The sequence below is a fragment of the Paraburkholderia sp. DHOC27 genome (genome assembly GCF_003429005.1).
GTDB lineage: Bacteria > Pseudomonadota > Gammaproteobacteria > Burkholderiales > Burkholderiaceae > Paraburkholderia.
The window spans coordinates 172,395-230,065 of record NZ_QVQV01000010.1; the positions used below are offsets into that span (position 1 = coordinate 172,395).

Below are 57,671 nucleotides of genomic sequence, written 5' to 3' on the forward strand. Positions count from 1 at the left end.
GGCAGTTCAACAAAGCAGAGATGACAAGGGCTCTGGTGACTGCGACCGACATTCAGGAGAGCGTCCGCCAGACGCTCGGAGCACGCGAGATGGTAAATGTCGAGGCCGCCGTGCTCGAGCGTAACGGTGCTATCAGCGTGATCAGGAAGAGTAAGGACGAAGCGTAGCGCTACCGCCTGTAGGGCGAGGCAGTCACTCTAAAGCCGGATGACCTTTGCGTTAACGCGCGTGACGCGATGCCAGTACGCTCAGCCGTTCGTATTTCCGACAGACTGTCCAGAACGACGCGAACCGGCGCGACCCGGTTTAGTTCCGCCAGAATCGTCGAAAGGGTTTCATCATGTTCAAGCTCGGCGACTTGAATGACGCTCTGATGCTGACTGGAATCGTGAGTTAATTCTGGCGGCGTGAATGCCGGGATGTTCAGTTCGTCAAGGATCCATCCGTGCGACTTCCCGACGGCCAGCACTTCCCGTCTGGTTTCAGCCAGCGTGATGTAAAGAACCCTTTCTCATCGTCTGATTCCTTCAAGAAGAAACTGCAGCGCTAGCGTTGTCTTGCCGCGGCCAAGGGCGCCTTCGAGCAGGTGGACACGGTTCGCTGGCCACCTCGACGAGACTTCATCAAGGCCGGGTACGCCAAAGGAGATGGGCGTTGCATCGTATTCATCAGCTCTGTCGTTGATCGAAGTGTTGTTCAACTCGTGTGCTCCTGGCGTGCGGAAGACTGCATGCGCGGCCTCAATTCTATGCTTTTTATCCCTGGAGGTTCTGGGGGCGTCTGACAGCAATGAATTGACGGTTATTTTCGTAATTTAGAAGGAATCCTGATTATTGTCGAGCATGAAAGCTTGCTTCAGACGCCACCTTCAGACTGACAGCATCTCTCTAATCTTCGCTGCCAACTTGTCCACGGTGAATGGTTTGGAGATGAGTTCCATGTCCTTTTCCAAAAACTGCCCATCTGCTGCGACTTCGGCGTAACCGGTCATAAAGAGCACTTTCAGGGACGACCGCATTTCGCGCGCAGCATCGACCACTTGCCGACCGTTGATTTCGGGCAAGCCGATATCAGTCACAAACAAATCGATCTTCTGCGTTGATTGCAAGATCCGCAAGGCCGCGCGGCCGTCCGCCGCCTCAAGCACGCGGTACCCAAGATCACTCAGTACCTCCACAACCAGAAGGCGCACGACCTCTTCGTCTTCGGCCACTAACACCACTTCATTGTTACCAGCGCCATCCTCAGCAACGGGGAGAGGCTCGGTGAGGACGACCGTCGCGTTTCCATCAAATCGAGGGAGACTGAGCTCGATGGTCGATCCGTTGCCCACTTCGCTTTTGATCCGAACAGACCCTGCGGCTTGACGGGCAAATCCATAGATCATGGAAAGTCCGAGCCCTGTTCCTTTGCCAAGCGGTTTGGTGGTAAAAAACGGATCGAAGGCGCGAGCCTGAACGTCCGGAGCCATTCCTACGCCGGTATCATGAATGCGAAGGACGACGTAGTCACCCGCCTGCAGGTCCCGGATCAGCGCCTGCGCTGCGTCGAACGATGCATTCACGGCGGAGATCGCCAAAGTGCCTCCATCCGGCATCGCATCACGCGCGTTGATCGCGAGGTTGAGGATGGCATTTTCGAGCTGGTTGGCATCACAGCGAATCAGCCAGAGGTCGTCGGCGCACGAAATAACCATCTTTACGCGCTCGCCCAGAGATCGGCGCACAAGTTCTTCGATGCTCCCAATCAGCGCGTTGACATCAATAGGCTTGGGGGCGATTGGCTGGCGACGCGAAAATGTGAGAAGACGGTGCGTCAGCGTCGAAGCGCGCTCGGCAGAGGAAACAGCCCCGTGCAAAAACCGTTCTATTTCGCTGATCCTCCCTTCCGCCATTCGCTTGCTCACCATATTGAGGGCGCCGAGAATGCCCTGCAAAAGATTGTTGAAATCATGCGCAATTCCACCAGTGAGCTGGCCGATGGCCTCCATCTTCTGGCTTTGACGGAGTGCCTCTTCGGCTTCTAGCAGCTGATTCGTGCGCTCAGTGACCCTCTGTTCCAGCGTTGCATTTAGTTCTGCCAAGGCCTTCGCCGAGGCGCGAGCGCGCTCTTCGCTGGCTCGCAATTCCATTTCTGCGGTTCGGCGTTCACCGGCATCGCGCAGGATAGCAGTGACATGAAGGTGGTTGTCGTTCTTCCACCGCGAAGCAGATAGTTCGAAGTATCCGCGAGAACCGTCTTTGCACAGGATAGTCAATTCCACCGGATGTGGAAGTTGCGCCTGTTCGAGAACGCGGTGCCAGGCTGCTTGCCAGATTTCCTTCGTTTCAAAGAGACATGCCGCGGGCTGGCCAATCAGCTCACCGTGGTCATATCCGAATTGAAATTGGGTTGCATTATTGGCAAGGCGGATGATCCCATCCGCGTCCAAGGTCAGGATGGCATCGGGGGCGTTTTCAACCACCGCGTCATAGCGCGCTTTCTGGCGATCACGCAGATAGCGCTCGCGCCGCACAGCCATGGTCACATCGACGATATGAATCAGGCACTTTCCATCTGAGCCATCGGGGATTGAGGAGACAGTTACGTCGTGCAGCATTTCGCGGCCAGCCCTCGTCCGCAGCGGCAGGAGTTGAGCGTGGAGCGCATGCGTCAAGAGACCGGAAAGTCCGCGCTTGATGGCAGCCGTCATTGCGGCATCAAGACGCGCGAGGTTGGAACGCGGGAAAACCTCGGCAAGGCGCGCACCAAGGACGTCTTCCTGGCCTTTACCGCTCGCTGATGTCATCCAGGCGTTCCAGCGGACAATGCGTCGGTCAGCGTCAAGGACGATCATTCCGGCATCGACGGCGTCCAGAATGTGATTTTGAACAGACTTATCCTTTTCGGCCATGAGGTCTAAATCTGAACGTCGCCCGCCACGCGACGGATATAGGCAGCGAGAAGTTCCTTCAAGACCGACAGAGAGGGCATATCGAGCAGCATTGCGATATGTCCGTCTATATCACGTTCACGGACCGCGAAGTGAATATAGATCAGCATCACCGTGTCGCCGGCCTCCGGTGGCGGATCCAGAGCGAATAAATCCGCGCTGCGCCCGTGAAGAACCTCTGGCAGCGAGATTTTCAGGCTGCGCTCAAGTTCGTTGGCAATCGTTCCAAGACAGCCATTCAAGATGACGTTGCCGGTTTCGGAAAGTGCTTCCTGTTCCAGTTCGACGATATCTTCTAAAGACAGGTCGCCGCCGACAACAGCTCGGACGAGTTCGAGACTTTTTGCTTCGGGGAAGATCAAGAGCGCGCGACCAACGATATCGCCCTCAAATACCTGATGCACAGCAACAAGATCTTTGGCTTCAGCGCCACCAAGTACATGAATCGCCTCATCCCGTCCAACCAAAGCGACCCTTGGGACCGACAAGACTACTTCCTGGCGGACCATCGTTGCCAGGTCACCGGCAGCTTCGCTAATGCCGAGATTGACCAGCTCAGTGAGCGCATCGAGTTCCAATTCGCTCAGCTGGATGGGCGCGGATGCGTTCAAACTGTCAGTCCTTTCCGAGCGCGTCTACGGTCTTGGTCAAAAACACCGCAAGCGCAGCTTCGGTGAGCGGCTTGGCGAGAAAGCTGGCCTCCATCGCTTCGGCGCGTGCGATTACGTCTTGCTGCCGGTTGGCCGAAATGAGGGCGATAATCATGTGAGGATGGGAGTCACGTAGCTCAGCGGCGAGATCAAGACCATTAAGGCCCGGCATGTTGAAGTCGAGGAGCGCGATATCGGGGTTGCTGTCCTGGGTCAGACGAAGGGCCTCCTCCGCGTTACCTGCTTCAAGGCGGGTCCAGTCTGGATGGAGCGCGTTCAGCGACTTGACGACCGACATGCGCGCCAGTTTGCTGTCATCGACGATCAGAATAGTGAGGCTCATTTCCGCGGCATTATGGAGGCTTTCGGTGAACGGAAGTGCTCAGAATTTTACAGCTAAGTCCGCCGTTGTGTCATAACTTTCCCTCGCCAGGTAAATGCCCGGCCAGTCGGCGCAAGAAATCAGCTCCCGGCGGCCCAACCATATGCGGGCGGGCCACCAGGAGAACCTGAAAAACGGCAGCATGCAGCGCTTCGCAAGTCCGCCAATCGACTGTGGGAACCGGATCCGCCAGAAGATAGCGCTGTAGAGGTTCAGCATCTTCGCTGGGGCACTTGCCGGACAGGACAACTATGCCATTTGCGGCGGCTTCGACAGTCATCGACAGAGCTCCGTAAGGTCCAAGATCAAAAGAACGCTTCCATCGCCAAGGAGGGTTGAACCGGCCAGGCCGGGAGTTCCGCTCAGAAGGCCTTCCAGGGGTTTCAACATGGTGTTGAAGCGCTCGCCTATCGCGTCGACCCGGAGGGCGCTCGGAACGCCGTCGACGTTGGCGACGACCAAAATGGCGTCTCCGGGCCGGTCACCTTCGCCGTGTAAGTTGAGGGCCTCTCGCAGATCGATTACCGGAACGGTCTGGTTGCGCAGCACAATTGCTTGCGCCGCGCCAACCGGTGCAATAGCGTCACGACCCACGCGCAAAGTTTCAACCACGGCATCAAGCGGAATGCCAAATTTCTGCCCTGCGGCGCTCACAACCATGATCCGGGTAAGCATGACACTGAAGGGGAGCGTAAAGCGGACTGCGGTGCCTGCTCCGGGCGTGCTCTCGATGCCGACCGTGCCGCCCATGCGAGCAACCTTGGTCCGGACCACGTCCATGCCCACCCCCCGGCCAGAGAGTTCGGTCACAGACTGCGCTGTCGAAAATCCCGGTTCAAAGATCAAGGCCGTGACCTGCGCTTCGCTCATGGTGGCAAGCGCCTCTGCCGTTACCACGCCCCGTTGAAGCGCCACTTGGCGAACTCGCTCCACATTGATCCCTTGTCCGTCGTCGGTGATCTCGACGAGAACGTTTTCGCCCTCGCGATAGCCTCGAAGCCCAACCTTCGCTACTGCTGACTTGCCTTGCTTCAGGCGGCCCGCTTTGTCCTCAATTCCGTGATCGACGGCATTGCGCACCACATGCAAAAGCGGCTCGAAGAGCATCTCGACGATGGCTTTGTCGGCTTCCGTTTCAGCACCTTCCGTCACCAGATCGACTGACTTATCGAGGCCTGCCGCAATCTCGCGCAGCAGGCGAGGAAATCGCTGGAACACATGCCGCAATGGCAGAACCCGCAGGCCACGGACGCCCTGCTGCAAGTCACCAATCAGGCGGTCAAGAACGGCGAAGCGTTGCTTTAACAGCGGCACCAATCCCTCTTCGCCGTTCTGGGCCAAAGCCACTATGTGGCCGATTGCGTTCTTGGCGATCGTGAGCTCGGCCGTAAGATCGACCAGGCTGTCCACTCGCCGTGAGTCGATTCGCAGGGACCGCGCTGCGGTCTCAGTCTCGGTACCGAAAGGTGCCAGCGCAACTGGTTTGGCGACCTCCTCAAAAAGTGTCGCCTTGATCGCGTCCGTGAGGCGAGTGGTCTTGCCCTCTGCCAAGCTTTGCGCCATTGCTTTTTCGATCGAGACTGTCTGGCCGTCGTTACCTTGGGCACGAAGCACATTAATCACGACCGCGCCTGCGGACGCGACCTTACCGGCAAGGTCTTCGCCAACCGTGCTTTCAAGAAGCGCAAGTTGTGCTTCCAGGAGAGCACGCGCGTCGATTAACAAGGAGGGCGCGGCTTTCCCAGCGGTCCCTCCGAGGACTTCAATGTGGCAGCGATCCAAAACGTCGGCCAGCGCTTTGCGGATATCGATCTCCGACGCGCTTGAGAGGGCCGTCAGCACAAGATTGCATTGAAACGGATCGACGTCGCACAATTGCGTCCAAGGACGTAGCGGGGAGATTTCGACGGCCAACAGCCCGGGGACTCCCTCGATACGCGCAAGCGGATCCTCATGGGAAAAAAAACAATCCGCGTCAGGCGTATATTGGAGCGCGCAACGCGCCTCTCGCGCAGCGTCCGGGTGTTCCGCCAATATAGTGGCCAGCCAGCCGACAGATGGCTCCGCTTCGGGCTGTTGATCGGTGCCTGGACCCGCTGCGTCTCCGTGTGAGAAACGCGCCACAATGGCCGCCGCTTCCTTGCTTGCGTTTTTGGGAAGATCACCGTATTTGGCTATCTCGTCTGCCCATCGCTCAACCTGATCAAGGCACGCGAGGCAATCACCGATAAAAGTCGTCGAAATCGCTATCGTCCCGTTGCGGGCGTAGGAGAGGCCATCTTCCGCCCCGTGGAGGGCGTCGGCCATCGCGTCAAAGTCGACGATGCCTGCGCCCCCTTTCAGGGTATGAAACGCGCGAAAGGCGCTATCCAGCCGTTCGATATTCGATGGCGATTTTTCGAGAGCCAAAAGATCGGCGGTCGCCTGCTCGACCTGTTCGCGGCACTCAATCAGAAACTGTTCAAGGAATTCGTTCATGTGGCCACCCCGCACATCATGGCAGCAAACGCGCTCAGCCTGTCGGGGTCAAGGGGCTTCACGAGGTAAAAATTCGCACCGGCCTCCCGTGCAGCGGCAAAGTCTTGCGGAGCTGCCTCCGTGCTAGTAACGAGGACCGGGATTCCCGCGACAGGACGTTCTTGTCGCCGCAGCGTCTTGATGAAGGTTATGCCATCCATCTGTGGCATGTTGACATCAACGATGAGCAAGTCTGGGGCGTTAAGAAGAACTTTTTCAAGCGCCTCCAGCCCATTGAGCGCTTCATCTACGATGAATCCCGCTGTCTCAAGCGTCTCGCGGTAAAAGAGCCGCACAAGCGCTGCATCATCGACCACCATTACGCGCATCTTCTTATCGCTCATGTGGGCCCTCCCGTGGCTTTTGATAGACGATCGCGTCGGTAAAATGCTGCACGGAGAACAAGGAGGTGATGCGGCTCATCGACTCCGTATGCCCCAGGCAGATGAATCCGCCAGGCATCAAATTTTCGTAAAGATTCTCCGCGGCGACGCGACGCGAGGCATCGTCAAAATAGATCAGGACGTTGCGGCAAAAGATGATGTCGAAGCGTCCATGCTGCCGGGTCTCCTCAAGGTTGACAATATTGACCGGTGTGAAGAGGACCGATTGGCGCAATTCGTCGATGATCCTCCAGACTTCGCGTCCTTGCGGCTCGAAATATCGCCGGACGAGGTCGTCCGTGAGGCGCATCAGGGCTCGCTTGCCGAAAAACCCGGCGTGGGCTTTCTCCATCACCATCGTGTCGATATCTGAGCCGACAATCTCGATGTCGTATTGATCGACCAACCGCCAGTTTTCGAGGAGCCATATGGCAATCGAAAAGGGCTCTTCGCCAGTCGAGCAAGGCACCGACCAGATGCGAATGGTTTCTCCCTTGGCCTTATGCTTCAGACGATCGTCTAGAAGATCATTGGTCAGGCAGCGGAGCTGGTGGTCCTCTCGGTAAAAGTAGGTTTCGTTAACGGTGACTGCATTGATGAGGCGCTCAATCTCGCGGTCTACATCGGTACGCAGGCGTGCGAAATAACTCCCAAATGATCCGGAGCCCACGATCGACATGCGTTCAACGAGACGGCGTTCGACGTAGTAGCGCTTGGCCTCCGTGAAGACCATCCCTGTTCGCCGATAGAGAAATTCGCAAAGCCTGCGAAATTCCTCCTCGGTAATCGCGGGGAACTCGCTCACGTCGGTCCGGCAGTTTGCGACCGGATACGGTGGCCGGTGACCTTGATAGAGAACTCGAGAAAGCGCTGGCCTTGAAAGCGCTCGGCACACCGTTCGAGGGCGGGGAGAGCCTCAGGAGTGCCAACCTCGGCCAGGACCTCGATGGCCGACGCGCAGACATTGACTTCACTCTCTCGCTCGATCAGGCTGCAGAGAAGCGTTGTCGCTTCCTCTCCGGGAAGCGTTCGCGTAATCTCGCAGGCTAGCAAACGGACATCGGCGTCAGAATCGGCCAGCAATTGCGGCAGATAAGGCCATGCGGCCTGCTTCATCGCCCTCAAGGCATCCATGGCACCAGTCCTCAAGGCGGCGCTCTCTGCGCGCATCAGGGGCAAGACCGCCTCAACTGCGTCCGGGCTGGCCATGCGGGTGAGGCTGGTAAGGATCGCTTCGCGGATACGGGCGTCGCGCTCAAAAAGTAGTGCGGCCCCCAACGCCTTCGCGCCACCAGCCACATCGCCGGCGGCACGGGCCGCATGCCACCGTTCCTCCGTCTGCCCCTCGGTCAGGGCGCGCAGCACGTCGCTCTCACCGGAAGGGAAGGGGATGGGAGGGGTAGATGATTTACGAATCAGAGGCATGGACAGACACAAGAGACATCAAGCGATCAGCTATCCTGGGCAACGGTTCGACCCATTTAGCGCCGCCCCGTTTCACCAATTCGCCGGGCATCCCCCAGATCACGGCGGTTTCTTCAGCCTCGGCGATCGTCGTACCTCCCAATGTGCGCAGCTCGGCCATGGCTGACGCACCGTCATCGCCCATACCTGTCATGAGAATGCCCACGAGCTGGCGGGGGGCGACATGCTCAGCGGCCGATTGCACGAGCCGGTTGGTGCTTGGGTGCCAAGGGTAGCTCGCCTCGGCGGGGGCAGCCATGGCTAACAACGCCCCGGCACGGCGGGTCACAATGACGTCGGCATCGCCACGCCCGATGTACGCTGTACCAGGTTTGAGCACGGTCGGGCTGCGGACTTCCTGTACACGGATATTGCAAATGCTATCCAGGCGGCGCGCCAAAGGGCCGGTAAAGCTTGCTGGCATATGCTGGGCGATCACGATAGGCCAAGGAAAGCCTGCGGGAAGCGTGGTCAGCAGAGCTTCAAGCGCAGGCGGCCCGCCGGTCGACGTTCCAACAACCACTAGCCGTTCACCGGTCTCGGGCGCGAGCGCCGGTGCCTGATCTTTGGGCCTTGAGCGGAGCCCTGTCGTGCCGGAGATACTGGCGTGGTGTCGAATGCGCTCTCGCAAGCGCGCGCTCGCCCTGACCTTAACCGTTGCGGCCGTGCGCACCTTTTCCAGGAGAACGGGAGCAAACTCTGCCATGCGCATGGAGACCGCACCGCCCGGCTTGGTCACGAAGTCGACGGCCCCGAGGCGTAGCGCGTCAAGTGTCGCTTCGGCACCCTCAGCCGTCAATGTCGAGACCATGACCACCGGTGTGGGTTTTTCCAGCATGATCAAATCAAGACAGTCCAGTCCGTTCATTCCAGGCATCTGGACATCAAGCGTGATGACATTCGGCTTGAAGACCTTCAACTTCTCCAGCGCTTCCAGGCCATTGGGCGCAAACTGAATTTCGAATTCGGGATCATTTCCGAAGACGCCGCCGAACAGCTTTCGAACCAGAGCGGAGTCATCGACAATCAGAACTTTAATCACTCAACAACCCGCCCTTAATCAGCCTGGAATTTATCGAGTATGCCGCGCTCGGCGCGGGTCAGCAACTCAGGCGGGGAAAGGAGAAGGACGATGCGACCCGCCCCCTTGAGGTTGATAACGCCGTTAACTAGCCGAGCGATGTCATCGGTCAAGTCTGGCGCCTCTTCAATCGCCGCTTCGCTGGTCCGCAGGACCTCCGAGACGCCATCAACGACGAGGCCGGCACGGTGCTGTTCGGTGCGGACAACGATAAGGCGTCGCCCCGTCACACCGGTCGACAGGGGCATATCGAAGCGACGGCGAAGATCTATCACGGGCAGCACCACGCCGCGACGATTGACAACGCCTTCCAGAAATTCCGGCGTTTTTGGAACCCGAGTGATCTGAGCCGGGAGGGCCGCAATCTCTTCGACCGCATCGATGGGCAGGGCAAATTCGTCCCCGCCCAGTTGGAAGATCAAGAAGCTCTCGTTGTCTTCCGTAGCAGTCGCTTGCGCAGTCAATTGCGCTTCGCTTCGCTGGTGATGGGTCCGCAAACGTTGCATTACGTCCTCCCGAAACAACTGCTCCGGCGCCAGGATCGAAACGATCCGCTTTCCGGCATCGCCGCGATAGATCGCCCTTATCCTCGACTCTCCCCCCGCCCGGGAGGCGAGAACCGCCGGAATCGGATCGACAAGATGGGTCTCCGCCGCGACGATTGCCCGCGCCGCGTCGGCGACCAGCCCCACCTGCGCCCCGTTGACATTCAACACCACGACTTTTTCGCGGCTAGCGGCTCGCGCCTCAATCGGAAAGCCAAGTAGACCGCGCAATGACAGAAGTGGCAGCAAGGTGCCGCGGAGAGCCGTGACCCCGAGCACCAACGTTTCAGCTTTGGGGATTGCGGTTCGGGTTTTGGGAGCTGATATGACCTCTTGAACATCGGTGAGATCAAGAGCAAATTCCTGACCGCTGACTTCAAAGGTGAGCAACATTTCATGCGCGGTTTTCCCTTCCTCGACCACTTCGACTGCTTCGGCTATCACGGTACGCGCGGCTTGGTGCGTAGCGCGTGAACGTCGTGCGAACACGGCGTCCAAGAGGCCTTTGATGTCGAGGATTTTCGCAGCTTCGCCTTCAGCGCCGGTCAGAAATGACCCTCTTAGCTTCTCGCCGGTTTCCGTGCTGACTTCGGACTGATGCGTTTCAATCTGTTCGGGCGTAATCCCAATCAGGTTATCCACTGCGTCGACGACAAGGGCTGCATTGCTTCCGATGTTGAGAACGACCGCGCGCGTGCTGGCGCGCGCTTGCGTCTCCTCAATGCCCAGCAGCGCGCGCAGACTGACGACCGGCAGGACGGCGCCGCCCAAATTAGCGATGCCAAGAAGCGCTGAAGGGCTTTGCGGAACCCGGGTCATCGGCGGGATGCGGATGATCTCCGCGACTTCATGCGCGGGCAGCGCATAGCGCCGCCCGTCAATCCTGAAGGTCAGAAATTGAAAGGCCGATACCGCTCCAAGGTCTTCGAAAATTTCAGGCATTTTGCAGCTTCAGTTCATCGGCGAGGGAGGCAATCTCTTCGATGGCGGCAGCGAGATCCTCCGCCCCTTGGGCTTGTTCGGCGGCGGCGCTTGCCGCTTCACGGGAGGCAGCACTTGCTTCCTCTGCCGCACTTGCTACCTGCCGGGCCCCGGCTGCGGCTTCCACAGCGGCCGTCAATATGGCGTCGGCACCTTCGACAATAAGCGCGCTCCCGGCGCCCAAGGCCTCGATCTCGAGAGAGATTTTTTCGAGCGACAACGAAACAGCCTGGTTGTTTTGTACTTCGAGCTCAGCGGAGACGATGATCTGATCAAGCTCGCGCTCTAGTGCCGCGACCTGATCGAGGATGTCCCGCACCGTATCCTTGGCGCGGTCAATATTTTCTGACGCTTCGCGAGCAAGATTTCGGATATCGGTCGAGACCACTGCGAAACCGCGCCCGGCATCTCCGCCGCGTGCCGCTTCGACCAAACCGCTTACCGCCAGCATGCCGGTCTGAAGGGTGGTCATCGAAATGGCATTAACGGTCTTTTCAATCTTCCGCCCTACCGTGCCGAGGCGGCCAACGCTCTTGACGCTCTTTTGCGTCTCCTGCAGGGCAATCTTGACGCCGTCGATCAGCCCTTTGATGGCCTCGCTGCTCTGCGCGATTCCCGCTTCGAGCGCCTTTACCCGCTCGCGTGCCCCCAGCCCGTTTCTCTGCGAGAGCTGGGCGCTCTTTTCAATCTGCGCGAGGGCGGCGGAAGTTTGCTGCGTGGCCGAGGCCTGCAACTGGCAGGCGCGGTTGATTTCCTCGATAGCGGCCATGACTTCTGTGGCGGTACCGGAAAGTTCCTGGATCGTTGCCGAAAGCTCTTCAGCCGAGGAACCGATCTGCTCAGCGGTCGAGGCGCCGGCCGCCCCGTCTCGGAGTTCTTCGGAAAGGGTCGCCAGGGCGCGGGCTGCTATTTGCGATTGTTCCAGTGACTTGTGCTGCTCCTGGACCACCACCTGCACTTCGATCGCGCCGGAGGACTGCTCTTCGGCGGCGCTGGCGATTTCCTCCGTACCCTTCTCGGCTTCAAGCGCGGCGCTTTCGGCCTCAATCGCGGCGGCAAAAACGGCTCGGCTGTCCTCGCCGATGCGAATCATGTCGCTTCTTCTGCTCGCGAGCGCCGCGACAACCTTGGTTGCAGCCACGGCCTGGGCGGTGGCGTTTTCCGAAGCAGACTTGAGCGCTGCGACGACAGCACCCACATCGGTCTGGATAGCCTCTGAGAGTTGTTGGACCTCCTGCGCGCTTTTATCCGAAGTCTCGGCCAAGGTACGCACCTCCTCCGCGACCACAGCAAAACCGCGCCCCTGTTCGCCGGCGCGGGCCGCTTCGATGGCGGCATTCAGGGCATGGATATTGGTCTGGTCGGCGATATCGCTCACAGTCTGCGTTATCGTCCCAATCTCCTTGGCGCGACGTTCAAGCTCGCCGATCACACCGACAATGACGAGCTGGCGCTCGGCGTTTCGTTCGATCGAGCGAATGGATGAGCTGATCTGCGCGTTAGTCTCCACAAGCGTGGTCAAAACTGTTTCTGCACGGCGCCCGGACGCATCGGCTTCCGCTTTCGCGGTTGCGAGGGACGCGACGATGCGTTTCATTCCGGCCGATTGCTGTTGGGACGCGCCTGCGGCTTCTTCGGCCCCGGCGGCGATTTGCTCCATTGAAAGGCCTAGTTCTTTGGTCGCTGCGGATGCCTGTGTGAGCCCGGCCGCCAATTCCTCGGTTGCCGCGGCAACCCGTTCAGATATGGTCTGTTGGCGGGCAGGGGCATTGCGCGTCTTCTTGGCCGGGGCGGCCGGGGCGGCCGCGGACGGCGCTGGCGCCGGGCCCGGTGCCGTTGCTTTTAAGGCGGAAGCCGCGATTTTCGATTTCTTTACGAGTGTCATATCTTTCTCGGTATTGAGGCTTTGCGCTCTCCGCCCTACAAGGCCGGCTTATCTCAGGAAGCTGGCGTCAGCCCGTGGACCCCGACGGCCAGGGCATTGTATATCCCGACTTCCAGATCAGATGATACCGGTAGCCCGATTCGGCCTCCAGTGACCATAGGCAGTCACCTTCGCAGATGCGGAATACTGAAGCACTCGGGCCATATCGCGGTTTGATATGCTCTGGCAGAGCCTGCAGGATCAAATTGATAATCAGCCTCATGCGTATAAGAGAAATTTAAATAGGGACAGATTATCTTGATGAACTTGCCTGAGAGCGTCGCTTGCCTTTCTCGAGAAATGCTGATTGAGGCGGACCTAACCCACGTAATTTCGGATGTTAATTCCGGGTGCGGGCATGTCCTCGGCTGGTCGCAAACCGAATTCCGCGAAAAAAACTTTCTGGACCTGGTTCATCCTGACGATCGTGGACTCACATTGGCCGCGCTGGCAGCCATCGACAAAGGCGGCAAAGCGCTTGCTTTTATCAATAGATGCATGCACAAAAGCGGCGAGCCAGCTTGGGTGTCATGGCGTGTCGCCAAAGTCGACATGTCAGTCTTCTTTATCGGTCGCGACATTAGCGCTGAAAGGCGCGCAAACGCCGCATTGGAGAAATTTGAAGAGGCGTTATTTCAACTTGACCGCACAGCGACCATGTCGCAGTTGGCTAATGAAATTTCCCACGACTTTAACAATCAACTGCAAAGTGTTGTCGCGTCTCTGGAACTGATCCGTCGCCTGGTTTCGTCCAATCGCGGCCCTGAGACCGAACGCTTCATCACGAACGCGCTCAGTGCATCCCAGCGCGCGGCGACTCTCAACCATCAAGTGCGCCAATTGCTGCGTCCTCAATCGCCTAACCCGCAGGTGTTAGCGGTCAACCAGATGCTCGTGGCGGCGCAGGAAATGCTGCTCATTGGGCTTCCACCGAAAATAAAGGTGGATTTAACGCTCGCTCCCGATCTTTGGGAAATCTATTGCGATCGAGTGCAAGCGGAGACTGCCGTTTTGAATCTGCTTTTGAACGCCAGTGAGGCTATGGCTGGAGGCGGTACGATAAAAATCCAGAGCGACAATATCGAAGTGAGCGCAGCGACGTCCGGACCGCCGAGCAGACTGCCACTGGGACCCTACGTCATGATTGTGGTAAAGGACTCGGGCGCTGGAATGCCTGCGGAAATTAAGGATCGCGCCTTCGAAACTTTTTTTACAACTAAGCCGAACGGACTGGGCCTAGGCCTATCTGTGGTGCAGCGTTTTGCCCAACAGAACGGGGGGCAGGCGTTCATTCAGAGCGAGCCGGGCCAAGGCGCGGCGGTGACCATCTACCTGCCTCGTTTTGCGCAGGGCTGATCCGCTCGTCAGCAACGCCAGCAGGCAATTGAGAAAAAGCGGCACTCAGCGCGATATCCGTACAAGGAAGAAACGTTACCAAACGCGAATATCCGTGAGCTCGGGGCGCCGACAGCTCGTGCAGACAGGTGTTGAACAAACTTCAAGATGACATACCTGACGAACCGGAAACGCGAAAAATCGGTTCGCCGCGTAACCGACCGTCTCAAGAGGTCGGTGATGACCGATGCTGAGTGAATTCGCTGATGCCAGAAGCTGCCGTTCGGTTGCTGGACGCCAGCATCGTTAGCATGCGAAGGAGGACCTGGTCGCCGATTCGGCGGCGCGAGCGGCCGGTGAACTCCAGTAACGGTCGTTGAGGCAACAATGGTCTGAACGGCCGATTCCGGTCGATTCGTGCCGCCGAACGTGACAGGATGCGACCGTATATCGTTTGGCTGTAAGCGACATACTGGCGCGCGCGCGAAATCGCGACATGGGTGCTGTGAAGGTAGAGTTTGTCGCTCTAGGCGGAGACCCCTGACGCTTCCAGGCGATTCGAGATGAGGCACAAGGCGCCAGTCTCATGCCCCCTAGGCAGCCAAGAGCAAGGACGCGCAATCGGAATGCATCTCACCCCTGATAACAGGAATTAGCGCCGTGGAAAGCATTGGCTCGTTCGCCCACCAGGCGGCGGAGGGCGCTTTGAGGGGCGGTTCATGGACGATGTATTAAAAGACGCTACAGCGATGTTCAGCTCACCGATTCATTTCGATGGAGACAGTTCGGGAAGCAGAGCCAGGATTCCATCGGCGGCCCGGCGCATGAGTGCTTCGTCGTGGAATGTCCGCGCGAGGACATACCCTCCCTGAATGAGAGCCGTAAGCGAAACAGCCAGCGTCTCGGGATCTGGGCCTGCTCTGAATGCTCCTTCCGATTGGGCTTGCGCAAGGGATCGCGCAATATGATTGCGCACAGCGTCAAAGTACGCGGCTATCGGTCTGCGAAGTGCTTCATGTTCTATTGAGGCCTCGTGAACAAGCCGGCCAAGCCGGCAACCGCGGAACGCCTCTCTCTCGACAAGGAGGTAGTGGCGGAGAGCTTCCAGCGGTGGGATATCGGCCGCAAAAATTTCATCGAGACGTCCGATTTCTTCCTCGGCCGCCTCTGCCAGCGCCGTCTCCGCAATCGCAAGCTTCGACGGGAAGTGGTGATAGAGGCTACCCGGCCTGGCGGCGCTTCGAGCCTGAATGTCACGAGGCGACATGGCCTCGTAGCCGACTTCCCAGAGCAGTGCTTTCGTCGCTTCTACGAGCGGGTCGCGTTTCGATGGCTTAGGCATCGGCCGTCGCCTTCGGAATGAGCGTTTCAGCAGGGAAGCGAGGGAGTTCCGGGTCCACTTCATGGAAGACAAACAAGACGTCCCGAGGCGCTAGCTGCAGGCGCTCGCCGAATTGCCTGATTGCTTCATCAGCGATAAGGTCGGCAGTGCCTTTCGGCCTCCCTTTCGAAATGACGACCTCGACGACCAGGAACCGGTCGGTTCTGTCAGCGGTGTAGTTGGGGTAGCGGGGATCTGCCAGAAGATCTTCAGGGTCGACGTCGATAAAACGATGAAACAGATCCTCTCGCTGAAAACCAGCGGCCACTTGGGCTCCTATCATCGCCGCCGACAACTGCAACTTGTCGGCACGCTCGAGTCCCCGTCGGACGGTGAAGGTCACGAATGGCATTACAAATTCTCCGCGGTTCTGGACGTATCGATTGTGGAAGCTGCACGGATTGCGCATGCATCCTTGCTGGTACTACAATTTGACCTGTAGGTATGTCAATTAATAATCGAGTGCGTGATCTCGCTTAGACCGCGCCGCCCGGGCACGGCTGACGGAGCATGCCGGTGTCCGTTCTAACGTGCTGGCATCTTCTGGCTGGATCGGGTTTGGATGACCTCGTAGAGCCGGTCGCAGGCGCCCGAAATCTGATCGTCGACCGCGGTTGCGACGCCGAGGAGCAGCCCGTTGAATGCGTTCCCGGACGAGGGCACGAACCATGGCGAAAGCGGAGCGGGCGCCAGGTCGAGCATGCGCGCCTCCTTCGCAATTTCTACATCCGACAAACCATCCGGCAGTCTCAGCAAAATCGCTAGTCCTGCGGATTGGACGACGCATTTCTTTGATTGCAGAATCGAATAGATCGCGTTGCTACGGGCTGCATAGATGCGCTTCATCTGTCGAAGATGTCGCATGTAGTGACCTTCGCGCATGAAATCCGCGACCGCGAGTTGCACGACAGCGTCGGGCGCGGGCGCGAGGCACGCGATGGTCTCGGCAAACCGATCAGCCAGCGCCCGCGGCGCTACGATAAAGCCGATGCGAAGTGATGGGCTGATTGTTTTGCTAAACGAACCGATGTGAATAACACGGCTGCCGCTGTCAAGCGATGCCAGAGCAGGCGCAGCTCGCCTCCTCAATTGCAGGTCACCGAGATAGTCATCTTCAATTATCCAGGCGTTTGCACCCGCTGCCCACTCGATCAATTGCACGCGTCGGGCAAGCGAAAGCACTGCGCCCGTCGGTGCCTGTTGCCCGGGCGTTACCAGTGCCAGTGCTGCGTCTGGCGCCATTTCGACGGCGCGTGAAACATCCATTCCCTCGTCATCAACTGGAACCGGCACTGGCTCCAGTTGCGCGAGCTGAAGTGCCTTGCGACTTGACGGGAAACCTGGATTTTCAACCCACGCCCGCCTTCCCGCCATTCCTAGCACCCCTAGAGCGACGCCCAGTCCCCCGGAGAAACCTGCAGTGATGAAGATTTGTGACGGATCGCATTTGACGCCTCGAGCCAAAGCGAGATGAGCTGCAATCTCTTGCTTCAGCGATGGCTCGCCCCGGGGGTCAGGATAGACGTGAGGCACAGTCAATTTGGAACGGGCAGCGCGAGACCACAAGCGCGAAAAGACCGCGGTTGGAAAACACTCAGAGGCGGGAATCCCGTTCTGGAAAATCAAGTGTCCAGAGGGGAAAAAAGCCTGGTGCGGCTCGGGTAGCGGATCTTGCGCGAACCCAATCGGAGACTCTGAGCGCATTTGGTGTTGCGCGACCCTCGTGCCACCCGAACGGGACGGGATCACTAGCTGAGCGTCTGTTAATCGCTCGTACGCTGCTTTCACCGTACCCCTGGATACACCGAGTTGGGCGGCTAGATCAAGCCAGGAGGGCAATCGCGCGCCGGCACAAGCACGCCGCTGCGTATCGCAGCGGTTATCCCGAGTCGGATCTGCTCCGAAAGCGAAGACCTTGATGCGCGATCGAGCTTCAGGTTCAGTGATTGGGACATGTCGGGTCGTGGTACATCACAATTTTGTGAATTTGGTTCTTTTTAATGACCTTCGATTGAAACAGAATAGTCGCACGCAATCAAGGAGGTTTAAGTGAACACCAGGCATATGTGGCTGTCGCTGTCCGTGGCTGTTGGTTTCGTTGTCGTGGCAGCGTCGGCGGCCGGCGAGTCCGTTGGCGACTCCGTCAAGCCAAATTTTTCGCATGTTATTCCGAAAGTTCCGGATAAATCACTCATCGCGGTTGAGGTTTTTTATCCACCTGGCGGCGTGTCGCTGCCGCATCGTCATGCTCACTCGGCTTTCATTTACGCCTACGTTGTATCGGGACGGGTGGTGAGTCATGTGGAAGGCCGGCCAGAGCAAACTTACGGCCCGGGGGAGTCTTTTTACGAGATGCCCGGCGCACATCATCTGGTCAGCCGCAATGCCAGCACGACTCAACCGGCGAAGCTGCTGGCTGTTTTTGTAGTCGACAGCGACGACAAAGAACTTACGACCAACGACAAATAGGAGTGTGGAATGAGTGCACGTCTCGACTACGCAGCGATATCCCCAGCGGGTTATAAAGCATTGGGCGGAGTGTATGGCTACGTGTCGCAATGCGGCCTTGAAGCCACCCTGGTTGAGCTTGTCTATCTGCGCGTGAGCCAGATCAACGGATGCGCTTTTTGCATGGATATGCACACCCGCGATCTGCGTAAAAAGGGAGTCGAGGTCGAAAAAATCGTGCTGGTACAGGTGTGGCACGAAGCGGAAAGTCTCTTCAGTGAAAGAGAACGCGCGGCTTTAGCCTGGGCTGAGTCTGTAACACGTGTTGCACAGACGGGCGTTCCCGACGAGGATTTCCGGGTCGCAAGCGCGGTTCTCAACGAAAAGGAACTTGCGGACCTAACGATTGGAATCGGGTTGATGAACGCTTTCAATCGACTCGCTATCAGTTTCCGTAACGTGCCAGAAGCAGTCGCCGCGCGTTGCTCGACTGCGCTCATCTGAACGGAATGCCGAGTTGCGAAATGACCAGGCATGCGACGATTTTTGGTTGTGCGTGCGCTGGGCTGCAATCGACATCTGCAGCTCCGTCATCAGGTTCGATTGCGGTCTTCTCTTGCCGTTGTAGGACTCGTTCCCGGGTGAAAAGCCTTCAAAACCTCGCGGCTCTCTACGGCAGTGTATCGACTGATCCGCACCAAATCCGCGTGCCAAGCATGCATGTCCTTTAAGAGAATCACATATTCGGCGAGCTCACAACTGTTCGAGAGCAACATCGCCGCCCAGTTGACCTCATCCCATAGCCGTTCGAAATCCTCAAGAATCACCGCGTGCGGAGCGCGTCCGGTAGCAATCGATTCAAACGAACTCCGCAATTGCGTCGGAGTGCGATACGTGCGTAGCTCCTTGAGCGCCATATTTTCAGGCTCCGGAAGAATTGTCTAAGCGGTTGCGTCCCTCCGCAACCACCATTTCACCCGTCGCTCCGGAAACCGGTCACGGTTTTTTCCGTTTCGTTTGCGCATTTCGCCACGGCGAACGAGATCAGTGAGAAGCCACTTTGCGACCAATTCCGGTCGGTTCACTCCGAAGTCTGCGAATTTAATTTCGCTCTCGTAATAAACGATCACTGTGGCACCCAACACACGATACTGACCACCGTGCTGTCGACCGTTTATTTCAACGGAAAGCTGCTTTGCAAACTCATAATCTACTTCCATCAGTCCTGCCAGGTGGTTTATTGGTCCACGCACCGTACAGAAACACGCGGCAAGCGTCAACGTACAACCGACCGCTCAGGTGACAAGGCGCGAGCTATCTCTGCCTTCGAAAAGCGCAAGATTGTGGCGTTATGCGGTATGGATAGTCAATGTGCGGTGTCTCTCGCAGCTTGTTTTAATGCGGAGCGCACCCGTTTCGCAACCAGCACGGGCATATAGTCAGTTATTCGCGCGCCTTCACTGTATTCGGCCCAAGTCTCCGCATACATCCTGGACACTGTTTCCAGAGGCATTTTGGTGTCCGCCGCAATGGCTTTCACGGCTTCCTCGTCGCTACTGGGTCTGGCCATATTTGCTCTCCTGGTGTTCTGCGGAGTTAGACAGGCACGTGCGCAATCACATTACAAGGGCGCAGCGCTTTACACAAATTGAATTCAATTATGGGCTCCCGGAACGACCCGGTGCGTCTTCGTAAGTCATGCCGCGCGGGAAGAAGTCACTAGAAGATTCGAATATTGAAGACTCGCATGCTACCTCTCGTGGTACTTACAAGCTCGCCCGAAGCGCACAGATACGCTGACAGCTTCTCTTCGCGGCTGTTTCCCAGCGACCAGTTGCGGCGGTGGATCACGGCTATATTCTGGAAGTGCTTCACGCACCACAATCGAACGTCAGGCTGACCCGAGGTCGACAGCGATCGCTCGCAGCAAGTGACAGGCGATCGAATCCACCTGGCTGAAACTTTGGCTGAACAGTCCCGAGGGTATTTCCTGCATTGTCTGACCGTCCTCGGCGGCGACCTCCGAAGAGCGGGTTCGCTGATGGTTTGCGGAAACGGGGGCAAGGATGCTGGATGCCTGGTACAGGCAGATCCATTCGCGATGAGAAGGCTGCAGTAGCTCGAGTTCGAGCAGCCAGTTCGTACCGCACAGGCCGCAGCGATACGGTTGCAGTACCATGGCTGGCGACCAAGCGGACGTAGACGGGCCCGAGACTGAACGGCCAGCAGATCTTCATGAGGCGTGATTTTGTCGGCCAGTTGCATTTTTTCGCACGCTTCGCAGGACATGGCGGTCAAGCGTGGTGCCGGAAGAACGCCCGACTATATCACTCCGACGCGCGAACCGTGACATCCCGAGGGGCAAAGAAAAAGCCCGCGCGAGGGCGGGCTGAATCCATATCCTGGAGACATGGAGGAGACGGAATCAGTATAGACCCGTATCAAAGTTATGCAACAAGTTGTCGCGTCGCAGCGACAATGATTGCGAAACTCCGCTCACCCTTCGGTGCACCGGAGGGACGCGGCTCTGATCGAACTTTGGAAAATCTGACCGCACGAGGAGGCACGCGCATCAGGACTGACTGTTCATCAATGCGCGTATTGCCTGGATTGCCTTCGGATGTCCCAGATCCGAGGCAACAAAGTGAGCCACCTTGCGATCCGCCAGACTTATCGTCACGTAATCATTTGGCGCTTTCGTGTTGAGGCCATCCGACGCCGAGTGATATTCAATACGCAACTGCGTCGCAGTCACGACGACACGGAGGTAGCCGTAATTGCTGTCGTCGTAGTTTTCGAGAACCACCTGGTCCGCAGTCGCGGAGGCTGCCTGCAGGACCTGCGGTGCGCGAATCGTGGGTGCCCCCTGTGCGGCGAGTTTGACCAGACCGTGGCCACCGTTGCCGCACACAATATACGGGATCTGAGTGCCGTCGGCGGTGCGCGTTCGCGTGAACCGCTGATAGTTGTGAGCATGCCCGGAAAGAAAGGCATGAGGCCAGACGCCGTTGGCCTGGCACACTGCGTCGATCTGCGCCAGCATTGCGACGCTCGAACCATGGCCGCCCGCGCAATAGGGCGGATGATGATCCGCGAACAGAAGCGCGCCCGCAAATTTCTCGGCCTTGATGCGCTTGAGTGCGGCGTCAAGAAAGTCGAGTTGAGTGCGACCGATATGCGGATCGGAAATTACACCGGGATCTTCAAGCGTATTGCTATAGAACACAAGGATGCGTACGAACGGTGCGTCGAATGTGAAGAACACTCCGGGCTGGATTTGCGCGGTACGCGATAAACCACCGGCCTCGGGTGTGACGGCGAATGTATCCGCGCAGAAGTTGCGCAGGTACGCAACCAGGCTCGCGGCATGCGCTTCTGGCGAAACCATGCCGTCGTGGTTACCCGCACAGGCGAGAATGGGTGCGGGATAGTTGCGATAAGGCTCGTAGAACTGGTCGTAGTAGTACTTGCCTTCACCGAAGTTATAGACCACATCACCGAGCAGGAGCGCAAACTGCGGCACTTCGGCGGCGGTTGTCTCGTTGCAGTCAGCGGTCAGCTTGTCGGCGACTTCATTCTGGGTGGCGGGACCTTTTGTGCTGCCGCAGTCACCCAGCGCATGGAAGACGATCTGTCCAGATGCGGTGATCCTGTCGATGGATGCAGTGTTTCCACCCAGAACATCGCCGAAGGCAAGCTGCGGCTCGACGCCGCCGCGTGGTGGGGGAAACGGTAAAGGGAATAGCTTGTGCTCGGCATTCAGCTTGTCGATCTCTTTGTATGCGGCATCATCCGAAGGATGATGCACGCGAAATACAGTTGGATCGGCCGTAGGCTGAGGCTGGGAAAACACAGGCATGTCCAGCATGCGAGGTTGGGGGGGCGCGGCGGTGGCAAGCCAGGCCGCCTGACTCGCAAGCCTTTTACGGGCGGAAGATTTTCGGGTGACACGCGTTGATTCTGCGGCCACCATTTTCTCGCGTTCAGATTCCTTCGTTTTTTTAACTCGGGACTTCGATTTTCCTTTGGATCCGCGGTTTGCCGGCATGAAAGCCTCGTCAGTGGAGTGAGCAGGAAAGTTGTCGTGTCGCCCTTGGCTGCGCAAACGTCGAGCGCTATGACACGCGTTCAGCAGAAAGTGACAAGGGCGCCGGTAATACAGCTTCGGATTCTCAACAGAAGCATACGCCCAAGACGGACGCCGGCAAGGCGGCTTGGAGCCGATCTGGTCAATTGGGCAGCGCGCGCTGCGTTTCTCGCGTAAGTGTTCGTGCCGGCGAAGGCGAACACCGACATTTCGATTCGTCGTGGGCAAATGACAACGTACATGTCGGGTAGCTGACAGATTTTTATGAGCCTGGAAGAGATGATTAAGGCTCGCGTTCAACGGCGCGGGGAACTTGAGCGAGCGTAGGTCGAGCTTGTCCTCGCGTCACCTAGGCGAGCAATGGTAAATGTTTCAGGCTCACCGCAACACGCGAGTCGAACGAACAACTTTCTTTACGAGGGTCGCAGTTGTGGAACACAAACATATTCCGGGTCTCGTCGATGTCATCAAGGTTGATCAGCCTGCTGACATCCTTCGTATCGCACATGATGGTGCGATTGACCGCGCCTTTGGACCGCGCAGGCCGTTACTCAACAGTCTGCTGGTTAGCCGGATACTTCGCGTGTTGTCCTTCAACGGTCGTCGATTTCCAACGATGAGCGCAAAAGATGCAACTGGACGTGCGGATCGACAAGATGCGTTATGGCAAAGGCTCAACGCCGCTGCACCGGCGATCAGTACGGGTCCCTCGGATCTGGAGCCGTTGGCAAGGTGGGTTCGAGATGCGCATAGCGAGACTGCTGTTGGACCGCTCGTGCAGCAGGTCATCGGCCGCACGTTTAGCGCCACGTTCACAGCTGACGAGGTCACATGGGGTGCGGCGCAAGTGATTGCCGCGTCACTTGCACCGGGCAATACATGGCGCAATCTCGCGTGGCGCATCTCCGGCAAGGTGACCCGAGCCAAGGCAATGCTCGCGAAGATGGTTGGCGGCGACCTCGCGGGGGTTCACGCGGTCAGTGTTGCCATCCACAACGTCGTAAAGGGACTGCATCAAATGCGCGCGCTTTATCTCGATGTCGCGTTGCGTCAGACCCTTACACCAGAGATGGCAGGACGCCGCTGCCTTTACGCGCCCGGGATGGTGCTTCGTCAAGCGACGTCGAGTGGGACGATAAGCGGTTGCCCATACTCGTCGGGCACACTGTTGCTGCTGGAACTGGAAAAGGCCCGGCAGGCAAGCGGCGACGAGTCAATGATTTTCCTTGCGGATACATGGAGTCGATGCCCGGCGGAGCAATGGGTGCCCGCGATGCTGGAAGGTATATGGCGGCGAGCCACGAACGCTCAAGGACAGTGAGCTTCGCCTTGTTTGAGTTTCGGTCGAGCGTATGGGAAGGCTGTGGCGACTTGGTAGCCGGGCAGCCTGGATTGTGGGCGACAACGGGCGTTGCAGCCTATGCCTCGAAGGCGGTGACGGGTCGAATTAAATATGTCTCCATGATCGCAGTCCGGCCAGTTCCAGACGTTCACCAAAACACGCTCGCCGACATTCGTACATCGGCTTTAATCCGACAACTGACTGTTGGTGGCCAGTGACAGAGTTCAATTCTTGGCCATCGTCGACATTCCTGCGTGCGACCTGGTCGGTCGGGAGAAGAAAGCTGAGTCAACCCGCCATGTACCATGAAGCGCCCGGGGGCTATCACTTCACCGCAATCGCCACCGCGTAATGCGTCTCTCCCATATCAGCGCACTGATCGTCGATCTCGAGGATTTTCTCAAGCAAGCCGTAGTCTTTTGCGGCGACGATGTTGTGTAGAACATCGTTCAACCCAAGGTGATAAATCCCCCCACCCGTGTTCTTTACCCACGATTCAGGAAAGATTTTTATCAGCTCGGGCAGGATATTGGCAGAGTCTGCGCATTCCGAAGGGTCGACCGACATAATGGCCGCCGTAGAGGGGCGCCCGACGGTGGTCGAAAGCATCTGATCAGGGCGAACCGGATTGCGCAAGTATTGCGAGGGCAGCGCCTGGCGCACCGAAGTGTTGATCGCGAGCAGTTGATCAGACCACTGCATGCGCGTCGGTCCGACGAAATCGTCCATTAGCAGCACACCGCCTTTGCGCAGCACACGCCAGCTCCACTCAAGCGCAGCCTTGACGTCGAACATATGATGTAGCGAGTTATTCCAGTATACGAAGTCGTATACGGCCTCGCGCGTTTCAGCCTCAAGGCCGTCTTCCATGCGAAACATCATTTTGTCAGAGAGTCCGGCCTCGGCGGCCTGCATGCGCCCCTGCTCAACGGCAACTGCCGAGAGTTCGAACAGCGTGAAATGCTGCACAAGTCCGATCTCAATGACATTGCGCTCCTTGCCCCCCGTACCGCATCCAACCGATACTCCGCGTGCGAACGGAACCTGGTCCGCAAAATGTTGCAGTGCGAGTCTATGCAGACCTGAGGTTAATCCCGGTAACGGCTCGCCGCAGACGTTACGATTGATGCGCTGGATTATGTACTCGCTATCCCACCAACGCGATATCAGCGTGCTCGCGTTGCTGTACTGGGTCGACCAGTAGCTGCCAATCTTCGCGGCCTGCCCGACGTTGATGGTCAACCGGCCATTGGGCAGACTCGCGCCCGACGGGTCGACACGCACCTCGATCGCGTTTGGGCCGTCGCGGAGCCAAGGACTTAGGCTGACAGAAAAAGCTCGCGCACCGGGAAATCCTGCGGCGACCGCATCAGGACGCACGTTTTCGCAAGTAGTCGCAACCACCTTTTCGCCGTTGACGTGGAACGCGAGTTGAACCGGTGTGATGGGCTGGGTCACATTAGCAGCCCAGCCGGTCACAATATCCGAGTCGGCGCGGTCAACCCATCCTGAGAAGTTCTGCGGATTCATGATGGCGAAGGTATAGGCGTTTATGGTGAAGTTGCGTTGGAATCTGTCGGCTGACGGGGATAATGACAGCCAGTCGCGATCTCACCTCGCGACGGGCCGGTGCTGGTTGTTCTTCCCCCATGGGGTTAACGGCCGCCTGCGCTCGAACTTAAAGGTAGCGTCGAAGCCGATCGGTATCGCGCCACACGCCGAGGGACGCTACGGCTGCAGTAGACTGTTTGATTGATCAGCCCGACGAAAATTGACGCAGAACCGTCGGTCTCAAACCGATTTCATACGATGTGGAATTTCCTCGTGCCGGTCTGCGGCGCGCCGGCGCTCTTTTCGCTAGCCCCGCTATCCCTTCCGATCGACTCCTTATCAAGACTTCGCAGTTTCACTCGTAGAATTTCGGTTTCCAGTGCAAGCTTCTCCTGTTCAAGCACATGGGTCTTTTGCCTCTGAACATGCTCTTCCGTTTCTCGCTCATCCTGCCGACGTTCCCAGCGATGCTTCTCCTGTTCGCGGGCAAATCTCTCAGGTTTTTTCAGGTGGTCTTCCTTCTCACGACGCTCCTTTCGAAACGTGGTCGCAGCCGTGTAGAGCGACGCAATACCGCCCAAGCCTCCAATCCCTTTGAGCCAGCGAAGGTAGGGTGACTGGGAGTCGTCATTTCCCTTTGCAGGAGTGGCCAACGTCTCAGGAGGGGTCTCCTGCTGAGCGGTGCGTGCGCTTTGGAGAGCGCGCATGCATTTCATCCAGGATTTCCCTTTTTTCTTTGAGCAACCCTTCTCAGACTGCGACTGTTTCTGTTCGCGTGAGCCTCGCTCAGTGAAGTCACCATGCCTGGTTCCAGTCAGCGTTGCCGAGATCGACTGATTTCGGTGGTAATGGAACTGCAAGATGGCTGCGAACGCGAAGCAAGCGGCCGCTACCACAAGCCACCGCCACCAGGTTGTTGCGATCAGCAATTGCCGAAACTTGACGTTATGAGCGCTCATGGTAACTCCCCAATTGACCGGGCGGCCGCAAGCTGCGCGCTTATCCGGATCTCGAAATTACGATTCGAGTTTATTGGTATTTCACGCGGCATAGCAATCAAAAACCGTTTTAAATCAATGACATGATGAAGTTATGTGGTGGCCCGCTGTCGCATTTTTTGCCGCTGGAAATGTATTTGCCAGCGCATCTGTCGTATGCATGTCCCCGTTTTGTCGCATTCGGCGGCACGTTTACAACGATCGTTGGCGTTACACCTCCCAAAATACTTTCCAAAGTGTGGCGGACACTACGATTGCTACTATCCAGGCCTTTTTTCCTCACCTACGCTGAAAGTCTACTCACGACCGAGGGTCTTTGATGACGACCAAAGGGAAAACGTTTCTCGACCAACTGTTGGAGCCCAGCGACGAGAGCAGGGCCGCGCTTCGCACGCAGGTCAAGCTGGCACGCCAACGCATGAGAAATCGAGCCGACCGATTGCTGGTTCGGTCTACATCAATTGCAGAGGCGATCAAGGTGGACGAAGGCGCGTTCAACAATTTCATGCAAGGCAGGCAGAGGCTCCCTGAAAGCGCTCACCAGAAGCTGGCTCACTACCTGGTCGACAAGAAACTCGTCACTGCCTGGGACGACGGCCAGGAAGAAGCGCGCAACCCCGGCGCGCTTTTTTACGCGCTCGCTCATTTCCTGGATGTAAGCGGACAAACACTCGACAACCTTTCGAAAGAAGCTCCGGGGCTTTACACGATGTGGCGGTCATCGACGCATCTGCCTGGCAAGTATGTCAAAGGCATGCTGAGAATTGAGCACGACGAAGTTTCAAAAGTAATTTCAACCCGCGAAGTCCAGCGCTACAGCGGGGGTGACGGCACGGTAGCGATCAGCGAGACGTTTGAGGGGAACATGATCAAGAAAGCGAGGCACTACATCATGTTCAGCCGTCAAACCCAACGCAGCGGTCCGCCACGAATTACTGTCCTCGACAACGTCCTGTTCGAGGATGGAAAGATCGTCGTCATGCAGGGCATGACTGCAGGCTTCTACGGAGAGAATGCTTTGTTCTGTGCGCCGATCTACCTTGAGCGAGTCACTGTCGACGAGGACGAGCTGAAAAACGGGCTGTATATCGATAGCGATATACCAGAGTCCGTCAAACTGAAGCTGGAGGTCCGGGTCTCACATGGGATCGTCTGGTTCTAACAGCTCATGGGTTACAGGACGCATACGATGCGCAGGACGAAAGCGTCGCTGATCTATCGCCGCACTAAGAACTGAGGGCGGTGCAGTAGCTTCGCGGATACAGAAAGCTCGAAAGCACAGTGCGATACCTCGGCATCAAGCTCCACGACATACAAGAGATGGCGGATCAGACTGACGTCTGACCAACTCGGCCGGGCGACGATCGGACGCTGTCCGACCATAAGCGGTCGCTCTCGGGTTTTGGATTGAACGGCAGCTCCGGGTCGACTGCGCCGCAGGGAAAGCGCGCGCATGGGTCGCAATTTGCTAATTTCTCGATCTACCCTGTGTTTGGCGCCCTAATCGACCGTTAATGCTCTGTGAATAAGCTGTACAAATGAGTATGGTATTTCTGATGACGCCACGAGAAGTCGCGTTACTGGAAGTTCGTTGCGGCGCCGGCGAAAAGCGACAAATCAAGTGGTTGTTAAGGGTAAACGTGCAGGCAAACGTTTCCGCCAATTTGCGTTGTCAATCCGCGACCACTTTCAGCTGAGTTTTCGAGACTGTCTCGTCAATTTTAAGAAGTCGTTTAAAAAGTAAGCGCAACGTAAAAAAGGCAATGGTATTTGCTGGGCTGAGCTGCAACACGGCGCAAGAAACGCGCGAAACGTAATGGCGCGGTCGACAACGAATTGGCGGGCCCCGTGGCAGAAATGCACCGTCGGATGCCCGAAGCCAGAAAATGCCCACCGACTGTTTGCCCGAGTCGGCATCCAGTTATGTCGAGTTGCAATGTCGTCCGATTTTGTGTGCCGCCGCTGGACCGGACCCAAATAAGCTGAAACGCACTACGCGAATAAAATAAGTTAATCGGGGGTTTTTTGAATCACTTCTATCGAGTCGTATGGAACGCCAGCCTGGGGATGTTGCAGGTGGCATCGGAGTTGGCCGTTGGCCGTGGCGGTAATCGCGCCGGGTCGGGCTCGATGAAGAGGAGGAGGAAGGCACCCCGCTACAGCGCTATTGCACTCGCGGTGTCGGCGATGTCGGCTGCGGCGGCGGCCAATGCGACGCAGCAGTACATCGTTTTAGGCGGCCATTTTGGTAACCTGGGATTGCCGGCTTCCGCCGCCACCCCGCTGTATGCGGTGTTGGGCAACGCGAACACGCTTGGCTCGCTGATCAACACTGGCACGGTCACGTCGTTCACGATGGCAACCGGCAGCACGCTGGACGCGACGGTCACGAGCACATGGCAAGACAGCAGCAACAACACCCATACCACGGAAGACGGCTTCGACAACTTCGGCGCGGTGGGTGTGCTACGCAATGGCGGCTCGATCTCGGGCGGCAGCAACGGTGTTCTGGATTACGCGGCGTCGATTGGCACACTGACTAATACCGGGTCGATTTTTGGCCAGTCTAATGCCATCCTCAACCGCGACAGCACCATCGGAACCCTTCAGAACACCGGAACAATTTCCGGCATCGCCGCCGGCATCTTCAACGACAACGGCATGATCGGCACGCTGTTGAACGGGGGCATTGTCACGGGCTCGATCGGGATCAACAACGCCGGCACGATCGGTCGACTGGTCGACGCGGGTGCAATCGGAACAGCCGGTGCCAGCATCACGATCTCCAGTGGAACTGTCGTGTCGAGTCCGTCCCTGACGGTTGACAATGCCGGCGGTTCGATTACAACCGCGATTGAGGCCGGGATCTACAACGGAGTATCGATTGTCGGGATTACGAACAGCGGCACCATCGAGAGTGGCAGTGGCTTGAGCATCACCGGTGGACCCGCCGGTACGCTGTTCACCGTCGGTATCTACAACGACACGGGTGGAACGATCGGGGTGTTGGCCAACAATGTGGGTGCTGTCATTGGAGGCAGCGGTGCTTCGGGCATTGCCAATTCCGGCACGATTGGCGTGCTGAACAACAGTGGCGCGATCACGAACGGCAGTCTTTACGGCATCTCCAACAATTCCGGCAGCATCGGTACGCTGAACAACAGTGGCACGATTTCAGGACAATTCGGCGCAGGTATCCTGAATGAATTCGGCTCGATCGGCACGCTGAACAACAGCGGCACGATCTCTCTCTCCGCCAATACCTATTACGGCGTCTACAATCTCGGCGGCACGATCGGTACGCTCGTCAATACCGGTACAATATCCGGTGGCGCTGCCGGCATCGACAACTATGCCGGCTCGATCGGCGCGCTGCTGAATGCCGGTACCATCACCGGCTCAATCGATATCGAGAACGAGAACGGTGGCAAGATCGGTGAACTTGTCGATTCGGGTGTGATCGCAGTGGCTGGATCCAGCATCACGATCTCCAGTGGAACTGTCGCGTCGAGTCCGTCCCTGACGGTTGACAATGCCGGCGGTTCGATTACAACCGCGATTGAGGCCGGGATCTACAACGGAGTATCGATTGCCGGGATTACGAACAGTGGCACCACCGAGAGTGGCAGTGGCCTGAGCATCACCGGCGGCCCCGCCGGTACGCTGTTCACCGTCGGTATCTACAACGATACGGGTGGAACGATCGGGGTGTTGGCCAACAATGCGGGTGGTGCCATTGGAGGTAGCGGCGTTTCGGGCCTCGTCAACCTCGGCACGATCGGCGTGCTGAGCAACAGCGGCACGATTGCCGGGACATCCGTCGGCGTTTCCAATGACGGTACGAGCGGTACGGTTGCTGTCATCAGCCAGTTGATCAACAGCGCCGGCGGCTCTATCAGTTCGGTCATCAATGGCTCGTTCGGGATGATCGGCGGCCTGGCGGTCGCCACTGCGCTGAACAACGGCAGCACGATCGGCTCGCTGACGAACGCGGGCACGATTACCGGCATGGTCGACGGTATTTTCAACTCGGGCACGATCGGTCAGTTGACCAACAACGCCGGCGGCTTTGTTAGCTCAGTAAATAACGGTGGGAACGGCACGATCGGCAGTACGGCGGTCGGCGCCGGGCTGATCAATAATGGCACGATCAACACGCTGAACAACAGTGGCACGATCGTCGGCTTTCACACGGGCTTTGCCAACGATACGCCTGGGCAACTCGGCACATTGAGCAACAGCGGGACGATCGTGGGTGGCGACACCGTTATCCGGAACACGATCGGCGGTTCAATCGGGACGTTGGAAAACAATGTCAGTGGCGTCATCACGGGCATTAATTCCGACGCGTGGGCGGTCAATAACAGCGGCATGATCAATGCATTGATCAACCTTGGCACGATATCTGCTGGCAGCGCCGGGGTCGATAACGCCAGTGGCTCGATTGGCCTGCTGTCGAACAGTGGCACGATCAGCGCGGGCCGCAACGCCGCCATCAACAACTTCGGGCCGATCAACACGCTGACCAATAGCGGCATGCTCATCAGTGCTGCGGCCAGCAGCGTCTTCAACGCATCCATGATTGGCACGTTGCTCAACACCGGCACGATTGCTGCCGTGGAATCGGGCATTTCCAACTACGCCAGCAACGGTGTCAGCGGCACGATCGGCACGCTGCTCAATAGCGGAACGATCACAGGTGCGTCGGCCGGCATCAACAACGCCGGCACGATCGGCACGTTGATCAACGCGGGTTCGATTGCGACGAGCGGTGTCGACCTCACGATACTCGGCACGACGCTTTCCAGTCCGATGCTATCGGTAAGTAACACGGGTGTGATCGGAACCGCTATCGATACAGGCATCTACAACGCCACGTCGATCGTCGGCATCACCAACGACGGCACGATCGATGCGGGCGGTGGACTCAGCATTACGGGAACCCCGGCCGGGCAGCAGACCAACGCGGGCATCTATAACGACACGACCGGCACGATCGGCGCGCTGACGAACAACGGTATGATCGGCAACGTCGGTGCGGCTACCGGCATCGTCAACAATGGCGTTATCGGCACATTGACTAACAGCGGACTCATCCTGGGTTCGATCTTTGGCATTTCCGTTGGCACGATATCGAACGGGCTGGTGAACGAGGCAGGTGGCGCGATCAAGGCGACCGGCGCAGGCACTGGCGACAACGCCTTGCAAATCGCGTCTGACGGCATTGTCGACGGCGGTCTCCTCAATAGCGGCTCCATCGTTTCCACGGGCGGCCGGGGTATCGAAGACTACGGCACGCTCAACGGTGGCATCGCCAACTACGGCTATATCCACGGCGCCGGTCACGGCCTGGAAGTCGACGCCGGAACAGGATTGATCAACGGCACGCTCACGGCCGACAGCTCCGTAGGCGACATCAACTACGGCGACGCTATCTACAACGCCGGCACGATAACCGGTGGCTCAGCGTATGGGGATTCATCGGGAATTCGCCTGGGCAACGCCTATGTCAGCGGCGACATCGTGAACGTCGCTGGCGCTGTGATTTCGGGAGGCGATCACGGAATCAACCTTCAAAGTGCCGCGACGCTCGCCGGAAACATCCTGAACTACGGCTCCATCTCGGGTGGCATTGACGGCCTCCATCTGGGCGCTGGCAGTACGGTGACGGGCAATGTCGTTAACGAAACGGGCGGCACCATCAGCGCCGGCACGAGCGCGAGCTACGCGATCGATAATGGCACCAGCCTGGGCACGCTGACGAACCACGGTTTGATTACGGGCGTGTTCGCTGGCTTGTACAACAATGGAGCAATCAACGAGTTCTCCAATAGCGGCACCATCTCGGGTGCCAGCTATGCGATGTACAACGATACGAGCAGCACGATCGGCACGCTGATCAACAGTGGATTGATCCACGGCAGCAACACAGGCATCGCAAACGAAGGCACGATCGGCACGCTGAGCAATAGCGGCACGATTACAGGCAACCTATACGCGCTCAACATCGGCAGCATCGGCAGCATTGGCTCGTTCAGCAACACGGGCGTGATCGAGGGCAATATCCTGAATGCTTCGTCGAACGATCTGTCCATCACCGGTGGGACTGGCACGATCTTCGGGACGTTGACCGGTTATGGTAATACGGTCGGCACGATATCGAATGCGGCATCCAATGTGGTGTTCGCATCAGGTAACCAGTGGCTGAACGACAACATTGACGTCGGCAATAACACGGTACGCAATACGGGTGCCGTGCTGGAAGTCACGCAGCCAATTTCGATTACGGGCAACTACGACCAGACCGCAGGGACGTTGCTGATCGGCGGGTCGGGGGCGGCGAATTACGGTGAACTGGTCGTGAGCAACAATGCGGCGCTCACGGGCGGGTCGGTCGCGATCCAGTCGCAGGGCGGCGGATTCACGCTGGCCGCCGGTCAGGTGTTCGACGTGGTGGCTGCGGGCGGGACGATCTCAACGGGTGCGGCTTATACGACGAGCAATCCGGGGCTTGTGGCGTCGGGGACGGTGGTGTCGGGCACGAGCGTGGAAGGCAGCAGGACATCGAGCAACGGCAACACGCTCGTGGTGGCGCTGACATCGACATCGACGCCAACACCCACGCCGACGCCGACGCCGACGCCGACGCCGACGCCAACGCCCACGCCAACGCCCACGCCAACGCCCACGCCAACGCCCACGCCAACGCCCACGCCAACGCCAACGCCAACGCCGACGCCAACGCCAACGCCGACGCCGACGCCCACGCCGACGCCAACGCCCACGCCGACGCCAACGCCAACGCCAACGCCAACGCCAACGCCAACGCCCACGCCCACGCTGTCATACATCCCGACGGCGGCACTGGTGTCGCCGAACGCGTCGTCCGCGCTCGGTCTGCCGGGTCATGGTGGCCTGCTGGCCTATCTGAACAACCCGATACTCGATGCGCGTAGTCCGCAACTGGTGAACGGCCTGTACGACGCGGCGCTAAGCGATCTCTCACAGGCCAACGCCCGTGGTGGGGCAGCGGGCGCCGCAGCGATGGCCAACCGCATCGGCAAGCAGCTTGGACCGGTTCAGCCGAGCCTGAGCGCGGCAGCTACGACCTTCGATGTATTCAACGTGGTGAGCACGCACGTCGACGCGATGCGCGTGGCTGCGGCCGATGGCGCGACAGGTCTTTCGACCGGCGACAGTCCGACGCAATGGACGCTGTGGGGGCAGGGGTTCGGCGGTCACGCGACCCGCGACGCCAGCAGCGGCATAGACGGTTACGGTGCGACCTTCGGCGGCCTGCTGGTCGGCGCGGACCGGGCGTTTGGCGACAACTGGCGTGGCGGTGGTGTGTTCAGCTACGGCAACACATCGTATGACGGCACTGGCGACACGTCCCATGACTCGTCGAGCGTGAATGCGTTCGGCCTGCTCGGTTATGCGAGCTACGAGGGTAACCCGTGGTACGTGAACCTGTCCGCAGGTGTTACGCAGCAGGAATACAGCACGACGCGGGTGGTTGATATTCCGGACTTCTCTACCGGCGCACATGGCCACTTCAGCGGCCAGCAGTATGTGACGCAGGTGCAGGGCGGCTGGCCGGTGGCGGTGGCCGGATTGACCGTCACGCCGCTGGCGAGCCTGACATATAGCTACCTGGACCAAGGCAGCTATACGGAGAGTGGTGGCAACGGTTCGTCGTTGTCGGTTGACTCGAGCCACACGAGTTCGGTGACGAGCGCGTTGGGTGCGAAGCTGGAGAAAGGCTTCTCAACGTCGTATGGGGAGGTGACGCCATTGCTGCAGGTCCAGTGGGTCCATCAGTACGATAATTCACAGCAGACGACGGCGGCGCACTTCGTGGCAGACCCGACGGGCCAGACGGCATTCACGACGCTGGGTCTCGCGCCGATCTCGAACCTGGCGGACGTGTCGATTGGCGCGACGCTCGCGAGGGCGAACAACCTGAGCCTGACATTGCGTTACGAAGTTCAGGCAGGCAAGGGCTTCTTCTCGCAGGCCGGTATCCTGCGTCTGCAGCAGTTGTTCTAGTCGCTGGCATGAGTCTGGCCAGGCACACGTCGCTCAGGGGGCGACGTGGCCGGCTGGTGACGCGGGAAGCGCTCCTCGCCGTGAAGTCCGCAGGGGGACTTCACGGCGAGTGTTACGATCTGCGAGAGCCAACAGCAGCAAATTGGAGTTGATCGATGGTGGCCTCGCCCCCTTCACAGCAGACCCTCAGCGTTCAGGACGCGCTTGGCCGTGCATATGGCCACTGGAACGCAGGACAGGCCGATCAGGCCGAACAATGGTGCCAGCGTGTGCTGGCCGCCTGGCCGGGACAGGCGGACGCCATGCATCTGCTAGGCCTGATGGCGCATGCATATGGCAACCTGGATCTGGCGATTTCTCATCTGCGTCAGGCCTGCATGGCCCCCCGTGCACCGGCGGTGTACTCCAGCAATCTTGCGGAAATGTATCGCCAGAAGGGCATGCTGGCCGAAGGCGAAGAGGCCGCGCAACGCGCGGTCTCGATGGACCCGTCGCTGGTGTCGGCCTGGAGTAATCTCGGCATCCTCCTGCAGGAAAGCGGCAAGCTCGAGCGGAGTCTTGAGTGCCTCCAACGCGTCGTTGCGCTGACACCTGAAGCGCCGGAAACGCACAACAATCTGGGTAATACCTGGCGGCTATTGAACCGGCTCGATCAGGCCGAGCCCAGCTACCGTAAAGCACTGGAACTGAATCCGTCGTACGCCGAGGCGCACAGCAACCTCGCGTTCCTGCTCTCGAGCCAGGGCCGGTACGACAACGCCTACGCGCATGCGCAGCGCGCCATCGAACTGAGCCCTCGGCTGATCGACGCCTATCTGAATCTGGCGGAAGTCGAGATGTCCCGGGAGCGCTATAGCGAAGTGCTGCGTGCGCTCGACATGCTCAACGCGTTTGCCCCACAGCACCCGGCCGCGCTGTCTGCGCGCGCCAAGGCGCTGAAACAGCTGGAACGGGCCGAAGAGGCGCTGCCGTTCGCACGCCGGGCCGTCGCGCTGATGCCGCGAAGCGCGGACGCACACAGCACGCTTGCCAGCGTGCTGGCGCATCTTGGTCAAACCGAGGAAGCACTGGCGTCGGCCGAACGAGCCGCGAAACTCCCGGGTACGAAAGCCGAAGAAGCGACGGTGAGCCGCGGCACCATGCTGCTTGAAGCTGGGCGCAAGGAAGAGGCGCTGACTGCGTTCGAAGAGGCGCTTGTCGTGTTTCCGAACTCCATGCAGATACGCATCGCCCGAATCGAGGCACGCTCGGTCGAAAGCGGTGACGACGCCGACATCGCGGCACTTGAGGGCTGCGTTGCCGAGGGCGACCGGCGCACGCAAAGCGATCTGCTGTCGGCGCGCTTCGCTTTGGGTAAGGCATATCTGGACATCAAAAATCCGGAGCGCGCGTTTCATCACCTGAATATCGGCAATCGCACGAAGCGCACCGCGATTCAATTCGATGCGCGCCAGACTGAGCGCTGGATGATGGACGTGCTGGACGCATGCTCGCCCGAGCGGATGGCTACATTGAGCGGGCTAGGCACACCTGGCTCGATGCCGATCTTCATCGTTGGGATGCCACGCTCGGGTACGACGCTGATCGAGCAGATCCTCTCGTCGCATCCGCAGGTTACGGGCGCCGGCGAACTCGCGGCGCTGAGGCTGACGGTCGAAAGCGCCGGAGCGTTTCCGGCGTCGTTACGATCGCTGACCCGCGAGAGCGCAAGCGTGCTGTTGCCGAAAATGGGACAGGATTATCTGAAGCGTGTCGCGCCGCTCGCGCAGGGGCGACCCTATCTGGTCGACAAGATGCCGGGCAATTTCCTCTACGCCGGATTGATCCCGTTGATCCTGCCGGGCGCGCGTATCATTCACTCGCGACGCGACGCTGTCGATACCTGCCTGTCGTGCTACACGAAGCTGTTCGGCGGTTCTCAGCCGTTCGCCTACGATCTGGCAGAGCTGGGCATCTTCTACCGCCTGTATGAGCGCATGATGGATCACTGGCGCAAGGTCTTGCCGGCTGATTCCCTCATCGAGGTCGATTACGAAGCGGTGGTGGACGACATCGAAACCGAAGCACGACGCATGATCGAATTTCTCGGCCTGCCGTGGGACGATGCCTGCCTGGAATTTCACAAGAATCGCCGGGTCGTGCGCACCGCCAGCGTGAATCAGGTGCGTCAGCCTATCTACAAGAGCTCGAAAGGTCGCTGGACTGCGTACGCATCGTACCTCGAGCCATTGCTGGCCGAACTCGGCATCAGCAAGCAGTAAGCCGGATGCCATGACCGATCTGCGTGTAATCGATGGCGAGGCGCGGCAGTTGCTGGGCGCCGGCCGCTATGCAGAGGCTGAGGCGCTGCTTCGGCCGTGGCTCGCCTCAGGGACCGGGCCGCTCGTGCTCTGGAAACTGCTGGCGGCCGCCATCAAGCCGCAAGGGCGGATCGCGGAAACGCTGGCAATCCAGGAAATGCTGGTCAGGCATGCCCCCGGGGATTTCCCGGCGCGTTTCGACCTGTCTGAAACTTTGCTGCTGACGGGCCAGTTCGAGCGCGGCTGGCGCGAGTATCGCTACCGCTACAGTCTCGCGCACACTGCGGCGATCGAGCGCAAGGTTCAGCGCCCACGCTGGGACGGCCAGCCCATCGCTGGCAAGACGCTGCTTGTCCACGACGAGCAGGGCTACGGTGACACTTTCCAGTTCATGCGCCTGCTGCCGTGGGCGAAGGCGCGCAGCGGTGCGAAGGTAATCGTGGAAATCAACCATGAAACGCTGTCGCTGGCGCAGCGCGCGTCCGGTTTCGACCAGCTCGTGCCGCGCGGCACGCTCATGCCTGCTTTCGACCTGCACTGCGAGATGATGAGCCTGCCAATGGCAATGGGCTTGACGCTCGCGGATCTGCCCGGAGCGATCCCGTATCTGAGTGCCGATCTGCAGCGTCTCGAACACTGGCGGCAGCGTCTCGCCAATCTGCCGCGCCCGCTGGTTGCGCTCGTCTGGGCCGGGCGGCCGACGCATCCTAACGACGCCAACCGCTCATTGCGTCTCGCTGACCTCGCGCCGCTCGCACAGTCCGGTGTCACGTTTCTCTCAATCCAGAAGGGACCCGCGGCCGCCCAGGCCAGCGCGCCGCCCTCAGGTATGTCAGTACTGTCGTTAAGCGACGAGATCACCGATTTCGAGGACACGGCCGCGATCCTCTCTATCGCCGATCTGCTGATCTCGGTGGACTCTTCTCCCGTCCATCTCGCCGGAGCACTGGGACGGCCCGTGTGGGTCATGCTGCCGAAAATTCCCGACTGGCGCTGGTTGCTCGAGCGCACGGACACCCCGTGGTATCCGCATACGCGCCTGTTCCGGCAGGATACGCGGGCTGACTGGACTTCCGTCGTGTCGCGGATGGCGGTTGCGCTCGCGCAGTTCAAAGATGGATGAGGTCGCTCCCGGCATGCGCACGTTTTGCGCTCAGTCACTGTCCAGCGCGTTTCGCGTGACCGCCGCGCTCTTCGTGCTTGCCGTCATGGTTGCGCTTGCTGGATGCGCCACGCTCGATCGCGACGCGCATGCCGACGCCCTGGCCGAACCCGCCCACCTGCAACGCGTAACAGTCGACACCGGCGGCTTCATCCTGACAGCCTACGCGCGCATCTCGCAGCCCGACAGGCCATTGCGTGTGTATATCGAGGGCGATGGGCTTGCGTGGTTGTCGCGCACCATGCCCTCGCTCGATCCAACGCCCCGCGAAGCAACCGGTCTTGCCCTGGCAGCACGGGACCCGGCACCGAATGTCGTTTATCTGGCGCGGCCCTGCCAGTTCACGTCGATGGCGATGAATCCGCGTTGCGACAGGGCGTACTGGACCGGCAAACGTTTTGCGCCGGAGGTCATCGAATCGATGAACCGTGCTGTCAGTCATTTTGCGGCGCTCACACCAGGGCGGTCGATCGAACTGGTCGGATATTCAGGGGGCGGCGCCGTAGCCGTGCTCATCGCGGCGCGCCGTCCCGACGTCGTCTCGATCCGCACCGTGGCCGGTAACGTGGACGACGAATTCGTCAATCAGCTGCACGACGTTTCACCCATGCCGGGGTCGGAAAATCCGATTGACTTTGCGGAACAGGTTGCTGGCATTGCGCAGATTCATTTCAGCGGCGCCGAAGACAAGGTGGTCCCGCCTGCGGTTGCCCAGCGTTTCGTCAGGGCAACCGGCGCCCGGTGCGCGCGCGCCATTACCATTGCCGGCGTGTCGCACGACGGCGACTGGAGTCGGCGCTGGCCGGCGTTGCTGGATGTTGTGCCAACATGCGCGGCCAGGGTACGAGGAGAGTAGATGAAAGAACTTACCGGCACCGATGGGCTAACTGGCCCGAGCGCTGCCACGACTCCACCGCGCATCATTCCTGTCGCGCCTCCTTACGTTCTCGTCCAGGCTCGACACGGCTGGATACTTGCCAACCCCAACGATTTCTACCTGGGTCGGGCCGTCGTCGAATATGGAGAGTATGGTGAGATCGAGTCGCAGTTTCTCGGTCAACTGTTCATCCGGCCCGGTGCAATCGTGGAGGTGGGCGCCAATTCCGGGACTCACACGATTGCGCTTGCGACCCGGGCACGGCAAGAGCATCGCCCGGTGTTCGCATTCGAGCCGCAACCGTTTCTGTTCCAGAACCTGTGCGCCAATCTTGCGTTAAACGGTCTGACTCATGTGCGGGCGTGGCCCGCGGCGTGCGGCGCAAACGCGGGCACCTTGTATTTCGATGCGCCTGACTATCTGTCACAGGGCAATTTTGGCGGTGTCTCCATGACACCGACATCCGGGCAGAAGTCCATCGCGGTGTCTTGCGTACGACTTGATGATGCACTGGCGAATGAAACCATCGGTCTGCTTAAGGTCGACGTGGAAGGGGCCGAACTCGACGTACTGCAAGGTTGCCGCGAGATCCTGAAACGCTCGCAGCCGGTTCTGTATGTCGAGAACGACCGGGTAGGGCAGTCGCGTGCCCTGATCGAATGGCTGTGGAGCCAGGGTTACCGGCTCTGGTGGCACCTGCCGCCCCTGTTCAATCCGCGCAATCACTTCGGGTCGCAAGAGAATCTTTACGGGAACGCCGTGTCGTGCAACATGCTGTGCTTACCGCAGGGCATGAACATCACTGTCGAAGCGCTGACAGACATAACCGACGCCACCCTTCATCCTTTTGTACGACAGGCGTCGTTCGGCATCAGCCCGGTCTAGTGAATTGCTCAAACTATCGAGTTACCGTGCAGGAATCAGGATTTTCATGAGGGCGGGGCGCATCTTTCGCGGGATAGCCTGATGAAACGTACGCGCCACGTCGCAATTGCCCAGATTCCGCGCGACGAGACTTTCATCGTGAATGAGGTTGTCATGCAACGTGTAGTCGACACCTTGGTAACAGGCCCGACGGACCGATTAGCGCACTATTCGATGCGTCGTGGAAAACCGGGCGACGAGGCAATCGTACGTCTGCAAGTTGAGTGATTCTTGGGCCGGAGCGAGGCGATGCGCGCTATTGCAACGCGGGCGAATGTTCGTTTTCCCAGCGTTTGCAGACTCGCCGGTGCCCCTAAGCGAACGGCAGCTTCGTGTCGATCAGCGTCACTCGCTCCCCCAGAACACGCGCCGCGAATTGACATAAAATGCTTGACCGACGTTTAGTTCGCACTCCTATGCATATAAGACGAGCGTGTTGCGAATTGTGCAGCAGCCTGCTGCACAAATTCGGATTCGACGGTACCTCCAAGTTGCGCGGTGATGGTCTGCGCGCGAAGGAGAGGGCTGATCATAATGCAATCCGCATCAACTGCCTGTGGACGATGTTGTGGTCGATCTTCCAGTACAGCGCGATTAGTTTGTGAATTCGACACGGCTGGTTAGATGCAATGGCCGTGCACGCTGGAGCGCCAAAAGGGGGAGGTGCGTGAATGCTCCTCACGGACCTGATGTCGTGCAGAGGCCGTCAATGAGTCTCGCCGTCGTTGCTCTCCAGCCAGGTCGGAATATCAAGATTGCCGTTGAGCACGCGCCAAATTTCTACATGAGCCTCGCGCTCAATATAGAAGATCAGGTGTGGATAGCGATCCAGCGGCCACGACCGCAGATCTGGAATATCCAGCTCGTACGCGTAACGGGGAGACCCGATGTTCGGGTGCTTGGAGAGACGCTCATAAGCCTGCTCGATCTCCGCGATAAATCCGAGCGCGGCTTGCTCCGAGCCTTCGTCTACGAGGTAGTGCGTCACCCCGTCCTCCACGTCCTGCCTGGCCAGCGTTGTCGGTATGACGGGCTTAGCCCTCATTTGCGAGAACGTACGCGAGCGCGCAGCGATTCGAAGTAGTCGGCGGCAACAGGGTCGGCGAGGCCGGAAGTCGCGCCCTGCAGGATTATTGCGCGCAGACGCTTGCGATCTTGATCTTTTCGGATCAGTTCGCGGATGTACTCGCTACTCGTGCCGTAGCCGCCCTCGCCAACCTGTTCGTCGACGTAGACCTTCAGCGAATCCGGTAGGGAAATGTTCATAGTGGTCATGAAACCACTCTAACACGCTTTGGCAAATTTTGCCAAAATGATGCGGTGTATCAGGCGGCTGGCAGCGACTGCTATGACTCTCCGGCGCATAGACGATGAACGGTGGTTGGCGTCCGGTGACCAAACAGACGGATGCGGTCGTGCACGCGGCTTTCGACTGCACACCTCATCGCTTTAGGCGCGCCTTGATTTTACATAATTAAAGTTATCACCGGAAAATAAAATTTCGAGAAAATGTGTCTCCGAGCTTCAAGATAGGCCAATTGCTTTAGGTGTGCGCTGAAAATTTCTTTAGGGATGGATGTCGTCGAATTATCAAAAAACGAAGGGCCTCGTTAGTTAAGGCTATCCGACCCTTCGTTTCTGGATATCCACGAAAGAGGGCGGTTGCGCTATCTCGCCTGAGGCTCCTGTGCGTCCGTTCGGCCGCTGTACATGCAGTCGACTGTCTGCCAGGCGTACATCGGCGCGTCGCCTGCTCCACCCGTGTGTGCCGTCAGGATGGCAGAACGCGCGGCCTTGATCCTTTTCTGGCCACGCCCGCGAACCTGGTCTTGGCGTCGGGCTCAAGGCCCGGAACCGTGAGAAATATGCGACGGTTGATAATTTTGCGATACTTGCGAAAAATAAGAATTGTGCTATTGTGTCATGTAACTGATTGGAGAGCCCGCCATGAATACCGACTGGAACCTTGTGCTGATAGGTGACGATCTGAGATCGTCGCGAGCTTCGTCGGCTTCGACCGTCGTGGACGAGCCGTACGGCGTGAGATCGTCGTCGATTCAGGGCCACGAAATGTCGGAGGTCGAACGGCTCGTTCGTGAATGGGCTCCGGTCAGGCAAACCGTCATGCTCGATGAGCTGCGCGAGAACTTCGAGTCCTACGATCACAGTCTGACCGAAACGACCGATGACGTCGTCCCGGTGTTGTCCTTCGGGGAGCGTGTTTTCCTCGAAGAGTTGCAGCTTGATACGGTGTCGGGACTGGAACTCTGGCACCGCATTTTCGGCACGCGCGCGGCACGTGATCGCCGCTCCAGCCAAACCGAACTGACACTCGCGATCGAGCAGGTTGTGGGCCGTTCGAGCCGGCCGGAGATTTTTGCTTACGCAGACGACTTCCTGAGTGGCTTGTCGCTTGCGCTCTTCAGGGACTTCGCCCGCGATTCTCTCCGCGAAGTGCTCGACGACTGCAGGGGCGCTGTCAGGCGGCGTGCGGCGGCGCTGACAAAAGTACGTCGCCGCCTCATCCGTCCCGTAGCGGAAACGGGCAGCTCCGCCGCGATCGCCAGACGGATGAACCCGCTTGGTGCACCTCCGCAATTCGCCTGAAGGAGATTCACATGGCACAGGTTATTGACGAACGGAACAATACCGCTGGCATCAAGATTCGAGCGGTGTTGGAAGAAGGGAAATCTCTCAGTACGTCGCGGGCCGCGCGGGATGTCGCCGAGCTCTTCGCGTCCGACATTGAGGGGTCGCTCCGTGGACGGGTTGCCCCGGAACTGATGGACGAGGCGTTTCATGCGCTGGTCCGCAATGTTCTGGAACAACGCCTGACTACGATGCTGGTCATCGAGGCCGGAGGTCCTGGAGCGAATGCCGAATCGTTGCCTGTTGCCAATCTGAAGCCTTCGGAGGTGATCGAGCAAGGATTGGTGCAGCTTTCAATTGCGAGCCTGTACCGGTACGTGGACAGCAGCAGGTTCTATTGTGTGAAGCCGCCCGGACAGACCAACGGCCGGGCGTTTCCTGCATGGCAGTTTGTCCAGCCCGTTCCGGAATTGCTGCCACCTGTCCTCGAAAAGCTCCGAGGGGCCCTGACAACGGAGGTTCACGCTTTCCTTGTGACCGCACTCGATGAACTGAATGAGCTCGCGCCGGCGGAAATGCTGGCCGGCAAGCCGTTCACGGGTCGTGGCGAACTTCATGCGAGCCAGAAGCGCCTTTTGCAACTCGCCGCAACGGAACGTCAGCGACGGGTGCTCGAGACGATTCGGCGCACTGGGGAAAGCGTGGCCCACTGAGTGGCCACCATAATGCATCAACAACCAAATATTGAACCACCGGCCGGTATCGGCGAAATGCTGCCGTCGACCGGCCGGTTGATCGCCGGGCTGTCAAATGAACTTGTCGTCGTCGAAGGCGGCGCACCCCTTTATCGCGCCGCGTACTCAGCGCTCGGGATTGTCCCGGATCGCGTGACGCGCGCTTACCGTTTCGGGCCGCCGGGGGCACTGATCGCCCCGGACGGGGCAATGCCCTTCTGGTGGCTCTACTTGGCCTTCGACCCAGACACGACGGTCTGGGAGGCGCGGTTCTGCCAGAACGATCTGACCCGGCCGGGCACGTTTTATATCGATCAAGGCGCCGAGCGAGACGGTCTGATCGCGACACTCCGCTTTCCCCGGCCCCTGCGGCTGTGGAATCTCAACAGCGATGCATCGAGCAAGCTGGGAATAGCCGACATGCTGTCGAGCCCGGACCACGAGTGGTGCCAGTGGTTCGGCGTCCGACTGCACGACGCGATTGGATTGTGCGCCAACGCTTCACGGCCCGACGGGATTGTGTATCCGTCGAGGCGGCACCGCGGGCGCGCAGCGATCATTCTCTCATCGGCAGCGCTCGAGTCGATGAGGGCGGAGGTGCGGCAGGAGCACATGCGGTTTGTCGACCATGACGCGTATGGTCGTCTCGCCGGCGACCCGTTGCTCGTTTTGCCGCCTCTTGCGAGCGATGTTCCGCCTCGGTAGCGCACGATGGCCACGCGCGGATGGCGTCCGACCGTGCTAAGCCTGGTGCGCACGTCGGTGCCAGCCCCGCCGTAGGCCGAGTGCACTCGATGGCCGCCCCGCCAGCTACGGTACAGGGCGAAGTGCTGCCGGGTGAGCCGGCGCTCAGCGGCCTTCATGCCGGATCTCCGGGCTGGCCTGTAATCGCCGGGCTGGCGGCTGGCGGCGTCATGGTCGCAAGCATGTGCTCCATGAACGGCGGCAGCACGCGGCACAAGCCGATCCGCTCATTCATCTCGACGCGATACACCTCCAGTTTCGCAGGATCGAAATGACCACCGATATAGACCATGCCCACTTCTTCCAGCGCCACCCGGCTCGCTATCGTGACGGTGCCGCAATGGCTGAATGGGTTGTAGTGATCCTTGGAACGGTGCAGGCGAGCGACTGCGTCGCCGCTCACGCCGAGTGTTCGGGCATTCCATTCCAGTTGCCGGAGCGCAAGATGCCCCTGAGCGAGGCTGTCGCCGTTGTCCAGCCGCTCCCAGTAGTGCACCCTGACGGCGGCTTTGGTCTTCGTTTTCTCCCGGACAATCAGCGGGTTGTCGGTCGAACACAGAAAGGCCATCGCAATCCCCTCCACCACCTGCCGCATCAGGTTGCCCGCCGCTGGCAGCTTGCCACCGAGCAGCAGTTTCGTGGCCACCAGGATGTCGTCGAGCACCCCGAACACGAACGCCGCCGCGAGCGCCGTGCGTACGGAGCCCGTCCGGTTTGCCGCCTCATTGAGCGCAGGCATCAGACGGAAGCATGCCGCGAGGCTTTCGCACAGTTCGAGAAGCTCCTGAGCCAGGTGCTCGGCGAACCGGTCCTTGACCCAGCGATCATCACTGAACAGTTCAAGCATGAGCGCGTCAGGCTTCGTCGGGTCGATTTTCGGCTGTGGCATCAGCGTCACTCCGGGTGTAAAAGCGCCGAGTCAGGCTTGCCCGCAACCGTTGCCGGGCGGCGCTTCCCGCGCAGCCTAGCGGCATGCGCCGGAACTGGCGAGCAAAATCATTACTCTGGATAACCGGAGTAAACGGATGTGCTGGTTGGCCCCCGCGCTGCGAGCAGCAGAAATTGCGCAGGTTCCTTAGCAACACCGGCTGTTCTTTCCTATGTTGGTTCACGGAAGCGTATTTGCCCCGAGCGGCAAGCCATTCCGCACATGGCACCAGTTGCCCATGGACGACAGGTGGCGCTTCCACTCAAGCGGGGCTTCAAGCCTTGACCAACGATCCTGAGAGAGGAGTACCAGCCCGTGAACGTCACCCTTCGAGCATTTACGCGGTGCCAGCCGCCTGCCACCCCAGGCTTGCCCACAATGGCGCCGCTGATGAGGCGCGTCCTTCAGGCGACAGCCCTGTGCCTCGCCGCCGTGTCGCTGCCAGTCGTCGCACAAGACGACACGTGCGTGGGACTCATCGGTCTTTCCAGGGTCACCAGTCAAACGGTCGCGGATCGGAGCGACTTGGAATCGGCCGCCCGGCAATTCTGCAGCGACTACAGTCATCACAAGGGTGACAGCTCGGGATTCAATTTCGGTGCGAGTTACGGACTGCTTTCCGCTTCCTTGGGGTCGTCGAGCACCTCGGTGGACGATGTGGCGAGCCACTACTGCGATGCCAGTAACAACGAGTCGGCCAAATCCGACGCGTATCGCCAGTATGTGGAGTCGATCGCGCCCGGTGCCTATGACGCGTACAAGACATGCGCCGATTCCCAGAACGACATCGAATTCAAGGCGCAAGGCAGTACCACCACCGAAATGACTCTCTCGTACCTGTATCGGGCCAACCATACGGACGCAGGATGGGGGAGCCTAACCTACGCCACCTCGCACGATGTCAGCTGCCACTGGAATCAATCGAAGACGGCCGTTCAGAGAATCCCGAACGGAGGGGCCGGGCTGTTGTCCTGCCGCCGCCCCTCTCCGGGTGCAACCTCCTTCGTCACGGTGATCCGGACGGACGGCGCCGGTTCGCTGAATATCCCGTGGCCGGCATATGACGAAAACAACATCCCGATCGACAACCTCCGGCAAATCACGCAGTCCCTGCAGTCGCTCCAGGCCTCCGTTGCCTTCAACCAGTTACCCATCGGCACCATCCTGCCCTACTACAGCAAGGCGCTGGTTCCGGCCGGTTGGGTTCTTTGCGATGGTAGCCATCCGGACAAGTGCCCGGACCTGACAGGGCTCTTCCTGCGCGGGGTGCGGAAAGCGGATGACCTTTCCCCGCAGCCGGCCGGTAGCGACTCGGCCAGCGTTTACATTGGCGGAGCGGATAACAAACGTGGCGACGGGAATGGGTTTATGCATGGCAACACCGACTTCAGCTGGACGGAAACCATCAAGACCGTGCCACGATACATGTCGGTGCTCTACATCATGAAAGTGGCCAACCTGTAGACTTCCCAGTCCGGGAAACGCTCATGGGAGCCCCCGCACCGGTGCGCGTCGGGCACTGTCCTATCCCTCTGAACGTGACAGCCCGCGCGGGGCAGTGCGCGGGCCGTCAGCATTCTGACCCACGGCACCGCTGACGCCCTGCGCGACGTTCCCGTTTCGAGAGCATCAGGAGATCGCGCGGGATGTGAGTTTGCAGAAGACTGCTCCCGGCCCTGACTGACTCCGGTTGAGCGCGGGCAAAGTTGCAGACCAGCGTCAACCGTCCCCCGCAGGAATCGGTTCTGCAGAATCCCGGGCGTGCTCGTGTTCGAGCCTGGCCACCTTTCCTTGCCAGTGCCGTGGGCGGGAACAGCGTGCCGCATACATTCGTATGCTCTCGCCTTCCAGGCCACAAGACGATGCTGCCAGACTCAATTCGCCTACGAGAAGCGGAACTAGTGGATGACTGTGGTGGTTATCAAAGCGCAGAGCGCGCATCAGATGATCGTGCGAGGCGCGGAACCTCTATCCACAAGGGAGAATCGAGCGTGAGAAAGGTGGTTAGCGTAGTGACGCTCGACCAGATTCGAGATTTGATTGTTCGCCCGGATTGTTGGAGCTTGTCAACGCGCATTTTTCTCGCACAGCAACTTGCGACTGCAGATCTCGTGATAGCCATGTCGACTCGATGGCATTCAAGATCAGGCAAGAATTGAGGGAAATTAGTACATCCGCTCTGACGACAAAAATGAAGCTTGTGAGGCAGCTTAAGTCGCGAAGTCTTCCGACCAGACACTGCAATCGACCGTGAAGGAGCTCTACCAACAGCGTATTGATTGCAAAAGTCCCGCGTATGCAACATCCTCGCGGCTCTCTGTGCGATTCCAATCTCCGTCTATCGCCAGCCAAGCCCCGGCGCGACATGAGTCAAAATCGATTCGATCACATGCGCACAATACTCCACGCCCAATTGATTCGGCACCGCCAGAAGTAAAGTATCAGCCTCGGCGATTGCTTCGTCCGCGGCAAGTTGCGCCACTAACACATCGGGCTCAGCCGCGTAATTGCGCCCGAAGATGGTCCGGATACTATCTTCGAGCATGCCGACTGTATCCGCGCTCTGCCTGTCACGCCCGAAGTACAACCGGTCGCGGTCGTTCACCAACGCGAAAATACTCCGGCTCACCGACACTCGCGGTTCCCGCGTGTGCCCGGCCTCTTTCCATGCCTGCCGATACGCCCGAATCTGCTCCGCCTGCTGGACGTGAAGCGGACGCCCGGACTCATCGTTCTTGAGGGTTGAACACTGAAGATTCATTCCCATCCCCGCCGCCCAGATCGCAGTCGCATCGGAGCCTGAACCCCACCAGATCCGGTCGCGAAGGCCTTCGGAGTGAGGTTCGACGCGAAGCAGCCCGGGTGGGTTCGGAAACATCGGGCGTGGATTCGGTTGTGCGAAGCCCTCACCGCGAAGCACCTCGTAAAACACTTCGGTATGGCGTCGTGCCAGATCAACGTGACTCTCGCCTTCGCCCGGTGCATAACCAAAATAACGCCAGCCATCAATAACCTGTTCCCCGGAGCCTCGACTGATGCCAAGCTGCAACCGTCCACCCGCGATCAAATCTGCTGCACCGGCATCCTCCGCCATGTATAGCGGGTTTTCATATCGCATATCGATGACGCCAGTTCCTATTTCGATCCTGCGGGTTTTAGCGCCGACAGCAGCAAGAAGCGGGAACGGCGATGCGAGTTGTCGCGCAAAATGATGAACGCGAAAAAATGCACCATCGGCACCGAGCTCCTCTGCAGCAACTGCGAGTTCGATCGATTGCAGAAGGACGTCAGATGCCGATCGGCTCTCCGAATATGGGGAAGTAGCCCAATGGCCGAATGATAGAAAACCGATTTTCTTCACTTAATACACCTCATGTGCAGGTATAGATGCGAGTTCCCGACACGGCCATTCGCGCGAGTTAGGGGCTCCAACGCTGTTGATGTCCACGCAGAATTGACCCACCTGAGCCAGTAATTTTCATCGAATTTTGACCCACGTGATTGAATGCCCTGCTCAATCTTTGAGCGGGGGCTACAGGGGTGATCACGGTGGGCATATTGGCCAAGATCAGGCGGATGTATTTCCGCGAGAAGGTCCCGCTGCGCGAGATTGCGCGGCGCACGGGCCTATCCCGAAACACGGTACGCACGTGGCTGCGGCAGGCTGACGCCACGGAGCCAAAGTATCCGAAGCGCACCAGTCCCAGTGTCATCGACGACTGGGCCGCGCAGCTTACCGGCTGGCTCCGGGCGGACAGTCACCGGCCGAAACGCGACCGGCGCACGGCACGGTTCATGTTCGAGGCGATTCGCTAACAGGGCTACGCCGGCGGCTACGGCCGTGTTAGCGCGTTCGTGAGGCGCTGGCACGAGGAACAGGCCGACGCACCGCGCAAGAAGGCCTACGTGCCGCTCGCCTTCGAGCCCGGCGAGGCATTCCAGTTCGACTGGAGCTGCGAGTACGCCTTCATCGGTGGCCTGCGCCGCCGTCTGGAAGTCGCCCACGTCAAACTGAACGCCAGTCGCGCCTTCTGGGTGATCGCGTATCCCACGCAAAGTCACGAGATGCTGTTCGATGCGCACGCTCGCGCATTTGCCGCGTTCGGCGGTGTGCCGCGTCGTGGCATTTACGACAACATGAAGTCCGCTGTGGACAAGGTTGGGCGTGGCAAGGAGCGCTCGGTCAACGCGCGTTTCGAGGCGATGTGCGGCCACTATCTGTTCGAACCGGAGTTCTGCAACCGGGCTGCCGGCTGGGAGAAAGGCATCGTCGAGAAGAACGTTCAGGACCGGCGGCGGCAGATCTGGCACGAAGCGGCACTACGGCGCTGGGAGACGCTGGAGGTCCTGAACGAATGGGTTGCAGGGCAGTGCCGCCAGGCCTGGCAGATGCGTCATCCACAGTGGCCGGAACTGACGGTCGAGGACGTGCTACAGGACGAGCGCACGAAGCTGATGCCCAATCCGCGTCCGTTTGATGGCTACGTCGAGCAGACCCTGCGCGTGTCATCCACCAGCCTCATCCACTTCCAGCGCAACCGCTACAGCGTGCCCACCGAGTACACGAACCAGCTCGTGAGCGTGTGCTGCTATCCCGCGTTTCTCAGCGTCGTCGCCGACGCCCATGAGATTGCCCGTCACGAACGCAGCTTCGAGCGGCACATGACCTATTACGACTGGCGCCATTACATCACGCTGGTCGAGCGCAAACCGGGTGCACTGCGCAACGGGGCTCCGTTCGCGACGATGCCACAGCCGCTGCAGACGCTCCAGCGCCATCTCCTCAAACACCCCGGCGGGGACCGCGTCATGACGCAGGTGCTGGCCGCCGTGCCGGAGCACGGGCTTGATGCCGTACTGCTTGCCGTGCAGGCCGCGCTGGATTCGGGCCGTCCAAGTGTTGATCACGTGCTCAACGTCCTGAGCCGGCTCAAGGGGCCAGTCGCAAACCACAACGTTGCCGCAACGAAGCTTCAGCTCGTTGAGGAGCCTGCCGCTGATGTGGATCGCTACGATAGCCTGCGCACCAACCCACCGGAGGATCGCCATGTCTAACGACGTCATCGCCCAACTCAAGGGGCTCAAGCTGCACGGCATGGCCAGCAGCTGGCCTGAACTTCTGGCTCAGTCTCGCCACACCGAGTTCGAACCGGAGCGCTTCATGAAACAGCTTCTGCAGGCGGAAACGGCTGAGCGGCAGGTGCGCTCGATCGCTTACCAGATGACTGCCGCACGATTCCCGGCCCACCGCGACCTGAAGGGCTTCGACTTCTCGGCAGCACGCGTCGATGAAGCGCTGATCCGTGAGCTGAACGAACTGGCGTTTCTCGCGAGCGCACACAACGTGGTGTTCATCGGTGGACCCGGCACAGGCAAGACACATCTGGCCACGGCGATTGGAATTGAAGCGGTGCAACGGCAGGGGAAGCGTGTGCGGTACTTCTCAACGGTCGAACTGACCAACGCGCTGGAACTCGAGAAGACAGCGGGCAAACAAGGCCAGATTGCACACAAGCTGATGTACGTTGATCTGGTGATTCTCGATGAACTGGGCTACCTGCCATTCAGCCAGACTGGCGGGGCGCTCCTGTTCCATCTGCTCTCGAAGCTGTACGAGCACACGAGCGTGGCAATCACCACGAACCTGAGCTTCGGAGAATGGGCCAATGTGTTTGGAGATGCAAAGATGACAACGGCGCTTCTGGACCGCGTAACCCATCACTGCCACATCGTCGAAACGGGCAACGAATCGTGGCGCTTCAGGACCAGTTCTGCCAAAGCAAAGGCAACGAGAAAGAGAGCTTCAAAGACAACCGACGGCGAAGAGTTATCCACATCGGAATAGATGCACTACGCTGTCTAGGGGTGGGTCAAATTTAGATGAAAACAGTGGGTCAGTATTCGGTGGAAATCAACAACTAGAGTATTCCGGTGGCTTTGGGGTTTGATGAGAGAAGATATTGCAATCAAACAACTTGTCATCGGGAGATGGCGATGTCGAACTCGGAAAATCCGGAAAAAGCTGAAAAGCATTGGAGCCATCATCCTCTCCTAGGCATCCTTGTTGGCTTCATATTGACTGGTATTTTCGGTGCCATCATCGCTGCAGGCATAACGTATTACTCCAATGAACTAGCCGCAGATCGCGAACATTTGACCGCCCGGATCGCAACACGTCTATCCGGTATTCTGGCCGCTAGCCATAGTCTGTACCTGTACGTGGGATACGCGAGCCGACTTTATGAAGAGTCGGTAGACGGTGTGCCCAGAGAGGTGCTGATGCAAACTGAAAAACTGTATGTAGAGGCGCTGGCCGAAGCCACAGCTGCGATTCCATCTACCGTCTACGTCACGTCATATGACGACGGAAAGGATCGCTCGGCTAATCCAATTCGCAATGCATACGAAGATGAAATCAACAAGGTTGTCTATGATGGCGTCGGACCGTTACTCCAATCAGTTGATCACTGTGTTATGAGTGCATACCTCACGCGGTTGGCACATCCCTCGGTAGCGATAGAGGAGAAGTGTCCGGCTTTTTCAGACCAGCAATACGGAGACACCCCGCGAGCAATGAAGGACCGCATTGATCTCTACCAAAATTGTGTCGATGCATTCACAGAGATTTTGTTGGCGATCGGTGCAGATCCAGAAGAGCGCGCTTGGGGGGATAACTCCGCCCTGAAACGACTCGCGGCCGACATCCATTCTGACGCGGGTGAATGTCAGCCGCTGAAATTGCCTGCTCCGCAGAAGCAAAAGTAATCTACGCTTTCAACCCGCTTCGCGAAGGTCGCCTCCGGTGCGAGACCATCCGCGCAAGGGCAGACGGTTCGCGTCGCTTGCGACGCCCCCAACCCAGTGGCTCAAGTGCATGCTCATGAACATGCTGGCGAGGCCGCCCAGCATTACCGTGATCCACAAACTTTTGCGCACGGCCAGCAGATAAGCGGGATCAAGGTTCTTGCGCGGGTAGCGGGTGAGCATGATCGCCAGGACTGCGCAGGCGCCGACGAGTGCACCAGCGCCATCCAGCCGAGCGACAGCAAGTACGTGGGGAGAGAGAGCTGGAACTTTAACGGTTTGTCGTATGCATTGATGCCGTTAAAAGTCCGCGGGTCCACCTAGGAGAGCAGGCATGTGGGTACCGTTGCGCTCAGCAGGCCCACTCCAGCCCAGAAGAGCAGAGGGCTGTCACGCCTGAACTTTACAGAGATATAAACGCAACTAACGGTCAACGCGCTCGTTGTCACCCACTCGCCGCTACGCGGCGGCAATCCTGCTTCCAGTGGAAGGGCGGCGGCTAACATGAGCACGGGATAGCGGTCCGCGTTCGACAGTGCGACTACGCGCCGATTGTCTCCGTTGCGAGCGCCCTGCGGTCGATGCGGGTACGGTCATGCATCCGTCGCAAGACCGTCGGAATTATTTCGCAGTGTGCTCAGGAGTCTCGGAATCCGGTGCCAGCAGGAGTTGTTGGTCCCTTCGCGCCTGCTTCACGAATGGGTCCGTCACTTCGTAGCGGCCATGGTCCTTGCGCACAGCCAACTGCGCTTTGGCGGAAAATCGGCGCTCGATATGGCCATTACCGAGCATGGTACGCGGCTTGTCGAGGAAGCCTTGGTCCAGATAGACGAAGGGTATTTCGCCTGATGGTGCTTTGGAGAACAAGCAATTATGCCGATCTGAAAGGTATAGGTGGACTGCGCGCGCAGGGGCGATGGCATTATGCGGGACAACCCATCGTTTATCTTGCCGAGCACCCCGCACTGGCCCTCCTTGAGATGCTCGTCCACATGGAGATTGCCGGCATAGACCAGCTGCCTGACAGATATCAGTTGCTGCGGGTCGAGATAGCAGATGACGTTCCAGTGGCTGAGATCGCGGCCGCCGATCTCCCGGAGCAATGGCGATAAAATCTGGACTGGTCACGCGCAGCCGGCACCGAGTGGCTGCAGACAGAAACGAGCGCTGTATTGAAGGTGCCGAGCGCGGTTGTTCCGTTTGCTCACAACTTCCTGTTCAACCCGGCTCATCCGTCCGCCGACGCGGTGCAGATTGTTGACGCACTCCACGTCAGGCACGACGATCGGGTTCTCAAGCTTCTGACTCGCCGGTGACTCTCCGTTCTGTTGCCCGGCGGGACGGCGCTGGTTTTTCGAGTTCTGGAAGATTTGTCGTTGCGTGGCGCAGTACCCATAAAGTCCGTGAATGAGATCCTCGAGGCGGGTTATGGAAGTTCTTGATCGCATGGCCACCGTCTCGCCGGACGGACGCGCCGTCGTTTTCACCGTGACAATCCGCGACCGCGACGTCGAGTGCACGATTGCGCGTGATGCACTCGAAGAATATTTCTGGCTACCGCATGACGCCGATACGACCCGCGTACTCAGGACGTTTGAGAACGGTCGCAAGCGAATCGCAGCGGTCGCGCAAAGGAAATCACTGGTACACCCAGGCCAGCCGGTGCGTCTCTCAGGTAGCGATTTCGCCACGAAGCGTTAGGTGTTGCCGGATGGCGCCCGCGGGCGGTCAGGGTGCAAGGGCGCGGTCTGCATAGACCTGCCTGCCTGATGGTAAAAGCACGATCGTTCGAAACGGTGATAAATTATGTTATGTCAAATCAAGTTGGCGATTGACAAAAACTGACAGCCCTGTCGCTTTGGCAAACTGACAAGCAGAATATAAAACGGCGCTGCGCTGGCCATTGCTAGCGGCGAGTGCGAACTAAACTACAAGCCACGTCTTGCTCATCTCACTCGAGGAGCAAAGCGTCGAGGCGAGGCTCGCCGACCCCCATCATGATCTAGGAGTGTCCGACCGATGGCATCACAAAGAGCCGTTCGTCCCACACCACGGGTTGCGGCTCGGTCACAACAATCCGCGTCGCGTCGGGGTGTGCGGGATTGACCAGCACGTTGAACTCTGCACGGACGACGACGGAAGGTACGATCAGGAGCGCGGTACGCGACTCGGTCAGCCAGGCGTCGCCGAACTCCCTTGCCGCCTGCATCGCTGGCACATCCCATCCCTCCGGCAACGATTCGTCCGAATGGCGTTCGACGCGAATCTCGTCGGGGACTGCTGCCTCGACCCATCCGTGTGTCTTCGGTACCTTGCCGATGCGCGCATGAACAAGGACCTCGAGCATCGCGCCGGCGAAGGTCGACGCGGCGTAGATGACCGGTCGACCCGGGCTATTGAAGCGCCCACCCACCAGCATCGCGCCGGTGCCACTCCAGACCGTGTGTCGAGTGTCGGCGATTCGAAACAACTTCACGCCGGCAACCCATAAAATAGTTTCCACAGCAGCTCTTCGACCCGGCGCGCGCCGAGCTCGGTCAGCGCAACATCGAGCGGCGCCCGCCCTTCGAGTTCCGGGTGCGGCGTCGACAGGAATTCCCGCGCGTCCTCGTTGTCGTTCCAGACGTAGGCCGTCGTTGCGACGATCCTGGCCAGCCGCTCAGTCTTTTCCGATTCGTCTCGCGTCAGCCGATCGCGACGCCGCTTATAGGTCGCTTCGGGGATGATGCGGGCAAGTAGCGCACGCCGGGCGTCGGCACCCTGCGTCGCATGTTCGACGCCCGCGCGCAGCGCGGACTTGGGCAGGCCGTCGCGGACAAGTGCCTCGAGTTCCGCGAGTGTGCGCGGGATCTGCTGCAGTTCCATGACCGCGGCCACTGCTTCAGGCGTAATCAGTGACATGCGACTCCCGACTAAAGTATCAATTGATACCTAATGATATCGCAATCGATACCATCCGCAACCCCATCTCCAATTTGTCGGGCTCCAGCGGGGAGACTGTCGAGGCGACCGCCTCGACATCGTCCGTGCCTGCGAGAATCGCTCACATAGCATGACTGTGATTACGGCCTACAACAAGCTTTCATACGCAAAACGCTCAAGGAATTAGGCATCCGCTGGCGACAGCAAGTCGCAGTAGGCATGCGGAAAAACTATTTATTGCATTGCACAAGCCGATGTGATCGGTAGATTCGTTGCGACAGTAGCCTCATATTGCACTGCACAAGGGTCGTGTTATACTGCACTGCACAAACCCTGTCCGGTCGGCAAATGCGATCTGACGACCGCGTCCGGTGCTGCTGGAATGCGGACAGACATGCCGCTGAAGGTGAGTCAACACGCCTGTCAGCTTCGCCCAGTTTGTGCCTACACCATCAAAATTGAGGTCCCTGTGAAATACTTTACCCGCATCGCCGCATCTGGAGCACTCCTGGTCGTCGCTCTCGGTATCGTCACCTTCGCCCAGATCAAGTTCGCGCCGCAATCCGCAGACAACAACCCGGTCGCACAGATCTTCCTGAACGTCGAGTCGCAACTGAACGGCTGAGCGACTCCACCGTTGTATGTAGCCCGCGCCCCGCAGGCAAAGAAAGACCCGCCAAGCTCGAAAGAGAACTGGCGGGTTTGATCTACTGATTTCGGATCCACACACAAGGTGGTGGCGACAGAGTTGACGCCTGCTCAGGCTCCTCCAGCGACCAGTCAGACTCGCTGTCCACGGCATCCAACACCTTGGGCAGGTCATTCCCCCCAAAATAATCGTGCGGTGACGAAAAAGAAGTGATTCGCTTCGCGAACGCCTGATCTGTCGCTTTGGATTAATCATAGGAAGAAAGAGCTTGGGGTGCCATTACGTCGGCGAATCAGCGCGGGATGCGTGGCGCTTGCGAGAGGTTCGGCCAGACGGGAAACACAGACACCCCTGTAAGCGACTGGCAAGTTGCACGTTCGGGCAATGCGATTGCCCCGACTACCTATGGATTAACCGCCGCACCTGTGCGAAAAAACATCGGGCACCCCGCTCACGGGACACGGCCCGCGGTTTTGAAAGGAGATATCGCGACCGTACGCGCTGAAGGGTTCGCTATCGCTGAGTGCGCGCAGTTATCGATCAGCCAGGAGCGGAGTGCGTTGCCATGGTATTCAAGTACAGGATCTCAGCCACGTTGTCCGTCCTTGCGATGGCGTTTGCTGCGCCGATCGTCGCGCTCGCACAGAGCGACGAAGACCTCGCGAAACAGTTGAGCAATCCCGTAGCGGCGCTGATCAGCGTGCCATTTCAGTTCAACTACGATTCGAACATTGGAGCGACGCGCGGCGGTGACAAGTACTACCTGAATTTTCAACCGGTGATTCCGTTTCACCTGAACGATGAATGGAATCTGATCTCGCGCACCATCGTGCCAGTCGCCTCGCAGAGCGGCGTTGCGCCTGGCGTTGGGTCGCAAACCGGCCTCGGCGACATCGTGCAAAGTTTCTTTTTCTCGCCGCAAAAGCCGACTGCAAACGGCTTGATCTGGGGTGTTGGCCCGGTGCTTTTGTTGCCGACCGATACCGACCGCCTGCTCGGTGCGGAGAAGTGGGGCGCCGGGCCCACTGCGGTCCTGCTGTGGCAAAGCAGTGGCTGGACCTACGGCCTGCTCGCGAATCACATCTGGTCGTACGCGGGCAACCGCGACCGGCCCGGCGTAAGCTCGACCTTCCTTCAGCCGTTTCTCAACTACACGACGAAAGACGCGTGGACGTTCGGGTTGAACACCGAATCAACCTATGACTGGAACCAGCATCAGTGGTCCACACCGATCAACGCGACTGTGACCAAGCTCGTGAAAATCGGCACGCAACCGCTGAGCATCGGCGGCGGTGTGCGTTATTGGGCAGCCAGCCCGGACTCAGGCCCGCACGGCTGGGGCGCGCGCTTGATTGTCACCTTGCTCTTCCCGCATTGATTGAATTCGGAAACAAGCCTTGGTTCTCGCATTTACGGAGCATTTTGTCCGCTATCAGGCTGAAAGCGGTCCTTCCAGGGAACGATTGTGACCGTCCCTTATGGGTCATAAGCAGTCGGTCAGGGCAAGCGTGAGGATCGCGGCGTCATGACCCGCAACCAATGGTTGCTGGACAGTGATTAGCCTTCGGATGTAGCATGTTGCGTCGCGGCAAACCTGCCGCCATCTCCTTTCTCCTCGATACCTATGTAACGGTCCGCGAACCCTCATCGATCAAACAGCCTGACCGACAGAGGTTCGCGGACCGTCGGCGTCGCACTGCGCATCGCCAGTGCCGATGACGCCTGCACCATTAGATTCGGCTTTTACTCGCCGTCAGGCGGGGGCGAGCCGTTCGTAATCGATCCCCTCCAGCGAATACCTCGCGGTCGGCCTGTGTTTGCATTTACGTTTTTCTACAGGCCCTCCAATGAAAAAACGAACCTTCAAAGAAGAGTGGTTTTCCAATGCTCGCGCAGATGTGCTGGCAGGCATCGTTGTCGCCCTTGCACTCATTCCCGAGGCGTTGGCCTTCTCGATCATCGCTGGCGTTAACCCGAAGGTTGGCCTCTACGCTGCGTTCAGCATCGCGGTAGTCTCCGCGATAGCAGGCGGCCGCCCTGCCATGATTTCCGCTGCGACGGGCGCAGTGGCGCTTGTCATCGTTTCGCTCGTCAAAAATCATGGCGTTGAATACGTGCTCGCGGCGGGCATTCTTGCGGGTGTATTGCAGATCGGCGCTGGTCTCCTAAGACTTGGTGGGCTGATGCGTTTCGTGTCCAGGTCGGTCATCACCGGCTTCGTCAATGCACTGGCAATCCTCATCTTTTTGGCTCAGTTGCCTCAGCTGCAAGGCGTTCCGCCCTACGTTTACCTGATGGTCGCCGGAGGTCTCGGAATCATCTACCTGCTGCCTCGCTTGACCAAAGCCGTTCCTTCACCGTTGGTATGCATCATCGTCCTAACCGGTATCTCGATGGCGATGAATCTGAAGTTGCGCACGGTCGGCGACATGGGCTCATTCCCCAACGAGTTGCCGATTCCAGCGTGGCCCAAGGTGCCGCTTTCATTCGAAACGCTGAAAATCATCTTTCCGTATTCCCTCGCCGTTGCCGTTGTCGGCCTGCTGGAGTCACTGATGACCGCAGCCATCGTTGATGACTACACCGACACGCCAAGCGATAAAAACCGCGAATGCCGCGGGCAAGGTATCGCCAATATTGCGGCAGGCATCCTCGGCGGCATGCCAGGATGCGCCATGATCGGCCAAACGGTGATCAATGTGAAATCGGGAGGAAGGGGACGGCTCTCGACATTTGTCGCCGGCGCTTTCCTTCTTGTACTGGTGGTTTTTCTGGGGCCTTGGGTCAAGCAGATTCCGATGGCAGCGCTGGTCGCAGTAATGATCATGGTATCTATCAGCACGTTTAGCTGGCGCTCGATCCGCAACCTTCGTTCACATCCAAAGAGCTCGTCGGTCGTCATGATTGCAACAGTATTGGTGGTCGTTGCAACTGGCAACCTCGCAATAGGCGTGCTCGTTGGCGTTCTGCTGAGCGCGCTTTTCTTCA

At 58.9% G+C, this 57,671-nt stretch carries 51 protein-coding genes and 5 pseudogenes (2 of these 56 cut by a window edge); 26 read left to right on the forward strand and 30 right to left on the reverse strand.

Features of this window, described 5'->3' with window-relative positions:
• Positions 1-167, forward strand: partial view of a DUF421 domain-containing protein gene (locus D0B32_RS28250; protein ID WP_117337621.1) — the final stretch only. Its footprint begins 328 nt before the window's first position; the window shows 167 of its 495 coding nt (coding positions 329-495); its start codon lies beyond the left edge, outside the window; the stop codon is at positions 165-167.
• Between the two features lie 344 nt (positions 168-511).
• Here the strand turns inward: D0B32_RS28250 and D0B32_RS32715 are convergent, their stop codons facing one another.
• The 12 genes from D0B32_RS32715 to D0B32_RS28310 form a co-directional block, all read right to left on the reverse strand.
• Complete coding sequence (locus tag D0B32_RS32715; protein WP_181969934.1) at positions 512-700, reverse strand: ATPase domain-containing protein; 189 nt, start codon at positions 698-700, stop codon at positions 512-514.
• A 168-nt stretch (positions 701-868) separates the two neighbouring features.
• Positions 869-2,893 (reverse strand): PAS domain S-box protein, encoded by a 2,025-nt coding sequence (locus D0B32_RS28260; RefSeq protein ID WP_117337623.1) that lies wholly within the window; start codon positions 2,891-2,893, stop codon positions 869-871.
• Positions 2,894-2,898: 5 nt separating this feature from the next.
• A complete protein-coding gene (locus D0B32_RS28265) occupies positions 2,899-3,543 on the reverse strand; it encodes a chemotaxis protein CheX (RefSeq protein WP_117337624.1) in 645 nt (214 codons plus the stop codon).
• A 4-nt stretch (positions 3,544-3,547) separates the two neighbouring features.
• Positions 3,548-3,925 (reverse strand): response regulator transcription factor, encoded by a 378-nt coding sequence (locus D0B32_RS28270; protein WP_117337625.1) that lies wholly within the window; start codon positions 3,923-3,925, stop codon positions 3,548-3,550.
• 70 nt (positions 3,926-3,995) lie between these two features.
• Positions 3,996-4,244: a hypothetical protein gene (locus D0B32_RS28275; protein ID WP_117337626.1), complete on the reverse strand. Its 249-nt coding sequence runs from the start codon at positions 4,242-4,244 to the stop codon at positions 3,996-3,998.
• Complete coding sequence (locus D0B32_RS28280) at positions 4,241-6,442, reverse strand: chemotaxis protein CheA (RefSeq protein ID WP_117337627.1); 2,202 nt, start codon at positions 6,440-6,442, stop codon at positions 4,241-4,243. The genes D0B32_RS28275 and D0B32_RS28280 overlap by 4 nt, the downstream gene beginning before the upstream one ends.
• Positions 6,439-6,825 (reverse strand): response regulator, encoded by a 387-nt coding sequence (locus tag D0B32_RS28285; protein WP_117337628.1) that lies wholly within the window; start codon positions 6,823-6,825, stop codon positions 6,439-6,441. Before D0B32_RS28285 ends, D0B32_RS28280 begins: the two co-directional genes overlap by 4 nt.
• Positions 6,815-7,669: a protein-glutamate O-methyltransferase CheR gene (locus D0B32_RS28290; protein WP_259295192.1), complete on the reverse strand. Its 855-nt coding sequence runs from the start codon at positions 7,667-7,669 to the stop codon at positions 6,815-6,817. Before D0B32_RS28290 ends, D0B32_RS28285 begins: the two co-directional genes overlap by 11 nt.
• On the reverse strand, positions 7,666-8,289 hold the full coding sequence (locus D0B32_RS28295; RefSeq protein ID WP_117337629.1) for a HEAT repeat domain-containing protein: 624 nt from the start codon (positions 8,287-8,289) through the stop codon (positions 7,666-7,668). Before D0B32_RS28295 ends, D0B32_RS28290 begins: the two co-directional genes overlap by 4 nt.
• Positions 8,273-9,370 carry a chemotaxis-specific protein-glutamate methyltransferase CheB gene (gene cheB / locus D0B32_RS28300; RefSeq protein WP_117337630.1) on the reverse strand — a complete coding sequence of 366 codons (1,098 nt, stop codon included), beginning with the start codon at positions 9,368-9,370 and terminating at the stop codon, positions 8,273-8,275. Before cheB ends, D0B32_RS28295 begins: the two co-directional genes overlap by 17 nt.
• Before the next feature lie 14 nt (positions 9,371-9,384).
• Positions 9,385-10,896 carry a chemotaxis protein CheW gene (locus D0B32_RS28305; protein ID WP_117337631.1) on the reverse strand — a complete coding sequence of 504 codons (1,512 nt, stop codon included), beginning with the start codon at positions 10,894-10,896 and terminating at the stop codon, positions 9,385-9,387.
• On the reverse strand, positions 10,889-12,820 hold the full coding sequence (locus tag D0B32_RS28310) for a methyl-accepting chemotaxis protein (protein ID WP_117337632.1): 1,932 nt from the start codon (positions 12,818-12,820) through the stop codon (positions 10,889-10,891). Before D0B32_RS28310 ends, D0B32_RS28305 begins: the two co-directional genes overlap by 8 nt.
• 300 nt (positions 12,821-13,120) lie before the next feature.
• Between D0B32_RS28310 and D0B32_RS28315 the strand changes: the two genes are divergently transcribed.
• Positions 13,121-14,215 (forward strand): nitrogen regulation protein NR(II), encoded by a 1,095-nt coding sequence (locus D0B32_RS28315; protein WP_117337633.1) that lies wholly within the window; start codon positions 13,121-13,123, stop codon positions 14,213-14,215.
• Positions 14,216-14,960: 745 nt separating this feature from the next.
• On the opposite strand, the gene D0B32_RS28320 is transcribed toward D0B32_RS28315, so the two are convergent.
• The 4 genes and pseudogenes from D0B32_RS28320 to D0B32_RS33135 form a co-directional block, all read right to left on the reverse strand.
• Positions 14,961-15,536 (reverse strand): TetR/AcrR family transcriptional regulator, encoded by a 576-nt coding sequence (locus D0B32_RS28320; protein ID WP_181969936.1) that lies wholly within the window; start codon positions 15,534-15,536, stop codon positions 14,961-14,963.
• A complete protein-coding gene (locus D0B32_RS28325; RefSeq protein WP_181969937.1) occupies positions 15,529-15,927 on the reverse strand; it encodes a tautomerase family protein in 399 nt (132 codons plus the stop codon). Before D0B32_RS28325 ends, D0B32_RS28320 begins: the two co-directional genes overlap by 8 nt.
• A gap of 173 nt (positions 15,928-16,100) precedes the next feature.
• Entirely contained in the window at positions 16,101-17,108 is a 1,008-nt protein-coding gene (locus D0B32_RS28330) for a PLP-dependent aminotransferase family protein (protein WP_310591214.1), read from the reverse strand.
• Positions 17,109-17,351: 243 nt separating this feature from the next.
• Positions 17,352-17,414 (reverse strand): annotated as a pseudogene (locus tag D0B32_RS33135) (hypothetical protein); the annotation flags it as partial.
• A gap of 225 nt (positions 17,415-17,639) precedes the next feature.
• Here D0B32_RS33135 and D0B32_RS28335 point away from each other — a divergent pair.
• Together D0B32_RS28335 and D0B32_RS28340 are read left to right on the forward strand one after the other, a co-directional pair.
• Positions 17,640-18,044 (forward strand): cupin domain-containing protein, encoded by a 405-nt coding sequence (locus tag D0B32_RS28335; RefSeq protein WP_117337636.1) that lies wholly within the window; start codon positions 17,640-17,642, stop codon positions 18,042-18,044.
• 9 nt (positions 18,045-18,053) lie between these two features.
• Positions 18,054-18,527: a carboxymuconolactone decarboxylase family protein gene (locus D0B32_RS28340; protein ID WP_117337637.1), complete on the forward strand. Its 474-nt coding sequence runs from the start codon at positions 18,054-18,056 to the stop codon at positions 18,525-18,527.
• A gap of 89 nt (positions 18,528-18,616) precedes the next feature.
• Here the strand turns inward: D0B32_RS28340 and D0B32_RS28345 are convergent, their stop codons facing one another.
• From D0B32_RS28345 to D0B32_RS28365, 5 genes are all read right to left on the reverse strand, one after another.
• A complete protein-coding gene (locus D0B32_RS28345; protein ID WP_117337638.1) occupies positions 18,617-18,940 on the reverse strand; it encodes a hypothetical protein in 324 nt (107 codons plus the stop codon).
• Positions 18,941-18,964: 24 nt separating this feature from the next.
• Positions 18,965-19,243 carry a hypothetical protein gene (locus D0B32_RS28350; protein WP_259295193.1) on the reverse strand — a complete coding sequence of 93 codons (279 nt, stop codon included), beginning with the start codon at positions 19,241-19,243 and terminating at the stop codon, positions 18,965-18,967.
• 146 nt (positions 19,244-19,389) lie between these two features.
• Positions 19,390-19,593: a DUF3562 domain-containing protein gene (locus tag D0B32_RS28355; RefSeq protein ID WP_117337639.1), complete on the reverse strand. Its 204-nt coding sequence runs from the start codon at positions 19,591-19,593 to the stop codon at positions 19,390-19,392.
• A gap of 321 nt (positions 19,594-19,914) precedes the next feature.
• On the reverse strand, positions 19,915-20,202 hold the full coding sequence (locus D0B32_RS28360; protein WP_117337640.1) for a hypothetical protein: 288 nt from the start codon (positions 20,200-20,202) through the stop codon (positions 19,915-19,917).
• A 393-nt stretch (positions 20,203-20,595) separates the two neighbouring features.
• Complete coding sequence (locus D0B32_RS28365) at positions 20,596-22,071, reverse strand: metallophosphoesterase (protein WP_259295194.1); 1,476 nt, start codon at positions 22,069-22,071, stop codon at positions 20,596-20,598.
• Positions 22,072-22,540: 469 nt separating this feature from the next.
• Between D0B32_RS28365 and D0B32_RS28370 the strand changes: the two genes are divergently transcribed.
• Positions 22,541-23,431 carry a hypothetical protein gene (locus D0B32_RS28370; RefSeq protein ID WP_117337677.1) on the forward strand — a complete coding sequence of 297 codons (891 nt, stop codon included), beginning with the start codon at positions 22,541-22,543 and terminating at the stop codon, positions 23,429-23,431.
• Positions 23,432-23,776: 345 nt separating this feature from the next.
• Here D0B32_RS28370 and D0B32_RS28375 read toward each other — a convergent pair whose 3' ends face one another.
• Both D0B32_RS28375 and D0B32_RS28380 read right to left on the reverse strand, forming a co-directional pair.
• Positions 23,777-24,982, reverse strand: coding sequence for a class I SAM-dependent methyltransferase (locus D0B32_RS28375; protein WP_117337642.1), 1,206 nt, complete (start codon positions 24,980-24,982; stop codon positions 23,777-23,779).
• Between the two features lie 272 nt (positions 24,983-25,254).
• The gene (locus tag D0B32_RS28380) at positions 25,255-25,962 is read right to left on the reverse strand and encodes a hypothetical protein (protein WP_117337643.1); all 708 of its coding nucleotides are present in this window, start codon (positions 25,960-25,962) and stop codon (positions 25,255-25,257) included.
• Positions 25,963-26,320: 358 nt separating this feature from the next.
• Between D0B32_RS28380 and D0B32_RS28385 the strand changes: the two genes are divergently transcribed.
• The 8 genes and pseudogenes from D0B32_RS28385 (at position 26,321) to D0B32_RS28415 (ending at position 39,541) form a co-directional block, all read left to right on the forward strand.
• A complete protein-coding gene (locus D0B32_RS28385) occupies positions 26,321-27,163 on the forward strand; it encodes a hypothetical protein (RefSeq protein ID WP_117337644.1) in 843 nt (280 codons plus the stop codon).
• Between the two features lie 12 nt (positions 27,164-27,175).
• Positions 27,176-27,345, forward strand: a pseudogene (locus D0B32_RS33040) (integrase); the annotation flags it as partial.
• 681 nt (positions 27,346-28,026) lie between these two features.
• Complete coding sequence (locus tag D0B32_RS28390) at positions 28,027-34,050, forward strand: autotransporter domain-containing protein (protein ID WP_117337645.1); 6,024 nt, start codon at positions 28,027-28,029, stop codon at positions 34,048-34,050.
• Between the two features lie 158 nt (positions 34,051-34,208).
• Entirely contained in the window at positions 34,209-36,311 is a 2,103-nt protein-coding gene (locus D0B32_RS28395; protein ID WP_117337678.1) for a tetratricopeptide repeat-containing sulfotransferase family protein, read from the forward strand.
• Positions 36,312-36,321: 10 nt separating this feature from the next.
• A complete protein-coding gene (locus D0B32_RS28400; protein WP_117337646.1) occupies positions 36,322-37,473 on the forward strand; it encodes a glycosyltransferase family 9 protein in 1,152 nt (383 codons plus the stop codon).
• An 85-nt stretch (positions 37,474-37,558) separates the two neighbouring features.
• Entirely contained in the window at positions 37,559-38,368 is an 810-nt protein-coding gene (locus tag D0B32_RS28405; RefSeq protein ID WP_117337679.1) for an alpha/beta fold hydrolase, read from the forward strand.
• Complete coding sequence (locus D0B32_RS28410) at positions 38,369-39,274, forward strand: FkbM family methyltransferase (protein WP_220444971.1); 906 nt, start codon at positions 38,369-38,371, stop codon at positions 39,272-39,274.
• An 81-nt stretch (positions 39,275-39,355) separates the two neighbouring features.
• The gene (locus tag D0B32_RS28415; protein ID WP_117337647.1) at positions 39,356-39,541 is read left to right on the forward strand and encodes a hypothetical protein; all 186 of its coding nucleotides are present in this window, start codon (positions 39,356-39,358) and stop codon (positions 39,539-39,541) included.
• 478 nt (positions 39,542-40,019) lie between these two features.
• Here D0B32_RS28415 and D0B32_RS28420 read toward each other — a convergent pair whose 3' ends face one another.
• Together D0B32_RS28420 and D0B32_RS28425 are read right to left on the reverse strand one after the other, a co-directional pair.
• On the reverse strand, positions 40,020-40,358 hold the full coding sequence (locus D0B32_RS28420; protein WP_117337648.1) for a type II toxin-antitoxin system RelE/ParE family toxin: 339 nt from the start codon (positions 40,356-40,358) through the stop codon (positions 40,020-40,022).
• Positions 40,355-40,588 carry a type II toxin-antitoxin system ParD family antitoxin gene (locus D0B32_RS28425; protein ID WP_117337649.1) on the reverse strand — a complete coding sequence of 78 codons (234 nt, stop codon included), beginning with the start codon at positions 40,586-40,588 and terminating at the stop codon, positions 40,355-40,357. The genes D0B32_RS28420 and D0B32_RS28425 overlap by 4 nt, the downstream gene beginning before the upstream one ends.
• Positions 40,589-41,260: 672 nt before the next feature.
• Here D0B32_RS28425 and D0B32_RS28430 point away from each other — a divergent pair.
• Genes D0B32_RS28430 through D0B32_RS28440 form a run of 3 tightly spaced genes read left to right on the forward strand, consistent with a single transcriptional unit; the run spans position 41,261 to position 43,341 of the window.
• Positions 41,261-41,920 carry a hypothetical protein gene (locus D0B32_RS28430; protein ID WP_117337650.1) on the forward strand — a complete coding sequence of 220 codons (660 nt, stop codon included), beginning with the start codon at positions 41,261-41,263 and terminating at the stop codon, positions 41,918-41,920.
• An 11-nt stretch (positions 41,921-41,931) separates the two neighbouring features.
• Positions 41,932-42,615, forward strand: a complete 684-nt coding sequence (locus D0B32_RS28435) for a hypothetical protein (RefSeq protein WP_117337651.1) — start codon at positions 41,932-41,934, stop codon at positions 42,613-42,615.
• 12 nt (positions 42,616-42,627) lie between these two features.
• Positions 42,628-43,341, forward strand: coding sequence for an RES family NAD+ phosphorylase (locus D0B32_RS28440; protein ID WP_181969938.1), 714 nt, complete (start codon positions 42,628-42,630; stop codon positions 43,339-43,341).
• A gap of 154 nt (positions 43,342-43,495) precedes the next feature.
• Here D0B32_RS28440 and D0B32_RS28445 read toward each other — a convergent pair whose 3' ends face one another.
• Positions 43,496-44,269: a hypothetical protein gene (locus D0B32_RS28445; protein ID WP_117337652.1), complete on the reverse strand. Its 774-nt coding sequence runs from the start codon at positions 44,267-44,269 to the stop codon at positions 43,496-43,498.
• A 417-nt stretch (positions 44,270-44,686) separates the two neighbouring features.
• Here D0B32_RS28445 and D0B32_RS28450 point away from each other — a divergent pair, with 417 nt between their 5' ends.
• Positions 44,687-45,772: a hypothetical protein gene (locus D0B32_RS28450; RefSeq protein WP_147329582.1), complete on the forward strand. Its 1,086-nt coding sequence runs from the start codon at positions 44,687-44,689 to the stop codon at positions 45,770-45,772.
• Between the two features lie 874 nt (positions 45,773-46,646).
• Here D0B32_RS28450 and D0B32_RS28455 read toward each other — a convergent pair.
• On the reverse strand, positions 46,647-47,669 hold the full coding sequence (locus tag D0B32_RS28455; RefSeq protein ID WP_117337654.1) for an LLM class flavin-dependent oxidoreductase: 1,023 nt from the start codon (positions 47,667-47,669) through the stop codon (positions 46,647-46,649).
• Between the two features lie 215 nt (positions 47,670-47,884).
• On the opposite strand from D0B32_RS28455, the pseudogene istA reads away from it, so the two are divergent.
• The 3 genes and pseudogenes from istA (at position 47,885) to D0B32_RS28470 (ending at position 51,073) form a co-directional block, all read left to right on the forward strand.
• Positions 47,885-49,363, forward strand: a pseudogene (gene istA / locus D0B32_RS28460) (IS21 family transposase).
• A complete protein-coding gene (gene istB / locus D0B32_RS28465; RefSeq protein ID WP_117337655.1) occupies positions 49,356-50,153 on the forward strand; it encodes an IS21-like element helper ATPase IstB in 798 nt (265 codons plus the stop codon). The pseudogene istA and the gene istB overlap by 8 nt, the downstream one beginning before the upstream one ends.
• 149 nt (positions 50,154-50,302) lie before the next feature.
• Entirely contained in the window at positions 50,303-51,073 is a 771-nt protein-coding gene (locus tag D0B32_RS28470) for a hypothetical protein (RefSeq protein ID WP_117337656.1), read from the forward strand.
• A 9-nt stretch (positions 51,074-51,082) separates the two neighbouring features.
• On the opposite strand, the gene D0B32_RS28475 is transcribed toward D0B32_RS28470, so the two are convergent.
• Positions 51,083-51,295 (reverse strand): hypothetical protein, encoded by a 213-nt coding sequence (locus tag D0B32_RS28475; RefSeq protein ID WP_117337657.1) that lies wholly within the window; start codon positions 51,293-51,295, stop codon positions 51,083-51,085.
• A gap of 564 nt (positions 51,296-51,859) precedes the next feature.
• Between D0B32_RS28475 and D0B32_RS28480 the strand changes: the two are divergent.
• From D0B32_RS28480 to D0B32_RS28490, 3 genes and pseudogenes are all read left to right on the forward strand, one after another.
• Positions 51,860-51,961 (forward strand): annotated as a pseudogene (locus tag D0B32_RS28480) (antitoxin Xre/MbcA/ParS toxin-binding domain-containing protein); the annotation flags it as partial.
• Positions 51,958-52,428: pseudogene (locus tag D0B32_RS28485) on the forward strand (RES family NAD+ phosphorylase). The pseudogenes D0B32_RS28480 and D0B32_RS28485, both read left to right, overlap by 4 nt.
• A 112-nt stretch (positions 52,429-52,540) precedes the next feature.
• Positions 52,541-52,813 (forward strand): DUF1488 family protein, encoded by a 273-nt coding sequence (locus tag D0B32_RS28490; protein ID WP_117337658.1) that lies wholly within the window; start codon positions 52,541-52,543, stop codon positions 52,811-52,813.
• Positions 52,814-53,114: 301 nt separating this feature from the next.
• Here D0B32_RS28490 and D0B32_RS28495 read toward each other — a convergent pair whose 3' ends face one another.
• Together D0B32_RS28495 and D0B32_RS28500 are read right to left on the reverse strand one after the other, a co-directional pair.
• Positions 53,115-53,588 carry an RES family NAD+ phosphorylase gene (locus D0B32_RS28495; protein ID WP_117337659.1) on the reverse strand — a complete coding sequence of 158 codons (474 nt, stop codon included), beginning with the start codon at positions 53,586-53,588 and terminating at the stop codon, positions 53,115-53,117.
• Entirely contained in the window at positions 53,585-54,013 is a 429-nt protein-coding gene (locus tag D0B32_RS28500) for an antitoxin Xre/MbcA/ParS toxin-binding domain-containing protein (protein WP_117337660.1), read from the reverse strand. The genes D0B32_RS28495 and D0B32_RS28500 overlap by 4 nt, the downstream gene beginning before the upstream one ends.
• 490 nt (positions 54,014-54,503) lie before the next feature.
• Between D0B32_RS28500 and D0B32_RS32720 the strand changes: the two genes are divergently transcribed.
• The 3 genes from D0B32_RS32720 to D0B32_RS28515 form a co-directional block, all read left to right on the forward strand.
• On the forward strand, positions 54,504-54,659 hold the full coding sequence (locus tag D0B32_RS32720) for a hypothetical protein (RefSeq protein WP_181969939.1): 156 nt from the start codon (positions 54,504-54,506) through the stop codon (positions 54,657-54,659).
• 589 nt (positions 54,660-55,248) lie between these two features.
• Positions 55,249-56,061, forward strand: coding sequence for a transporter (locus D0B32_RS28510; protein WP_259295195.1), 813 nt, complete (start codon positions 55,249-55,251; stop codon positions 56,059-56,061).
• 469 nt (positions 56,062-56,530) lie between these two features.
• Positions 56,531-57,671, forward strand: the 5' portion of a protein-coding gene (locus D0B32_RS28515; protein WP_117337662.1) for a SulP family inorganic anion transporter. 341 nt of this gene lie beyond the right edge of the window; the window shows 1,141 of its 1,482 coding nt (coding positions 1-1,141); the start codon lies at positions 56,531-56,533; the stop codon falls past the right edge of the window.

Coding starts and splice junctions, on each gene's coding strand:
- D0B32_RS28260 (WP_117337623.1), bottom strand. CDS start 2,893: ATGGCCGAAAAGGATAAGTCTGTTCAAAATCACATTCTGGACGCCGTC.
- D0B32_RS28270 (WP_117337625.1), bottom strand. CDS start 3,925: ATGAGCCTCACTATTCTGATCGTCGATGACAGCAAACTGGCGCGCATG.
- D0B32_RS28275 (WP_117337626.1), bottom strand. CDS start 4,244: ATGACTGTCGAAGCCGCCGCAAATGGCATAGTTGTCCTGTCCGGCAAG.
- D0B32_RS28280 (WP_117337627.1), bottom strand. CDS start 6,442: ATGAACGAATTCCTTGAACAGTTTCTGATTGAGTGCCGCGAACAGGTC.
- D0B32_RS28285 (WP_117337628.1), bottom strand. CDS start 6,825: ATGAGCGATAAGAAGATGCGCGTAATGGTGGTCGATGATGCAGCGCTT.
- D0B32_RS28295 (WP_117337629.1), bottom strand. CDS start 8,289: ATGCCTCTGATTCGTAAATCATCTACCCCTCCCATCCCCTTCCCTTCC.
- D0B32_RS28305 (WP_117337631.1), bottom strand. CDS start 10,896: ATGCCTGAAATTTTCGAAGACCTTGGAGCGGTATCGGCCTTTCAATTT.
- D0B32_RS28310 (WP_117337632.1), bottom strand. CDS start 12,820: ATGACACTCGTAAAGAAATCGAAAATCGCGGCTTCCGCCTTAAAAGCA.
- D0B32_RS28315 (WP_117337633.1), top strand. CDS start 13,121: ATGAACTTGCCTGAGAGCGTCGCTTGCCTTTCTCGAGAAATGCTGATT.
- D0B32_RS28320 (WP_181969936.1), bottom strand. CDS start 15,536: ATGCCTAAGCCATCGAAACGCGACCCGCTCGTAGAAGCGACGAAAGCA.
- D0B32_RS28325 (WP_181969937.1), bottom strand. CDS start 15,927: ATGCCATTCGTGACCTTCACCGTCCGACGGGGACTCGAGCGTGCCGAC.
- D0B32_RS28335 (WP_117337636.1), top strand. CDS start 17,640: ATGTGGCTGTCGCTGTCCGTGGCTGTTGGTTTCGTTGTCGTGGCAGCG.
- D0B32_RS28340 (WP_117337637.1), top strand. CDS start 18,054: ATGAGTGCACGTCTCGACTACGCAGCGATATCCCCAGCGGGTTATAAA.
- D0B32_RS28345 (WP_117337638.1), bottom strand. CDS start 18,940: ATGGCGCTCAAGGAGCTACGCACGTATCGCACTCCGACGCAATTGCGG.
- D0B32_RS28350 (WP_259295193.1), bottom strand. CDS start 19,243: ATGGAAGTAGATTATGAGTTTGCAAAGCAGCTTTCCGTTGAAATAAAC.
- D0B32_RS28355 (WP_117337639.1), bottom strand. CDS start 19,593: ATGGCCAGACCCAGTAGCGACGAGGAAGCCGTGAAAGCCATTGCGGCG.
- D0B32_RS28360 (WP_117337640.1), bottom strand. CDS start 20,202: ATGGTACTGCAACCGTATCGCTGCGGCCTGTGCGGTACGAACTGGCTG.
- D0B32_RS28365 (WP_259295194.1), bottom strand. CDS start 22,071: ATGCCGGCAAACCGCGGATCCAAAGGAAAATCGAAGTCCCGAGTTAAA.
- D0B32_RS28375 (WP_117337642.1), bottom strand. CDS start 24,982: ATGAATCCGCAGAACTTCTCAGGATGGGTTGACCGCGCCGACTCGGAT.
- D0B32_RS28380 (WP_117337643.1), bottom strand. CDS start 25,962: ATGAGCGCTCATAACGTCAAGTTTCGGCAATTGCTGATCGCAACAACC.
- D0B32_RS28385 (WP_117337644.1), top strand. CDS start 26,321: ATGACGACCAAAGGGAAAACGTTTCTCGACCAACTGTTGGAGCCCAGC.
- D0B32_RS28400 (WP_117337646.1), top strand. CDS start 36,322: ATGACCGATCTGCGTGTAATCGATGGCGAGGCGCGGCAGTTGCTGGGC.
- D0B32_RS28405 (WP_117337679.1), top strand. CDS start 37,559: ATGGTTGCGCTTGCTGGATGCGCCACGCTCGATCGCGACGCGCATGCC.
- D0B32_RS28410 (WP_220444971.1), top strand. CDS start 38,369: ATGAAAGAACTTACCGGCACCGATGGGCTAACTGGCCCGAGCGCTGCC.
- D0B32_RS28415 (WP_117337647.1), top strand. CDS start 39,356: ATGAAACGTACGCGCCACGTCGCAATTGCCCAGATTCCGCGCGACGAG.
- D0B32_RS28420 (WP_117337648.1), bottom strand. CDS start 40,358: ATGAGGGCTAAGCCCGTCATACCGACAACGCTGGCCAGGCAGGACGTG.
- D0B32_RS28425 (WP_117337649.1), bottom strand. CDS start 40,588: ATGACCACTATGAACATTTCCCTACCGGATTCGCTGAAGGTCTACGTC.
- D0B32_RS28430 (WP_117337650.1), top strand. CDS start 41,261: ATGAATACCGACTGGAACCTTGTGCTGATAGGTGACGATCTGAGATCG.
- D0B32_RS28435 (WP_117337651.1), top strand. CDS start 41,932: ATGGCACAGGTTATTGACGAACGGAACAATACCGCTGGCATCAAGATT.
- D0B32_RS28440 (WP_181969938.1), top strand. CDS start 42,628: ATGCATCAACAACCAAATATTGAACCACCGGCCGGTATCGGCGAAATG.
- D0B32_RS28445 (WP_117337652.1), bottom strand. CDS start 44,269: ATGCCACAGCCGAAAATCGACCCGACGAAGCCTGACGCGCTCATGCTT.
- D0B32_RS28450 (WP_147329582.1), top strand. CDS start 44,687: ATGGCGCCGCTGATGAGGCGCGTCCTTCAGGCGACAGCCCTGTGCCTC.
- istB (WP_117337655.1), top strand. CDS start 49,356: ATGTCTAACGACGTCATCGCCCAACTCAAGGGGCTCAAGCTGCACGGC.
- D0B32_RS28470 (WP_117337656.1), top strand. CDS start 50,303: ATGTCGAACTCGGAAAATCCGGAAAAAGCTGAAAAGCATTGGAGCCAT.
- D0B32_RS28475 (WP_117337657.1), bottom strand. CDS start 51,295: ATGCTCACCCGCTACCCGCGCAAGAACCTTGATCCCGCTTATCTGCTG.
- D0B32_RS28490 (WP_117337658.1), top strand. CDS start 52,541: ATGGAAGTTCTTGATCGCATGGCCACCGTCTCGCCGGACGGACGCGCC.
- D0B32_RS28500 (WP_117337660.1), bottom strand. CDS start 54,013: ATGTCACTGATTACGCCTGAAGCAGTGGCCGCGGTCATGGAACTGCAG.
- D0B32_RS28510 (WP_259295195.1), top strand. CDS start 55,249: ATGGTATTCAAGTACAGGATCTCAGCCACGTTGTCCGTCCTTGCGATG.